The 56392-nt window shown below is 73.8% G+C and carries 51 protein-coding genes (2 of these 51 cut by a window edge); 20 read left to right on the forward strand and 31 right to left on the reverse strand.

All coding sequences use genetic code 11. The features are described from left to right. The 4 genes from AMK27_RS29555 to AMK27_RS29570 all read left to right on the forward strand — a co-directional run. Window positions 1-631 carry the 3' portion of a M48 family metallopeptidase gene (locus AMK27_RS29555; RefSeq protein WP_073914888.1) on the forward strand. The gene continues 707 nt to the left of window position 1, outside the view, so 631 of the gene's 1338 nt are visible here — the last part of the coding sequence; its start codon lies beyond the left edge, outside the window; the stop codon is at window positions 629-631. Between the two features lie 678 nt (window positions 632-1309). After that, window positions 1310-1831: a hypothetical protein gene (locus AMK27_RS43795; RefSeq protein WP_241847641.1), complete on the forward strand. Its 522-nt coding sequence runs from the start codon at window positions 1310-1312 to the stop codon at window positions 1829-1831. Window positions 1832-2020: 189 nt separating this feature from the next. Further along, a complete protein-coding gene (locus tag AMK27_RS29565) occupies window positions 2021-3619 on the forward strand; it encodes an ABC-F family ATP-binding cassette domain-containing protein (RefSeq protein ID WP_198955956.1) in 1599 nt (532 codons plus the stop codon). Between the two features lie 101 nt (window positions 3620-3720). Continuing rightward, window positions 3721-4125: a VOC family protein gene (locus tag AMK27_RS29570; RefSeq protein WP_073914892.1), complete on the forward strand. Its 405-nt coding sequence runs from the start codon at window positions 3721-3723 to the stop codon at window positions 4123-4125. Between the two features lie 84 nt (window positions 4126-4209). Here AMK27_RS29570 and AMK27_RS29575 read toward each other — a convergent pair whose 3' ends face one another. From AMK27_RS29575 to AMK27_RS29590, 4 genes are all read right to left on the reverse strand, one after another. Next, window positions 4210-5373 carry a methyltransferase gene (locus AMK27_RS29575; protein WP_198955957.1) on the reverse strand — a complete coding sequence of 388 codons (1164 nt, stop codon included), beginning with the start codon at window positions 5371-5373 and terminating at the stop codon, window positions 4210-4212. A 135-nt stretch (window positions 5374-5508) separates the two neighbouring features. Then, entirely contained in the window at window positions 5509-6084 is a 576-nt protein-coding gene (locus AMK27_RS29580) for a histidine phosphatase family protein (protein ID WP_073915458.1), read from the reverse strand. 69 nt (window positions 6085-6153) lie between these two features. Beyond that, entirely contained in the window at window positions 6154-6606 is a 453-nt protein-coding gene (locus AMK27_RS29585; RefSeq protein WP_073914900.1) for a GNAT family N-acetyltransferase, read from the reverse strand. A gap of 112 nt (window positions 6607-6718) precedes the next feature. After that, the gene (locus tag AMK27_RS29590) at window positions 6719-8155 is read right to left on the reverse strand and encodes an aminotransferase-like domain-containing protein (protein WP_073914903.1); all 1437 of its coding nucleotides are present in this window, start codon (window positions 8153-8155) and stop codon (window positions 6719-6721) included. Here AMK27_RS29590 and AMK27_RS29595 point away from each other — a divergent pair. Beyond that, on the forward strand, window positions 8154-9170 hold the full coding sequence (locus tag AMK27_RS29595) for a DMT family transporter (RefSeq protein WP_073914907.1): 1017 nt from the start codon (window positions 8154-8156) through the stop codon (window positions 9168-9170). The genes AMK27_RS29590 and AMK27_RS29595 overlap by 2 nt on opposite strands. Window positions 9171-9256: 86 nt before the next feature. After that, on the forward strand, window positions 9257-9460 hold the full coding sequence (locus AMK27_RS29600; RefSeq protein WP_073914910.1) for a DUF1918 domain-containing protein: 204 nt from the start codon (window positions 9257-9259) through the stop codon (window positions 9458-9460). 34 nt (window positions 9461-9494) lie between these two features. Here the strand turns inward: AMK27_RS29600 and AMK27_RS29605 are convergent, their stop codons facing one another. After that, window positions 9495-10829, reverse strand: a complete 1335-nt coding sequence (locus AMK27_RS29605; protein WP_073914914.1) for a family 10 glycosylhydrolase — start codon at window positions 10827-10829, stop codon at window positions 9495-9497. A gap of 169 nt (window positions 10830-10998) precedes the next feature. Between AMK27_RS29605 and AMK27_RS29610 the strand changes: the two genes are divergently transcribed. Next, window positions 10999-11859 (forward strand): 3-hydroxybutyryl-CoA dehydrogenase, encoded by an 861-nt coding sequence (locus AMK27_RS29610; RefSeq protein WP_073915461.1) that lies wholly within the window; start codon window positions 10999-11001, stop codon window positions 11857-11859. 67 nt (window positions 11860-11926) lie between these two features. Here the strand turns inward: AMK27_RS29610 and AMK27_RS29615 are convergent, their stop codons facing one another. The 10 genes from AMK27_RS29615 to infC all read right to left on the reverse strand — a co-directional run bounded on the left by AMK27_RS29615 (window position 11927) and on the right by infC (window position 23345). Then, on the reverse strand, window positions 11927-12457 hold the full coding sequence (locus AMK27_RS29615; protein WP_198955958.1) for an NUDIX hydrolase: 531 nt from the start codon (window positions 12455-12457) through the stop codon (window positions 11927-11929). A gap of 62 nt (window positions 12458-12519) precedes the next feature. Next, the gene (locus tag AMK27_RS29620) at window positions 12520-13860 is read right to left on the reverse strand and encodes a transcriptional regulator (RefSeq protein WP_073914921.1); all 1341 of its coding nucleotides are present in this window, start codon (window positions 13858-13860) and stop codon (window positions 12520-12522) included. A 357-nt stretch (window positions 13861-14217) separates the two neighbouring features. Continuing rightward, complete coding sequence (locus tag AMK27_RS29625; protein WP_073914924.1) at window positions 14218-15285, reverse strand: PP2C family protein-serine/threonine phosphatase; 1068 nt, start codon at window positions 15283-15285, stop codon at window positions 14218-14220. Between the two features lie 286 nt (window positions 15286-15571). Then, on the reverse strand, window positions 15572-18100 hold the full coding sequence (pheT, locus tag AMK27_RS29630) for a phenylalanine--tRNA ligase subunit beta (RefSeq protein WP_073914928.1): 2529 nt from the start codon (window positions 18098-18100) through the stop codon (window positions 15572-15574). Continuing rightward, window positions 18100-19239 carry a phenylalanine--tRNA ligase subunit alpha gene (gene pheS / locus AMK27_RS29635; RefSeq protein ID WP_073914931.1) on the reverse strand — a complete coding sequence of 380 codons (1140 nt, stop codon included), beginning with the start codon at window positions 19237-19239 and terminating at the stop codon, window positions 18100-18102. The genes pheT and pheS overlap by 1 nt, the downstream gene beginning before the upstream one ends. A gap of 177 nt (window positions 19240-19416) precedes the next feature. After that, the gene (locus tag AMK27_RS29640) at window positions 19417-20586 is read right to left on the reverse strand and encodes a sensor histidine kinase (protein ID WP_073914935.1); all 1170 of its coding nucleotides are present in this window, start codon (window positions 20584-20586) and stop codon (window positions 19417-19419) included. A gap of 82 nt (window positions 20587-20668) precedes the next feature. Continuing rightward, the gene (locus AMK27_RS29645) at window positions 20669-21508 is read right to left on the reverse strand and encodes a TrmH family RNA methyltransferase (protein WP_073914938.1); all 840 of its coding nucleotides are present in this window, start codon (window positions 21506-21508) and stop codon (window positions 20669-20671) included. 262 nt (window positions 21509-21770) lie between these two features. Next, window positions 21771-22157, reverse strand: coding sequence for a 50S ribosomal protein L20 (rplT, locus tag AMK27_RS29650; protein ID WP_017241732.1), 387 nt, complete (start codon window positions 22155-22157; stop codon window positions 21771-21773). 107 nt (window positions 22158-22264) lie between these two features. Then, the gene (gene rpmI / locus AMK27_RS29655; RefSeq protein WP_030316087.1) at window positions 22265-22459 is read right to left on the reverse strand and encodes a 50S ribosomal protein L35; all 195 of its coding nucleotides are present in this window, start codon (window positions 22457-22459) and stop codon (window positions 22265-22267) included. 124 nt (window positions 22460-22583) lie between these two features. Then, on the reverse strand, window positions 22584-23345 hold the full coding sequence (gene infC, locus AMK27_RS29660) for a translation initiation factor IF-3 (protein ID WP_073914942.1): 762 nt from the start codon (window positions 23343-23345) through the stop codon (window positions 22584-22586). 272 nt (window positions 23346-23617) lie between these two features. Here infC and AMK27_RS29670 point away from each other — a divergent pair, with 272 nt between their 5' ends. Further along, window positions 23618-23995 (forward strand): DUF1844 domain-containing protein, encoded by a 378-nt coding sequence (locus AMK27_RS29670; protein ID WP_024760687.1) that lies wholly within the window; start codon window positions 23618-23620, stop codon window positions 23993-23995. A 16-nt stretch (window positions 23996-24011) separates the two neighbouring features. Here AMK27_RS29670 and AMK27_RS29675 read toward each other — a convergent pair whose 3' ends face one another. From AMK27_RS29675 to AMK27_RS44225, 3 genes are all read right to left on the reverse strand, one after another. Beyond that, window positions 24012-24743 (reverse strand): SseB family protein, encoded by a 732-nt coding sequence (locus AMK27_RS29675; RefSeq protein WP_073914945.1) that lies wholly within the window; start codon window positions 24741-24743, stop codon window positions 24012-24014. Between the two features lie 181 nt (window positions 24744-24924). Next, window positions 24925-26091: a type VII secretion-associated serine protease mycosin gene (gene mycP, locus AMK27_RS29680; RefSeq protein ID WP_073914948.1), complete on the reverse strand. Its 1167-nt coding sequence runs from the start codon at window positions 26089-26091 to the stop codon at window positions 24925-24927. Continuing rightward, window positions 26088-27419, reverse strand: a complete 1332-nt coding sequence (locus tag AMK27_RS44225; RefSeq protein ID WP_274535753.1) for a hypothetical protein — start codon at window positions 27417-27419, stop codon at window positions 26088-26090. Before AMK27_RS44225 ends, mycP begins: the two co-directional genes overlap by 4 nt. A 793-nt stretch (window positions 27420-28212) precedes the next feature. Here AMK27_RS44225 and AMK27_RS29690 point away from each other — a divergent pair. After that, window positions 28213-29415 (forward strand): amino acid deaminase/aldolase, encoded by a 1203-nt coding sequence (locus tag AMK27_RS29690; protein WP_073914951.1) that lies wholly within the window; start codon window positions 28213-28215, stop codon window positions 29413-29415. Between the two features lie 4 nt (window positions 29416-29419). Here AMK27_RS29690 and AMK27_RS29695 read toward each other — a convergent pair whose 3' ends face one another. The 4 genes from AMK27_RS29695 to AMK27_RS29710 form a co-directional block, all read right to left on the reverse strand. Then, window positions 29420-30697 (reverse strand): HAD family hydrolase, encoded by a 1278-nt coding sequence (locus AMK27_RS29695; RefSeq protein WP_073914954.1) that lies wholly within the window; start codon window positions 30695-30697, stop codon window positions 29420-29422. 130 nt (window positions 30698-30827) lie between these two features. Then, window positions 30828-31622 carry a 3-oxoacyl-ACP reductase gene (locus AMK27_RS29700; protein ID WP_073914957.1) on the reverse strand — a complete coding sequence of 265 codons (795 nt, stop codon included), beginning with the start codon at window positions 31620-31622 and terminating at the stop codon, window positions 30828-30830. Between the two features lie 6 nt (window positions 31623-31628). After that, window positions 31629-33026: an aldehyde dehydrogenase family protein gene (locus AMK27_RS29705; protein WP_073914960.1), complete on the reverse strand. Its 1398-nt coding sequence runs from the start codon at window positions 33024-33026 to the stop codon at window positions 31629-31631. A 112-nt stretch (window positions 33027-33138) separates the two neighbouring features. Next, the gene (locus tag AMK27_RS29710) at window positions 33139-34503 is read right to left on the reverse strand and encodes a glutamine synthetase family protein (RefSeq protein ID WP_073914964.1); all 1365 of its coding nucleotides are present in this window, start codon (window positions 34501-34503) and stop codon (window positions 33139-33141) included. Window positions 34504-34592: 89 nt separating this feature from the next. Between AMK27_RS29710 and AMK27_RS29715 the strand changes: the two genes are divergently transcribed. The 3 genes from AMK27_RS29715 (at window position 34593) to AMK27_RS29725 (ending at window position 37655) form a co-directional block, all read left to right on the forward strand. Then, entirely contained in the window at window positions 34593-35321 is a 729-nt protein-coding gene (locus tag AMK27_RS29715) for a FadR/GntR family transcriptional regulator (protein ID WP_073914967.1), read from the forward strand. 117 nt (window positions 35322-35438) lie between these two features. After that, window positions 35439-36893: an ethanolamine permease gene (eat, locus tag AMK27_RS29720; RefSeq protein ID WP_073914971.1), complete on the forward strand. Its 1455-nt coding sequence runs from the start codon at window positions 35439-35441 to the stop codon at window positions 36891-36893. Window positions 36894-36965: 72 nt separating this feature from the next. Next, a complete protein-coding gene (locus AMK27_RS29725; protein WP_073914974.1) occupies window positions 36966-37655 on the forward strand; it encodes a gamma-glutamyl-gamma-aminobutyrate hydrolase family protein in 690 nt (229 codons plus the stop codon). Window positions 37656-37819: 164 nt separating this feature from the next. Here AMK27_RS29725 and AMK27_RS29730 read toward each other — a convergent pair whose 3' ends face one another. Both AMK27_RS29730 and AMK27_RS29735 read right to left on the reverse strand, forming a co-directional pair. Further along, window positions 37820-38983 carry a C45 family autoproteolytic acyltransferase/hydolase gene (locus AMK27_RS29730; protein ID WP_107425707.1) on the reverse strand — a complete coding sequence of 388 codons (1164 nt, stop codon included), beginning with the start codon at window positions 38981-38983 and terminating at the stop codon, window positions 37820-37822. After that, on the reverse strand, window positions 38980-40434 hold the full coding sequence (locus tag AMK27_RS29735) for a purine-cytosine permease family protein (protein WP_073914978.1): 1455 nt from the start codon (window positions 40432-40434) through the stop codon (window positions 38980-38982). The genes AMK27_RS29730 and AMK27_RS29735 overlap by 4 nt, the downstream gene beginning before the upstream one ends. Window positions 40435-40503: 69 nt before the next feature. On the opposite strand from AMK27_RS29735, the gene AMK27_RS29740 reads away from it, so the two are divergent. Together AMK27_RS29740 and AMK27_RS29745 are read left to right on the forward strand one after the other, a co-directional pair. Then, window positions 40504-41181 carry a TetR/AcrR family transcriptional regulator gene (locus AMK27_RS29740; protein WP_073914981.1) on the forward strand — a complete coding sequence of 226 codons (678 nt, stop codon included), beginning with the start codon at window positions 40504-40506 and terminating at the stop codon, window positions 41179-41181. A 326-nt stretch (window positions 41182-41507) separates the two neighbouring features. Further along, window positions 41508-43133: an amidohydrolase gene (locus AMK27_RS29745; protein ID WP_073914985.1), complete on the forward strand. Its 1626-nt coding sequence runs from the start codon at window positions 41508-41510 to the stop codon at window positions 43131-43133. A 323-nt stretch (window positions 43134-43456) separates the two neighbouring features. Here the strand turns inward: AMK27_RS29745 and AMK27_RS29750 are convergent, their stop codons facing one another. Beyond that, the gene (locus tag AMK27_RS29750; protein ID WP_445194883.1) at window positions 43457-44476 is read right to left on the reverse strand and encodes a LysR family transcriptional regulator; all 1020 of its coding nucleotides are present in this window, start codon (window positions 44474-44476) and stop codon (window positions 43457-43459) included. 70 nt (window positions 44477-44546) lie between these two features. On the opposite strand from AMK27_RS29750, the gene AMK27_RS29755 reads away from it, so the two are divergent. Further along, window positions 44547-45719, forward strand: a complete 1173-nt coding sequence (locus tag AMK27_RS29755; protein WP_073914988.1) for a TDT family transporter — start codon at window positions 44547-44549, stop codon at window positions 45717-45719. Here AMK27_RS29755 and AMK27_RS29760 read toward each other — a convergent pair. From AMK27_RS29760 to AMK27_RS29775, 4 genes are all read right to left on the reverse strand, one after another. Beyond that, window positions 45646-46386, reverse strand: coding sequence for a helical backbone metal receptor (locus tag AMK27_RS29760; protein WP_073914992.1), 741 nt, complete (start codon window positions 46384-46386; stop codon window positions 45646-45648). The genes AMK27_RS29755 and AMK27_RS29760 overlap by 74 nt on opposite strands. Further along, window positions 46383-46934 carry a helix-turn-helix domain-containing protein gene (locus tag AMK27_RS29765; RefSeq protein WP_073914996.1) on the reverse strand — a complete coding sequence of 184 codons (552 nt, stop codon included), beginning with the start codon at window positions 46932-46934 and terminating at the stop codon, window positions 46383-46385. The genes AMK27_RS29760 and AMK27_RS29765 overlap by 4 nt, the downstream gene beginning before the upstream one ends. Window positions 46935-47154: 220 nt before the next feature. Further along, entirely contained in the window at window positions 47155-48957 is a 1803-nt protein-coding gene (locus tag AMK27_RS29770) for an ABC transporter permease/substrate binding protein (protein ID WP_073915000.1), read from the reverse strand. Continuing rightward, window positions 48950-50161 (reverse strand): quaternary amine ABC transporter ATP-binding protein, encoded by a 1212-nt coding sequence (locus tag AMK27_RS29775; RefSeq protein ID WP_241847643.1) that lies wholly within the window; start codon window positions 50159-50161, stop codon window positions 48950-48952. Before AMK27_RS29775 ends, AMK27_RS29770 begins: the two co-directional genes overlap by 8 nt. A gap of 405 nt (window positions 50162-50566) precedes the next feature. On the opposite strand from AMK27_RS29775, the gene AMK27_RS29780 reads away from it, so the two are divergent. Both AMK27_RS29780 and AMK27_RS29785 read left to right on the forward strand, forming a co-directional pair. Further along, window positions 50567-51472, forward strand: a complete 906-nt coding sequence (locus AMK27_RS29780; protein ID WP_107425708.1) for a 5'-3' exonuclease — start codon at window positions 50567-50569, stop codon at window positions 51470-51472. Between the two features lie 100 nt (window positions 51473-51572). Further along, window positions 51573-52406 (forward strand): siderophore-interacting protein, encoded by an 834-nt coding sequence (locus AMK27_RS29785; protein WP_198955960.1) that lies wholly within the window; start codon window positions 51573-51575, stop codon window positions 52404-52406. Between the two features lie 216 nt (window positions 52407-52622). Here the strand turns inward: AMK27_RS29785 and AMK27_RS29790 are convergent, their stop codons facing one another. Next, the gene (locus AMK27_RS29790) at window positions 52623-53255 is read right to left on the reverse strand and encodes a MerR family transcriptional regulator (RefSeq protein WP_073915003.1); all 633 of its coding nucleotides are present in this window, start codon (window positions 53253-53255) and stop codon (window positions 52623-52625) included. A gap of 119 nt (window positions 53256-53374) precedes the next feature. Between AMK27_RS29790 and AMK27_RS29795 the strand changes: the two genes are divergently transcribed. From AMK27_RS29795 to AMK27_RS29805, 3 genes are read left to right on the forward strand one after another with little or no spacing between them, the layout of a single operon-like run. Then, window positions 53375-54382 carry a hypothetical protein gene (locus AMK27_RS29795; protein ID WP_073915007.1) on the forward strand — a complete coding sequence of 336 codons (1008 nt, stop codon included), beginning with the start codon at window positions 53375-53377 and terminating at the stop codon, window positions 54380-54382. Continuing rightward, window positions 54379-54831, forward strand: coding sequence for an ABA4-like family protein (locus AMK27_RS29800; protein WP_073915010.1), 453 nt, complete (start codon window positions 54379-54381; stop codon window positions 54829-54831). Before AMK27_RS29795 ends, AMK27_RS29800 begins: the two co-directional genes overlap by 4 nt. Before the next feature lie 4 nt (window positions 54832-54835). Beyond that, the gene (locus AMK27_RS29805; protein WP_073915013.1) at window positions 54836-55774 is read left to right on the forward strand and encodes an ADP-ribosylglycohydrolase family protein; all 939 of its coding nucleotides are present in this window, start codon (window positions 54836-54838) and stop codon (window positions 55772-55774) included. A 123-nt stretch (window positions 55775-55897) separates the two neighbouring features. Here AMK27_RS29805 and AMK27_RS29810 read toward each other — a convergent pair whose 3' ends face one another. Further along, window positions 55898-56392, reverse strand: the 3' end of a protein-coding gene (locus AMK27_RS29810) for a cytochrome P450 (protein WP_241847645.1). It continues 903 nt past the right edge of the window; 495 of the gene's 1398 nt are visible here — the last part of the coding sequence; its start codon lies off the right edge, out of view; its stop codon occupies window positions 55898-55900.

Below are 56392 nucleotides of genomic sequence, written 5' to 3' on the forward strand. Positions count from 1 at the left end.
CGGCCACTACTCCCACGGGGACACCCGGCGCGGCCTCCTCGTCTGGAACGCGTTCCTCTCCCTCGACACCTGGCGCTACACCCTGGCCGCCCAGCGGGCGGAGAGCCTGACGGACCACTTCGTGAACGTCGTGACCGCCCCGCCGCGGCTGCTCGTCGACGGCCTCCTCGTCCTCCTGGAGCACCTGACCCTGCACGACTCCCAACGGGCCGAGTACCGCGCCGACTCCGCCGCCGCGCGGACGGCGGGCACCGACGCGGCGGCCGGGCTCATGGACCGGCTCCTCATCTCCGACGGCGTCACCGGCGAACTCGCGCGGGAGTCCGTCGCGGCGCGGACCCGGATCGGCGGGGCGCGCCGCGAGGACCCGGCGGAGGGGCTGTGGGGGCGCCTCGCCGCCCATGCCGCGTCGGTGCCCGAGCACGAGTACGAGCGGCTGCGCCGGGTCGCGGAACGGCGCGGCCATCAGGTGGACTCCACGCATCCGCCGACCCACCTCCGCCGCCGCAGGCTGACGCGGGGCGCCCGGGTCGAGGCCCGGATCGTGTGCGCGCCGCCGAGGGTCGCGGAGGTGGACGCGGAACTCGCCGAGGTCCGGCGGAGCGTGGCCCGGGAGCTCGTACGGCGCTGAGCCGGCCGAGAGCGGCCGGTGCTGTCACATCGTGGCGCGGCCTCACGTCAACGCGGTGACGGGACCGACGAGGAGTGAGGCGCCATGCACGACGACACCTTTCCGGCCGCCCTGGCCGGGCGTTTCGACGCCCACGAGGAGCAACTGCGGCGCGTGGCCCTGCGGATGACGGGTTCGGAGGCCGAGGCCGCGGAAGCGCTCGCCGCCGTACGGGCGGGGCTGGGGCGGGACGACGGGGCAGCGGTACGCGCCTGGCTGACTGCGCTGGTCACGCGGGAGTGCCTGCGAGCGCGCCGGGGACGGCGGGCGGCCGAGGGGCGCGGGGCCGCGAGCGGGCGCGGGGGCACGGGCGGGGGCGCGGCCATTGTCTCGGGCGGATCCGGGGGAACGGGCGGATCCGGAGGCGGGAGCACGGGCGGAGGCAAGGACGAGCCCGGGGGCGGGTGCGGGGGCCAAGGCGAGTCCGGGGACCGAGGCGGGGGCCAAGGCGAGTCCGAGCGCCAAGGCGAGCGCGGGGGCCAAGGCGGGGCCGGGGACCGAGGCGGGGGCCAAGGCGAGTCCGAGTGCCAAGGCGGGTCCGGCGGCCAAGGCAAGCCCGGGGGCTGGGGCTGGGGCCAAGACGGTGGCCAGGGCGAGCTCGGGGGCCGGGGCGAGTCCCTGTGGCTCGCGCTGTTCCTCGTGCTGGAGTCCCTGGGGGTCGAGGAGCGGCTCGCCTATGTGCTGCACGACGTGTTCGGGCTGCCGTCCCACGAGACGGCCCGCATCACCGGCCGCTCCCCCGAGGAGGTGGCCCGGCTGGCCCGCGGGGCCCGGGAGCGGGTCCGGGGCCACGGGGCGGCCCCGACCGCGGGGGCCGCCGCGCGGCAGCGGGCGGTGGTGGACCTGTTCCTGGCCGCCGCACGCGCACGGGACGCCCGTACGCTCGCGGCCGTCCTCGCCCCGGACGTGGTCGCCCACTCCGAGCGCGGCCCGGTGCACGGCGCGCCCGCCGTCGCCGAGGGCGCGGCGGCGTTCGCCCGGTTCGCGGACGTGGCCCGGCCCGCGCTGGTCGACGGGGCCGTCGGCGCGGTCGCCTTCGTCGACGGTCGGCCCGTCTCCGCCGTGGCGTTCACCCTCCGCGGGGACCGGATCGTCACCGTGTCCGTCACCACGGGCGAGGCCCGGGTGCGCGCCCTGGACCTGGTCTTCTCCGACGGGTGAGGCGGCCCGTCTCCGACGCGTGACGGGGGGCGCGCGACGGGCGGCGGGGCCGGGCGGAGCGGGAAAGTCCGGTGCGCCGCCGCCCCTCCTCCGTTAGCCTCGACAGCATGTCCACGCCCCGAATCTCCTAGCTGAGGACCCGCACCCACGCCACCCGTGTGTCCTCAAGCCCTTTCGGAGCGTTACCCCATGATCACCGTTCGTGGTGCCGACGTGCGCGTCGGCGCCCGGCTCCTGCTGTCCGGCGTCTCCTTCCACGTCGCCCCCGGCGACCGGATCGGCCTCGTCGGCCGCAACGGGGCCGGCAAGACCACCCTCCTCGACACCCTCGCCGGGCTGCGCGCCCCCGCCGTCGGCACCGTCACCCGTACCGGCTCCGTCGGGCATCTCGCCCAGGACTCGCGGGCCGCCGACCCGACCGTGACCGTCACCGACCGCGTCCTGTCCGCGCGCGGCCTCGACCGGGCCGTCCGGCGGCTCGCGGAGGCGGCCCGCCGGCTCGGCGAGTCGCCCGACGCGCGGGCGCTCGCCGCGTACGACCGGGCCGAGTCCGCCTTCGAGGCGGGCGGCGGCTACGCGGCCGAGGCGGAGGCCGCCCGGGTCGCCGCCGGCCTCGGCCTGCCCGCCGAGGTCATGGACCGGCCCGTCGGCCGGCTGTCCGGCGGCCAGAAGCGCCGGGTCGAGCTGGCCAGGATCCTCTTCGCCGGTCACGGCCGGGAGGACACCCTGCTGCTCGACGAGCCGACCAACCACCTGGACGCCGACTCGATCGGCTGGCTCCGCGGCCATCTCGCCGCCCACCGGGGCGGCCTGGTCCTGATCAGCCATGACGTACGGCTCCTCGCCGACACCGTCAACCGGGTCTTCCACCTCGACCCGGCACGGGCCGCGCTCGACGTCCACAACACCGGCTGGGAGGCGTACCTCGCCCAGCGGGAGGCCGACGAGCGGCGGCGGGTCCGCGAGCGCGCCAACGCAGAGCGCAAGGCCGCGGCGCTGCACGCGCAGGCGGACCGCATGAAGTCCCGGGTGGCGACGGCGACGACGGCCCGCAGCATGGCGCGGCGGGCCGACCGGATGCTCGCCGGGCTCGACCCGGCGCGGCAGGCCGAACGGGTCGCCCGCATCCGGCTCCCCGAGCCCGCGCCCTGCGGGCGGATGCCGCTGGGCGCGGTCTCGCTCACCAAGGCGTACGGGGCGCGCCCCGTGCTCGACGGGGTGGACCTCGCCGTGGACCGGGGCAGCCGGCTCGTCGTCCTCGGGCTCAACGGGGCCGGAAAGACGACCCTGCTGCGGCTCCTCGCCGGCCAGGAGACCCCCGACGCCGGGCGGGTGGTGCGCGGGCACGGGCTGCGGCTCGGCTACTTCGCCCAGGAGCACGACACGCTCGACCCGGCGCGTACGGTCCGGGAGAACCTGGCCGACGCGGCTCCGCAGCTGACGAACGGTGAGGTACGGGCGGTCCTGGGCGCGTTCCTGTTCCGGGGCGACGACGCGGACAAGCCGGCCGGGGTGCTCTCCGGCGGCGAGAAGACCCGTCTCGCCCTGGCAGCGCTCGTCCACTCGGGCGCGAACGTCCTGCTCCTCGACGAACCCACCAACAACCTGGACCCCGCCTCCCGCGGCGAGGTGCTGGCCGCCGTGGGCACGTACCCGGGCGCGATCGTGATGGTCACGCACGACGAGGAGGCGCTCGACGCCCTGCGCCCCGAACGGGTCCTGCTGCTGCCGGACGCGGACGAGGACCTGTGGAGCGAGGAGTACCGGGGGCTGGTGAGCCTGGCCTGACGGACGCCCGGGGAGGTCCGCCCGGACGGGTCGGCGGACGCCCGGACGGGTCGGCAGGCCTCCGGGGAGGCCCGCCGCCCGGCCTCGCCTAGTCTGACGACATGATCATCGATGCGCGGACCCACGTACGGGTCGCCCGTCCCTCGCGGGACCTGGCCGCCGCCGAGCGGTTCTACGTCGACGGGCTCGGTCTCGAGGTGCAGTGGCGGACCACCGAGCGGGTGTCCGGCAAGCACGACCTGCTCATGGTCGGCCCCCGGGGCGGCGGTTGGCACTTCGAGCTGACCCGTGATCCCGAGCACCCCGTGGAGCCGGCCCCCACCGTCGAGGACCTGTTCGTGGTCTATCTCGGGGCGCCCGTCGAGGAGGCGCAGGTGGAGCGGCTGCTCGCGGCCGGCGGCACGCGGGTGGCCGCGCAGAACCCCTACTGGGACGAGTACGGCGTGACCGTCGAGGACCCCGACGGGTACCAGCTCGTCCTGTGCTCCCGTACCTGGGGCGCATGACGAAGGGGCGCGGCCGGAAGGCCGCGCCCCGAAGGGTCCCCGCCGGGGAACGGGGTCGCCGGACCCCGTCCCCGCCGTCGCTCCCTAAGCCTGCCGCACCGCGCGCAGGACCACGAACTTGGCGTCGCTCGCGACCAGTTCGCTGTTGCCGAAGATCCGGCGGAGGGTGACGTGGTAGCCGAGGTGCCGGTTGCCGATGACCCACAGCTCGCCGCCCGGGCGCAGCGCGCGCCGCGCGTCGGTGAACATCCGGCGGGCCGTGCGGTCCGTGGTCGCCTGGTGGCTGTGGAACGGCGGGTTGTTGAGGACGAGGTCCACCGAGCCGTCGGGCACGTCGGCGAGACCGTCGCCGACGAGGAACTCGGCCTTGCGCCCGGCGCCCACGTGCGTACGGAAGTTCTCCTCGGCCGAGGCGACCGCCTGGTACGACTCGTCGGTGAAGATCAGTTCCGCGTCGGGTTCGTGCAGCGCGATGGCGAGGCCGACCACGCCGTTGCCGCAGCCGAGGTCGGCGACCCGGACCCGGCCGATGCCGCCGGGCAGGTTCGCGAGGAGGAAGCGGGTGCCGATGTCGAGGCGGTCGGCGCAGAAGACCCCGGCCTGGTTGGTGACGGTCAGACCGGGCAGCCCGGGGGCCGGGGTGTCGGCCGGCAGGTCGTAGCGGTGCGGCCAGGGGTTCGGGCGCGGGGTGAGCGACGGGTCCGGCGTGGTGTGGATCAGCCGCGCCTTCTTCACCGCGAGCGAGGTGCGGGTGGGGCCGAGGATCCGCTCGAAGAGCCGGAGGGTGGAGGTGTGGATCTCCTTGACCATGCCGGTGCCGACGATCACGGTGCCCTCGTGCACGGCGGGCGCGAGCCGGTGCAGCTGGTCCTCCAGGAGCGCGAGGCTCTTGGGGACGCGGACGAGGAGGACGTCGATCCGCTCCGGCGGAGGGTCCTGGGTGGTGAGCAGCCGGACGGAGTCCCGGGCGGCCCCGGCACGCGCGAGGTTGGTCCGGGTGGCCCGCCGTCCGAGGTACGAGTCGGAGATCTGGACGAGCTCCCCGGGGCCGGCGGCCTGGAGGGCGGTGACGAGCGCTCCCCAGCGGTCGCCGAGGACGGCGACGGTGCCGGACAGGTCGGTGCCCTCCTCGGCCAGTGCGGCGAGGAGGTACTCGTCGGACGCGTCCCAGGCGCGCAACTGGTCGCGCGGGTCCTCGGGATGGCGGGTCAGCGTGAAGGCGCCCCATGACGTGGTCAAACGGTTCATCGTGCTCTCAGGCTAGCCGGTCGCGGGCGGTCTCTCCCCCCGCCACGTGCGCGTCGGCGGCTTCGGGGCGCCCGCCCCCGTGCCCGGCGGTGCAGGTCGGCGCGGGGCCGGCCGGTCGGCGGGGGCTCCGGCCGCTCAGCGCAGGGCCGTGTCGAGCTGGAGGTGCCAGAGCCCGGGTCGGCCGGTGAGGGTGACGGTGGAGAGGGGGCGGACGTCGACGTTCCAGTACGTGGCGGGCGGCGCCTTCAGGGCGTACACGAGGGCGGCCCGTACGACGGAGGGTTCGGCGACGGCGACGATCTCGCCGTCCTCGGCCGGGCGGGTGTCGAGCCAGTTCCCTATCCGGGTGATGAAGGCGAGGAGGGGTTCGCCGCCGTGCGGGGCGGTGCGGGCGTCCGTCAGCCAGGCGTCGAAGGCGGCCGGTTCGAGGGCGGCGACCTCGGCGAGGGTCAGACCGCGCCAGCGGCCCATGTCGCAGTCGCGGAGCGCGGGCTGGGCGAGCGGGGCGTAGCCGAGGGCGGTGCCGGTGGCGCGGCTGCGCGGGGTCGGGGAGCAGTAGCGCAGTTCGGCCGCGCCGAGCGGGATGAGCGCGGGCGCGGCCTGCTGCACCTCGTACCAGCCGGCCTCGTCCAGTGGCCGGTCGTCGTCGAAGCGTTCGGCGAGCAGGGAGGAGCTGCGTGCCGCCGTGACGAGCGTCACCCGAAGACCCATGGGCGCGATCGTGAGGCCGAAGGCTCCGCAGGTCAAGGGGTCATTCCCCGGGGCCGGAGGGGCTTCGGCTCACTGCTGCCCGAGAGCCATCCACTTGTCCGGATTCTGCAGTGGCGTGAAACCGACCTTCTCGTACACACCGTGCGCGTCGGCCGTGGCGAGCATGATGCGGCGCAGCCCGTACGGCGCGAGGTGGTCGCGGACGGCGGTGACGAGCGCCGTGCCGAGGCCGGTGCCGCGGGCCGGGCGGTCGACGTAGACGTCGCAGAGCCAGGCGAAGGTGGCGTAGTCGGTGACGACGCGCGCGTAGGCGGCCATCTCGCCGGTCTCCCGCTCGTAGGCACCGACGTTGAGCGAGCCCTCGATGGCCCGGTCCTGCTTCTCCCGAGGTCGGCCGTGGGCCCAGTAGGAGTCCGTGGACAGCCAGTGGTGCACCCGGGCGGCGTCGATCCGCGCGGGGTCGGCTGAGATCTCGTACGCCCCGTGCATGACGGGCGTATCCGTGGTGGCGCTGTCGCTCATGCCCGAAGCGTTCCAGTGACACCGGTGCTTGTCAGGTGAATTTGCCCGGGACCGGAGCGCGCCGGGGCCGCGCGGGCGGCCGCCGCTCCCCCGCCCGGCCCGCCGCCGGCGCTCAGGGGTTGAGCTCGTCGACCGCCGTCCGCAGGCGGCGCACACCCTCCGCGATCTCCGTGGGGCCCGCGACACCCGCGAAACTCAGCCGGATGTGGCCGGCGGGGGGTTCGGCGCAGAAGTACGGGCGGCCCGGGGCCACGGCGACACCGGCCCGCAGGGCGCCGGCGACCAGGGCCGCCTCCGGGACGCCGTCGGGGAGCCGGAGCCAGAGGTGGTGGCCGCCGTACGGGATGTGGGGCAGGGCGAACGCCGGCAGCTGGTCGGCGAGCGCGCCGGCGAGCAGGCCGCGCCGGCTCCTGAGCTCCTGGGCGACGGCCCGCTGATGGCGGTGCCAGGCCGGCGAGCCGACGAGTTCGAGCGCGGCCTCCTGGAGCGGCCGGGGGACGAAGAAGCTGTCGACGACCTGGATGGCGCGGAGGCGTTCCAGGACGGGGCCGCGGGCGGCGAGGGCGCCGACCCGCAGGCTCGGCGAGGTGGCCTTGGTGAGGGAGCAGACGTGGACGACGACACCGTCGGGGTCCTCGGCCGCGAGCGGCGCGGGGAGCGGTGGCGCGTCCTCGTGGACGAGCCGGCGGGCGAAGTCGTCCTCGACGACGAAGGCTCCGGCGGCGCGGGCGATACGGAGCACCTCGCGGCGCCGCTCGGGGCCGAGCACCGCTCCGGTGGGGTTCTGGAAGAGCGGCTGGCAGACGAGGACACGGGCGCCGGTGGCGCGGAAGGCGGCTTCGAGGAGCTCGGGGCGGACCCCTTCGGCGTCGGTGGGCACGGGGACGGGGCGCAGTCCGGCCGCGCGGGCGACGGCGAGCATGCCCGGATAGGTCGGGGACTCGACGAGGACCGGGGTGCCGGGCGGGGCGAGGGCGCGCAGGGCGGTGGTGATGGCGGACTGGCCGCCGGCGGTGACGAGGAGGTCGGCGGCGGTGACGCTGCCGCCGATCTCGCGGGCGAACCACTCGCGCAGCTCGGGCAGGCCGTCGGTGGGCGGCCTGCCCCAGGCGCCGGGGCGGCGTCCGGCGCGGGCGAGGGCGGCGGCGAGGGCCCGCTCCGGCTGGAGCGAGGGGTGGAGGTAGCCGCCGTTGAACTCGATCACGCCGGGCGGCGGGGCGGCCAGGGTGACGAGGACGCCCGAGGCGTCGACGGCCCGGGGGACGAGCTCGGTGGCGGTGTCGGCGCTGAGGGCGACCTCCTGCCACGAGGTGTCGCCGGTGTCGGGAGCGGCGGTCCTGGGCTCGGCACGGAACGCGCCGGCGCCGGGGCGGGTGACGACGAGCCCCTCGGCGGCGAGCTGCGCGAGGGCCCGGGTGACGGTCACCGGGGAGACCCGGTAGCGCTCCACGAGGGCGCGGCTCGACGGCAGCTTTCCACCAGGCGAGTAGCGGTTCAGCTCCGCTCTCAAGGAGTTCGCCAGTTCCGCGACACTGCTACGCTCACTCATGAGAGCACAGGATAGCGCTACTGCCACCAGGACGATAGCGGTCCCCACGACGGCCCCCGCGGCGGACCGCACGAGCGACGCCGTCCGCACGAGCGGCACCGTCCGCACGGGAGACACCGTCCGCACGGGCGGGACCGTCCGCACCGCCCGCGCCGACCCGCTCCCCCGCGGCACCCTGCTCGCCGCCCTCGGTGTGTTCGCCTTCTCTCTCACGTTCCCGTCGACCGTCTGGGGCCTCGAGAGCTTCGGCCCCTGGTCGCTGGTGGCCGTGCGCTCCGTGCTGGCCGCCCTCGTCGCGGGAGCGTTCCTCCTCGCCGGCCGGGTGCCGCTGCCGGAGCGGCGCCACTGGGCGGGCCTCGCGGTGGTCGCCGGCGGAGTCGTCATCGGCTTCCCGCTCCTGACCACCCTGGCCCTGCAGACCTCCACCACCTCGCACGCCGCCGTCGTCGTCGGCCTGCTGCCGCTCACCACGGCGGCCTTCGCCGCGCTGCGGACCAGGCGCAGGCCGTCCCGCACCTTCTGGTGCGCGGCCGTGGCGGGCGCGGTCGTGGTGCTCGCCTTCACCGTCCAGCAGAGCGGCGGCGCCGTCTCACGGGGCGACCTGTACCTGTTCGGCGCGCTCCTCGTGTGCGCGGCCGGCTACACCGAGGGCGGCCGTCTCGCACGGCTCATGCCGGGCTGGCAGGTCATCGGCTGGGCCCTGATCCTCTGCCTGCCGCTGATGGCGGCCGGCTCGGCCGTGGCGCTGTCCGCCGAGCCGGTCCACCTGAACGCCCACGGCGTCCTCGGGCTGGTCTGGGTCGCGGTCGGCTCCACCTTCTTCGGGCTGTACGTCTGGTACCGGGGCATGGCCTCGATCGGCATCCCCAAGGCGAGCCAGCTCCAGCTGGCGCAGCCGCTCCTCACCCTGGTCTGGTCGGTCGTGCTGCTCGGCGAGACCCTGCCGCTCGCCGCCCCGCTCGCGGCGGCGGCGGTGCTGGTCTGCATCGCGGTGACCCAGCGGGCGAGGAGCTGACGCGACGGATCAGGGTGACCCGCGTCACAATGACAGACAGAGGTACTGGACAACAGCACGAGCCCGGTCGCGAGGAGGTCAGCCCGATGCAGGCGAACGTGGGCGACACACTGCTGGTGCACGGCCGGACCGTCGGTCATCACGACCGTACGGCCGAGGTCCTTCAGGTACTGGGGGAGAACGGCACGCCCCCGTACCGCGTCAAGTTCGACGACGACGGCCACGAGGCCCTGATGTCTCCCGGCCCCGACACCGTCGTACGCCATCACCCCGAGCCGGGTGCGGGCTGACCCCCGCCCAGCCCGCCGCCCGGCAGGACCCGGGTCAGCCCCGTCCCGGCGCCCGGACCCTGGTCGGGTAGTGATCCGCCACCACGGTGGCCATCGCCCCGATCGGGTCCTTCGCGACGTCCAGGGCGGAGAAGAAGCAGTGGCCGCCGACCGCCGGGAAGGAGGCGGCCAGTTCCAGGTGCCGTGACAGCTCCCCCGGGTCCTGCCAGGCGGCGGGCTGGGCGGGGTCGCCCGCCTTGTAGAGCGCCTCGCCGATGTAGAGGCCGACGCCGGTGCCCCCTACCACCGCGTCCCACCACGGCAGCAGCGTGGCGTAGTCGGCGGCGGGCAGGCCGATGTGCCAGTACAGCTGGGGCACGACGTAGTCGATCCAGCCCTCCCGGATCCACTTCCGGGTGTCGGCGTACAGGTCGTCGTAGGTGGCGACGCCGGCCCGGGTGTCCGAGCCCTCCGGGTCCTGGGCGATGTTGCGCCAGACCCCGAAGGGGCTGATGCCGAAGGCCACGTGCGGCTTGAGGGCCTTGATCCGGGCCGACATCTCGGAGACCAGCAGGTCGGTGTTGTTCCGCCGCCAGGAGGCCCGGTCGGGGAAGTCCCCGCCGTACCGCGCGTACGAATCGTCGTCGGCGAAGACCTCCCCCGCCACCGGGTACGGATAGAAGTAGTCGTCCCAGTGCACGGCGTCGATGTCGTAGCGCCCCACCGCGTCCAGCATCGCGTCCTGGATGAACCGCCGGACCTCGGGCAGCCCGGGGTCGTAGGAGAGCTTCCCGCCGTACGGCAGCACCCACTCGGGGTGGAGCCGGGCCGGATGGCCCGCGACGAGCCGGGTCGGGTCGGTGTGGTGCGCCACGCGGTACGGGTTGAACCAGGCGTGCAGTTCGAGCCCCCGCGCGTGGGCCTCCTCGACGGCCGTGCCCAGCGGGTCCCAGCCGGGGTCGCGGCCCTGCGTCCCGGTGAGGAACTCCGTCCACGGTTCGTACGGCGAGGGCCAGAGCGCGTCGGCGGTGGGCCGGACCTGGAGGACGACCGCGTTGAGCCGGCGCTCGACCGCGGTGTCCAGGTGGGCCAGGAGCTCGGCACGCTGCGCCTCCGCGGCCAGTCCGGTGCGGGAGGGCCAGTCGCGGTGGAAGACCGTGGAGATCCACACACCGCGGAAGTCGGACCCGGCGGCCGGGCGCGCGGACCCCTCCGACGCGGCGGCAGCCGTCCCGTCGCCCGGCCCCGTTCCACCGCCCGCACCCGGGGCCGCGCCCGTCTCCACGCCGCTTCCGGCTTCCGCGCCCGTCACCGCTCCCCCGCCCGCCACAGCCAGCGCCGCCCTGGCAGCGGCCCCCGCCACGAAGCCTCTTCTGCCGATAGGCCGCACTTGTACCCCTCCTGTGTCGGATACGTCACACCCACCCGGACAGCATGCCCGCCCCGGGCGATCGATCATCGGTTAATGAGCGGTAACGTCGTGGGGGTCGAGGCGGACGCACCGGAATCACACGGGCCCGCCGCCAGAGAAGAGCGAAAGGCACGAGGTGACGGACTCCATGGCCGACATTGAGCGCGTCGGAGTGGTGGGCTGCGGCCAGATGGGCGCGGGCATCGCAGAGGTGTGTGCCCGGAGCGGCCTTGAGGTGAAGGTCGCCGAGACCACCGGCGAGGCGCTGGAGATCGGCCGCACACGGCTCTACAACTCGCTGGCGAAGGCCGCCGAACGCGGCAAGATCAGCGAGGAGGAGCGGGACGCGACGCTCGCCCGCCTCAGCTTCACCACCGACCTGGGCGAGTTCGCCGACCGCGACCTCGTCATCGAGGCGGTCGTGGAGAACGAGCAGGTCAAGACCGAGATCTTCCAGGTCCTCGACCAGGTGATGACCCGGCCGGACGCCATCCTGGCCTCGAACACCTCCTCGATCCCGCTGGTCAAGCTGGCCGTGGCGACCTCCCGCCCCGACCAGGTCATCGGCATCCACTTCTTCAACCCGGCCCCGGTGCAGAAGCTCGTCGAGCTGATCCCGGCCCTCACCACCTCCGAGGGCACCATCAGCCGGGCCCAGGCCTTCGCGGAGAAGACCCTCGGCAAGCACGCGATCCGCGCGCAGGACCGCTCGGGCTTCGTGGTCAACGCGCTGCTCGTGCCGTACCTGCTCTCCGCGATCCGGATGTTCGAGTCGGGCATCGCGAGCCGCGACGACATCGACAACGGCATGGAGTTCGGCTGCGCCCACCCGATGGGCCCGCTGAAGCTCTCCGACCTCATCGGCCTCGACACGATCGCGTCGATCGCCGACTCGATGTACGCCGAGTTCAAGGAGCCGCTGTACGCCGCTCCCCCGCTGCTCCAGCGCATGGTGGACGCGGGCCGGCTCGGCCGGAAGACGGGCTCGGGCTTCTACCCGTACGCCTGATCCCCCAGGACACCGGACGGCCCGTACACACGCACAGGTACGGGCCGTCCGGCTTTCCACGCGCTCCTCAGCCCAGCCGCAGATGGTGGAGCATCAGCAGCCCCGCGGCCATGTTCGCGGCCGGGATCTCGCCCCGGGCGATCATGTCGGGGACCTGTTTCAGCGGCACCCAGGCCCGCCGTGAGGACTCGAAGGCGTCCTCGGGCGGTCCGGTGTAGGTGGCCGTCTCCGCCCAGTAGAGGTGGTGGCGGGCGTCGGTGAGGCCGTTGGACGGCTCGACGGTGAGGAGATGGCGCAGCGGCCCCGGCCGCCAGCCGGTCTCCTCCTCCATCTCGCGGGCGGCGGCGACTTCGATCGCCTCGCCGTCCTCGACGACTCCGGCGGCCAGTTCCCAGCCCCAGCTGTCGGTGATGAAGCGATGGCGCCAGAGCATCAGGACTTCGTCGGCCTCGTTGACGGCCGTCGCGACGGCGACCGGGCGGAGCCGGATCAGATAGTGGTCGAGGTGGCGGCCGTCCGGGAGTTCGACGTCCGCGAGGTTCACCTGGAACCAGCGATTCTCATAGACAGAGTGTTCACTCAGTTTCGTCCACTGCACGTTCTTGCCACCTTCCGACTGGTCGGTGCTTGTTTGGTGGCAATATCGCAGCAGTTGGCGGCTCACAGGGGAACGCGCAGCGCCCCGTCGATGAGCGCCGCCGCCTCCCGCGCGTCCCCTCCCCCACTGGCCAGGAGGTGCTCCCGCACCTGCCGCAGCCGGTCACGCAGCCGTCGCGACTCCATCCCCCGCGCCCGCTCGGTCATCTCCACGGCCGTCCGCGCCGCCGCGTCCGCCTCTCCCTGGCGCAGCTCGATCTGGCACAGCATCGCCAGCCGGTGCACCCGGCCCCGGTCGTGCGAGGGCACCCCGACGGCCACCGACGCGTGCTCGTGGGCCGCGGCGAGATCCCCCAGACTGAGCAGGGCCTCGGCCACCTGGACGTTGACGAGTCCCGGCTGGACGTAGCCCGTCTCGGCCGGCTCGTCCCCCGGGCTGATCCGCTCGGCCGCGGCCTCGGCCCGCCGGATGCAGGCCAGCGCGGCCGCCCCGTCGCCCAGATGCGCGTACGCCTTCGCCTGCATCGCCGTCAGATCGGCGGCGAGCGCCGGGGTGATCTGCCGCCCGGCCGTCCGCAGCGCCGCCTCCGCGAAGGCGACCGCCTGCCGGTACTCCCCCATGAACAGCGACTGGTTGACGAGCAGGGCGATCACATAGGCGCCGAGCCCCCGGTCCCCGCTCGCCTTCGCCAGCCGCAGGGCCTGGTGGAAGTAGCGCTGGGCGAGACCGTGCGCGTCGGCGTCGTACGCGCAGATGCCGGCCACCGCCACCAGCCCGCCGGTGGCGCGGTGCAGCCGGCGGCCCAGGGCGTCGCTGTACGAGCCGCGCAGCAGCGGCGCCGTCTCGGCGGTGAGGAAACCGACGATACGGGCGCGGGTCGCGATGCCCCCGGCCTTGCGGTACATCTGCTCGTAGTGGGACCGGGCGGCGCTCAGCACCCCGATGTCGGCGGCGGAGACCGTCGTCCGGCCGACACGGGAGACGTCCGCGTCCTCCGGCGGGTTCTCCCACTCCCAGACGGGCATCACGGCCGGCGTGCCGGTCACGGCGGGCGCGGCCACTATGTGCGGCCGCTGCTGCTCGTCGGACCGCCACAGGGCCGCGGCGCGCTCCACGAACCCGGAGAGCGGTGAGCCGACCGCGAGCACGGGCCCCTCGGGCACCCCGAAGCCGATGTCGTCCAGCGTCACCTGCCGGTGCAGCCGCGCGGCGAGCACCTCGCAGATCAGGTCCGGCACCTGGCCGCGCGGCCGCTGGCCCTTCAACCACCGGGCCACGGCGGTGTGTTCGTAGCGCAGGGTGAGTCCCCGGGCCCGGCCGGCCCGGTTCACATGGGCGGCGAGGCCGGCGTTCGAGACGCCCGCTTCGTCGAGCAGGGCGTCGAGCAAGGTGTTGGGCTGCATGACCGCTCCGGTCGCTCCGGTCCGCTCCGGCCGCTCGGCTCGATCGCGGTGAACTCAGCGTAGCGGTGGCCGAATTCGTACGGACCGAACTACTGCGGAGAACCCCTTCCGATCACCGCCCTTCGACGGCTCCGGGGGGATTTCGCACGGGGTGTGAATGAAGTACTCGTTCTTCCGGTCCGCGTGCTCTGCCGCGCTCGTCCCCGTACCGCTTGACTGTGCTTCTCGCCGCAAGGCGAAGACCGGGCCGCCGGCTCCCCCCTCAAACAGTGCGGCCGCCCGGTCCGTGTCGCCCGCCCCGCTGATCTGCCCGACACTCCGTGGCGGGGCGGGCGGCACCGGTCCCGGCCCCTCCTCTCAACAGTGGGAGGAGGGGGCGGGCCGGGGGCGGCGCAGCCCGGGTTCGGCGGGCTGCGCCGGCACCCGGACACGGTCGTTGCGCACGACCAGCAGGGCGGTGTCGTCGGCGAGCCGCCCGCCCGTGTGGTGCAGCAGCGCGGCGTGGACCTCGCGGACGAGCGCCTCGGGCGCCGCGCCGCACATCCCGGCCAGCGCGGTGTCGAGCGCGAAGAACCGGCCCCGGTGGTCCCGGGCCTCCTCAGCACCGTCGGTGTACAGGACGAGCGTCTCGCCGGGCCTCAGCCGGGCCCCGGTGTACGGCGCGAGGACCGCCGGCAGCGGCAGGACCCCGAGCGGCGGCAGCGGCTCCCCGACCGGAAGCCGCTCCGCAGTATGCCCGAGCCGGTACGGGCCGGGGTGACCGCAGTTGAACACTGACAGCCTGCCGTCGGAGCGGACCTCCAGGAGCAATAGGGTCACGAACTCCTCCGCCACCGGATGCTCGGGCGCCGTCCCGGCCCGCGCCGGGTGCTCGTCCCGGGCCCGCTCCCGCAGATGCCGCCCCAGAGCGCGCTCCAACCTCCGCAGCACCCCGGCGAGTTCGGCCTCGTCGTGCGCGGCCTCACGAAAGCTCCCGAGCACGGCGACCACGGCGCCCAGCGCCGCGAGACCGTGCCCCCGCACGTCCCCGACGACGATCCGCACGCCGTACGGGGTGGCCGCCGCCTCGTACAGGTCCCCGCCGACGGACGCGCCCCGGGAAGCCGACAACTGCCCCGCCGCGAGGGCCAGTCCGTCGAGCCGGGCGGGCGGCGGGCGCAGCAGCACCTGCTGCGTCGCGTCGGCGACGGCCCGCACACGCGCCAGCTCCCGCGCGAACCCGCGCCGCAGCCCGAGCACCAGCCCGATGCCGACCGAGAGGAAGACCACGCTGGTGGCGATCCGCGTCGGCAGCCCGGGCTGCCGGGCCAGCGGACAGCCGAACTTCCAGGCCACGGCCACCGCACCCCACGCGGCGGGAAGAGCGAGCGGGGCCAACCGGCGGAGCCGGGAGCCATCGGAGACCAACGACCTCGTACGGATCATGCACGGCCCTTCCCGAGCCCCGACAGCGCCCGAAGGCCCTGCGACCCACAGGTCCGCCCCTGCGGCCGCGTCGATTCTGCCGACCGCACCCCCCACCGGGGAACACCCCCCGACGATCTCACCCGAAGGAGTGACCACCTCCACGACGCCACCCTCCGTCAGTCCTCCGCCACCCGAACGAAAGAACGACGTCCGACCTCGCGTACGGCATCTCGGGTTCCGGAAACGACGGAGGGCCGCCCCGGGGTTCTCCGGGGCGGCCCTCCTTGGTGCGGTGCTACGGCGTTCAGGCGCCGCGCAGGACCGCGCCCGTGCGTTCGGACGCCAGGGCGACCGCCGCGTCGCGGGCCGCGGTGGCCTCGTCGACCGTGAGGGTGCGGTCCTCGGCGCGGAACTTCAGCGCGTACGCCAGGGACTTGGTGCCCTCGCCGAGCTGGTCGCCGGTGTAGACGTCGAACAGCCGGATGGACTCCAGGAGTTCACCCGCGCCCTCGGCGAGCGCGGCCTCGACCTCGGCGGCCGGGACGTTGCCCGCGACGACCAGGGCGACGTCCTGGGTGGCGACCGGGAAGGAGGAGATCCGGGGGGCCTTGACCGGACCCTCGTTCGCCTTCTCCAGGAGGTCCAGGTCGATCTCCATCGCGCAGGTGCGGGCCGGCAGGCCGAAGGCCTTGACCACGCGCGGGTGGAGCTCGCCCGCGTGGCCGACGAGGACCTTCTCGCCGTCCACCTCGACGTGGAACGCGGCGCAGCGGCCCGGGTGCCACGGGGCGTGCTGGTCGGCGCTGATGATCAGCTCGACGCCCGCCTCCGCGGCCACGGTCCGGCCGGCCTCGACCGCGTCCGCCCAGTCGGACGGACGGCCCTTGCCCCACCAGCCGGCCTGCTCGCGCGCACCGGCGAGGACGACGGCGGCGCGGCGCGGCTGCGCGGGCAGCACGGCGTTGACCGAGGCGATCTCCTCGTCGGTGGGACGGCGGTCGACGGGCAGGCGGACGGCGACGCCCGGCTGTCCCTCCGGCCGGAAGACCAGACCGGTCTCGAAGAGCGCCAGGTCGTGGCTGCCGCGGCTGTCGTTCCGGCGCAGCGCGCCGAGGAGGCCCGGCAGCAGCGTCGTACGGAGCGCGGGCTCCTCGTCCGAGAGCGGGTTGACCAGCTTCACGAGCCGACGGCGGGCGTCGTCCGCGTCGAGGCCGAGGTGGTCGAGGGCCTGCTCCCCGATGAACGGGTAGTTCAGCGCCTCGACGTAGCCGGAGCCGGCCAGGGCGCGGCCCACCCGGCGGTGGACGCGCTGGCGCTCGGTGAGCCCGCGGCCGGCCGGCGGCTTCGGCAGCGTGGAGGGCAGGTTCTCGTAGCCCTCCAGCCGGATGACCTCTTCGGCGAGGTCGTTCGGCTCGTTGAGGTCGGGGCGCCACGACGGCACGGTGACGATGAGCTCGTCCTGGCCGTAGACGTCGCAGCCGACCTCCTGGAGGCGGCGGACGACGGTCTCGCGGCCGTAGCCCACGCCCGCGACCTTGTCCGGGTGGTTCGCCGGCATGGTGATCGTGCGCGGCGCGGACGGGGCGCTGATCTCGGTGACCCCGGCCTCCGCCGTGCCGCCCGCGAGCAGCACGAGCAGGTCGACGCAGCGCTGGGCCGCGGCGGCCGCGGCCTGCGGGTCGACACCGCGCTCGAAGCGCTTGGACGCCTCGGAGGCCAGCTTGTGGCGGCGCGCGGTGCGGGCGATCGAGATCGCGTCGAAGTGCGCGGCCTCGATGACGATCTCGGAGGTGCCGGTGACGATCCCGGTCTCCGGGTCCGTCTCCGGGTCGGCGATCTCCGTGTTGGCGCCGCCCATGACACCGGCGATGCCGATCGGACCGCGGTCGTCGGTGATGACCAGGTCCGCCGCGTCCAGGACGCGGACGGCTCCGTCGAGCGTGGTGATCTTCTCTCCGGCCTCGGCGCGACGCACTCCGACGGGGCCGTCGAGACGGCTCCGGTCGTAGGCGTGCAGCGGCTGGCCGAGCTCGAGCATCATGTAGTTCGTGACGTCGACCGCGAGCGAGATCGGACGCATGCCGGCCTTCTGGAGGCGGCGGCGCAGCCAGATCGGGGACCGGGCCTCGGGCTGCAGACCGACGACGGTGCGCGCGGTGAAGCGGTCGCAGCCGATGGGGTCGGTGACCCGGACCGGGTAGCCGTACGAGTTGGGCGCGGGCACGTCGAGCAGCGCCGGGTCGCGCAGCGGCAGGCCGTACGCGATGGCGGTCTCGCGGGCGACGCCGCGCATCGAGAGGCAGTAACCGCGGTCCGGGGTGACGGCGATGTCGAGGACCTCGTCGTACAGCTCCAGGAGCTTCGTGGCGTCGATGCCGATCTCGAGCTCCGGCGGCAGCACGATGATGCCGTGGGTGCCGTCGTCGCCCATGCCGAGCTCGTCGCCGGAGCAGATCATGCCGCGGGAGACCCGGCCGTACGTCTTGCGCTCGGCGATCCGGAAGTCACCGGGGAGCACGGCTCCGGGCAGGGCCACGACGACCTTGTCGCCCTCGGCGAAGTTCCGGGCGCCGCAGATGATCTCCTGGGGCTCGCCGGTGCCGTTGGCCTGGCCGACGTCGACGGTGCAGAAGCGGATGGGCTTCTTGAACTCCGTCAGCTCCTCGATGGTGAGGACCCTGCCGACCACCAGCGGGCCGGTCAGGCCGGCGCCGAGCTGCTCGACCGTCTCGACCTCGAGGCCTGCCGAAATGAGCTTGGCCTGGACGTCGCGGCCGGTCTCCGTCGCCGGCAGGTCGACGTACTCCCGCAGCCAAGAAAGCGGGACCCGCATCAGATCTCCATCCCGAACGGCCGGGTGAACCGGACGTCACCCTCGACCATGTTTCGCATGTCGTCGACGTTGTGGCGGAACATCAGCATCCGCTCGATGCCGAACCCGAAGGCGAATCCGCTGTACTTCTCGGGGTCCACACCGCAGGCGACGAGCACCTTCGGGTTGACCATGCCGCAGCCGCCCAGCTCGATCCAGCCCTCGCTGCCGCAGGTGCGGCAGGGGCGGTCCGGGTTGCCGACGGACTCGCCGCGGCAGACGTAGCAGAGCATGTCCATCTCGGCGGACGGCTCGGTGAAGGGGAAGAAGTTCGGGCGCAGCCGGGTCTTCATGTCCGGGCCGAAGAGCGCCTGGACCATGTGGTCCAGGGTGCCCTTGAGGTCGGCCATGGTGAGGCCCTCGTCGACGGCGAGCAGCTCGATCTGGTGGAAGACCGGGGTGTGCGTGGCGTCGAGCTCGTCGGTGCGGTAGACGCGGCCGGGGCACACGACGTAGACCGGGGGCTCCCGGTCGATGAGCGTGCGGGCCTGCACCGGCGAGGTGTGCGTGCGCAGCACGACACCGGACTCGTCGCCGGTGGTGGCCTTTCCGTCGACGGAGGTGCCCTCGACGAAGAAGGTGTCCTGCATCTGGCGCGCCGGGTGGTCCGGTACGAAGTTGAGGGCGTCGAAGTTGAACCACTCCGCCTCGACCTCGGGACCCTCGGCGACCTCGTACCCCATGGAGACGAACACGTCGGAGACGCGCTCCATGAGCGTGGTCAGCGGGTGGCGGGCACCGGCCGGGACGCGGTCGTACGGCAGGGTGACGTCGACGGCCTCCTCGACGAGGACGCGCGCGTCGCGCTCGGCCTCCAGCTCCGTCTGGCGGGCGGCGAGCGCCTTGGAGACGATGCCGCGGGCCTGGCCCACGATCTTTCCGGCGGCGGCCTTGGCCTGCGGCGGCAGGGCACCGATCTCCCGGTTGGCGAGCGCCAGCGGCGAGGTGCCGCCGGTGTGCGCCGTCTTCGCGTGCGCGAGCGCGTCGAGGTCGCCCGCGGCGGCGAAGGCGGCGAGCGCCTCGTCCCGCATGCGCTCGATCTCTTCCGGTTTCAGTGCCTCGACCTCAACCGGGTCGTACGACTTATTGGGTGCGGACATCTCTTCCCGTGCTTCCGTTGGCTTGGCTGGGCGGCCCCGCTCGACGTCAAGGGCGCAAACGTGCCAAAGGACGAGTCTAACGGGGTGGGGGGATGCGAATGAGCCCGTGGGCGGCCCGGGCGGCTTTCGATCTCGTCCGATCCTGTCCGATCCGGTCGGACTTCGTGCTGGATCTCGTCAGGCGAGATGGGCCGGGGTGCCGACGGGCAGCATAAATCGGAACTCGGCCCCGCCCCGGGGGCCCCTGCCGACGGTGATGGTTCCGCCGTGGGCCTCGACGACGCCCTTGACGATGTAGAGGCCGAGGCCGGTGCCGCCGCGCTTGCTGCCCCGCCAGAAGCGGGTGAAGACGCGGCTCATCGACTCCTCGGGGATGCCGGGGCCCTCGTCGCTCACGGTGACCTCCGTCCCCTCTTCTCCGTCGGCGCACGTCCTGGCGGGTGCCACCTCGATGGTGACGGTTCCGTCGCCGTGGCGCACCGCATTTTCGAGGAGGTTCCCGAGGATCTGGTCGATCTTGTCGGGGTCGGCCCAGAGCGCGGGAAGCCCGGGCATGATCCGGACGAAGAACCGGTCCGGGGACTGCCCGCCGGTGGTGTGCACCTGGACGTGCCGGCCGATGGCGGCGGCGATGTCGACGGGCTGGCGCCGCACCTCGAGCCGGCCCGAGTCGATCCGGGAGATGTCGAGGAGCTCGGCGATGAGCCGCTTGATGCGGCCCGCGTCGGCGTCGACGGTCTCCAGCATCAGCCGCTTCTGCTCGTCGTTGAACCGCTCCCACTTGGTGAGGAGCGTGGCGGTGAAGCCCTTGACGGAGGTGAGCGGGGAGCGCAGCTCGTGGGCGACCGTGGCGATGAGCTCGGCGTGGCTGCGCTCGGTGCGGCGGCGCGCCTCGGTGCCGCGCAGCGAGACCACGACCCGGCGGACCGGTCCGGTGGGGTGCTCGCGGACGTACCGGGCGGAGACGAGGACCTCACGGCCGCCGGGCAGCAGCAGATTGCGCTCGGGCTGGCCGCGGCGGGTGGCGAGGCCGCCGTACGGGTCGGTCAGGGCCCACCAGCGGCTTCCCTTGAGGTCTTCGAGCGGCAGCGCCTGGTCGAGGGGGAGGCCGAGGGCCTTGTCGCCGGGGACGGCGGTGATACGGCTGGCGGCGGCGTTGAAGAGGACGACCCGGCCGGTCTCGTCGGCGACGACGAGTCCGTCGGGCAGGTCGTCGGGGAGCAGACCGGCGAACCCTTCGGCTCCGGCCTGGTCCCGGGCGTCCGGTGCGGGCGCCCGGCCCGGTGGTTCCTGGGCGTGCGGCGCGGCGCTCCGTGCCTCCGCGGGACTGTCCGTGCCGACCGTCATCGCCGTTCCCCCACCCCTCCGTGTAGCGCAGTGGGCCCCCGAGTGCGTCACTCTACTGGGCGGGGAGGGCGGAATGGACCCCTCAGGCGGAGGTTCGGGGCCGCTGGGCGCGGGCGGAGGCGTACAGGCAGACCGCGGCGGCCGTCGCGAGGTTGAGGCTCTCGGCCTTGCCGTGGATCGGGACGCGGACGACGGCGTCGGCGAGGGCCCGGGTCTCCTCGGGCAGCCCCCAGGCCTCGTTGCCGAAGATCCAGGCGGTGGGCCCGCCCATGGTGCCGGCGTCCAGCTCGGCGTCGAGGTCGTCCTGACCGGCCCCGTCGGCGGCGAGGATCCGTACGCCCGCGCTCTTCAGACCGGCGACGGCCTGCTCGACGGGGACACCGACGGCGACCGGCAGGTGGAAGAGCGAACCGACGGAGGCCCGGACGGACTTGGGGTTGTACAGGTCGACGGAGGCGTCGGTGAGGACGACCGCGTCGGCGCCGGCCGCGTCGGCGCAGCGGAGCACCGTGCCGGCGTTCCCGGGATCGCGTACGTGGGCGAGGACGGCGACCAGCTTGGGGCGGGCCGCGACGATCTCCTCGAACGGCGAGTCGAGGAACCGGCAGACACCGACGAGCCCCTGCGGGGTGACGGTCTGGGAGACCTCGGCGAGAACCGCGTCGGAGGCGTGGTGGACGCGGGCCCCGGCGGCGAGGGCGGCGTCGATGATGACGCTGTAGCGCTCGGCCGCCTCCACGGTGGTGAAGAGCTCGACGAGCGTGGGCTCTCCGGTGGAGCCGCGGTGCTCGACGGCCTCGCGGACGGCCTGCGGGCCCTCGGCGATGAAGAGGCGGTCCTTGCCCCGGAAGTTGCGCTTGGCGAGCCGCCGGGCGGCGACGACGCGCGGGGAACGCGGGGAGATCAGCTCGGGGGTGACCATGAGGTGCGGCGGTTCTCTCTTCGGTGCCGGGTGGCTTCGGGGTCCGGGGCTTCGGGTCCGGGGCTTCTCGTCGGGCCCGGTCGCGTGACCTTCGGTGCCCGGCTCCCGGGACCGGGGCGGTGGCGCGGCGGCGCCGGGGGCGGTGACGCGGCGGGCCTGCGCGGCCCACCTCCACCGAACACCCTTCAGGGGGCGGACGCACCCGGACCCGCAGACGCGTGCGCGCCTGCGGGTCCGGGCAGAGGTCCTGCGGCCTGGAAGATCAGGCGGCGGCCTTCGGGGCGTTGACGTCGGCCGGGAGGGCCTTCTGCGCGACCTCGACCAGCGCGGCGAACGCGTTGATGTCGTTGACGGCCAGCTCGGCGAGGATCTTGCGGTCCACCTCGATGTTGGCGGCCTTCAGACCCTGGATGAGGCGGTTGTACGTCATGCCGTTCTGGCGGGCAGCGGCGTTAATGCGCTGGATCCACAGCTGACGGAAGTCGCCCTTGCGCTTCTTGCGGTCGTTGTAGTTGTAGACCAGCGAGTGGGTGACCTGCTCCTTGGCCTTGCGGTACAGGCGCGAACGCTGACCGCGGTAGCCGGAGGCCGCCTCGAGGATCGCCCGGCGCTTCTTGTGGGCGTTGACTGCCCGCTTGACGCGTGCCACTTGTTAACTCCTTGTAGCGGGGTCGCGGTGGTCCTCACACGACCCGAAAAACGGATGGTTCCCGGTCTTGGCCGGAAGCTCTCGTCGCCGAGAGCGGGAGATCAGACTCAGATGCCCAGCATCTTCTTGATCTTGGCGGCGTCACCCGGGGCCATCTCGGCGTTGCCGGTGAGGCGACGCGTCAGCTTGGACGACTTGTGCTCGAGCAGGTGGCGCTTGCCGGCGCGCTCGCGCAGGATCTTGCCGGTGCCGGTGACCTTGAAGCGCTTCTTGGCACCGGAGTGCGTCTTGTTCTTCGGCATCGCGCCGTATCTCCTCGTCAGTGGCGCTCCCCACCGGTGCGGGCACCGGAGATCCGGGAGCGTCAATTCTTCGTTTGGTGGTTCCGGGCGGGGCCCGGGGCTGCCTGGTGGGCAGCCCCGCGGGTCACGCCTCGGGGGTCTCGGCCGGGGCTTCCGCCTCGGCCTCGACGACCGGAGCCTCAGCGGCCTCGGTCGCGGCGGCCGGAGCCTCGGACGTCTCCTCGGAGGTGACGCCCTGGCGCTCGGCCTTGCGTGCGGCCTGGGCCTCACGCGCCTCGGCCATGGCCTCGGTCTTCTTCTTGTGCGGGCCGAGAACCATGATCATGTTCCGGCCGTCCTGCTTCGGGTTGGACTCGATGAAGCCAAGCTCCTCGACGTCCGACGCCAGCCGCTGCAGCAGCCGGAAACCAAGCTCGGGACGGGACTGCTCACGACCACGGAACATGATCGTGATCTTGACCTTGTCACCCTGCTTGAGGAACCGGACGACGTGACCCTTCTTGGTGTCGTAGTCGTGCGGGTCGATCTTCGGCCGGAGCTTCATCTCCTTGATGACCGTGTGCGCCTGGTTCTTGCGCGCCTCACGGGCCTTCATGGCCGACTCGTACTTGAACTTCCCGTAGTCCATGAGCTTGCACACGGGCGGACGGGCGTTCGCCGCGACCTCGACCAGGTCGAGGTCGTACTCCTGTGCGAGCTCCAGGGCCTTGGCAAGCGGAACAATCCCGACCTGCTCGCCGCTGGGTCCGACAAGTCGCACCTCGGGAACGCGAATCCTGTCGTTGATGCGGGGCTCGGCGCTGATGGATCCTCCTCGGTAGCACCACGCGACCGCCTGGCGGACGGACGCGCATGTTTTCTGGTGAGACCAACCGAGCCGGTACATGAAAAATGCCCCGGACGGGACACAGGCGGGGCTCCACAGAAATACCGGAGCACCGCCGCGTTCAACCGCGGGGCGCACATCGGGCGGCTCCATCGTCCGTACGGAACGATGGGCGCCACCTGACCGGTGACCCGCCACCCGCGAGGGTGGTCAGGTGGGAGTACGGAGCCTCCACTTGTGGGCCGGGCACACAGGTGTCCGGCCGGTCGTTACACAAGGTTAGCAGGACCCGGCGGTCTCCGCTAACCGAGGACCGGCATATCGTATGAGGCATGAGCGAGACGCCCCAGAACGAGTCCGCGGACTCCCCCGACTCCCCCGACTTCGACGCCATGACCCGCGACATCGCGGAGGTCCCCGCGGTCGAGGTGATCGTGACCGTCGCCGTCAACCTGATGAGCGCCGCCGCGGTGAAGCTCGGGCTCACCGAGGAGGGCGACAAGTACAAGGACCTCGACGAGGCCCGCAAGCTGGTGCACGCGCTCGCGGGCCTGCTCGACGCCGGCGCGACGGAGGTCTCGTCCTTCCACGCGGCTCCGCTGCGGGACGGCCTGAAGTCCCTCCAGCTCGCCTTCCGCGAGGCGTCCCTGATCCCGGACGAGCCGGGCCAGGGACCGGGCGAGAAGTACACGGGTCCGGTGTACGGCTAGGACCTGCCCGTACGTCCTAGTTCTTCACGTAGAAGGGCTCGCCCGGAGGCGTGGCCGAGGCCGGCAGGAGTGCCAGGTCGAGGCCCCGCACCAGGCGGGCCCTCAGTGTCTCGTCCGCGGCCAGGGCCCGGGCCACGCGCTGGGCGGCCTCCGCGGGGGAGCCGTCCTCGGCGAGGACCAGGGCGAGGGTGCCGTCGGCGGCGCCGGGTCCCAGGTGGGCGCGGAGCACCGCGGGCTCGGCGGCGACGGCGGCCCGCACCGCTTCCCGTACGGCGGGGTCGTCGAGCGGGTCGGCGCTGGCGCGGCCCTCGGCGAGGGCGAGCAGGGCGGGGCCGGTCAGCTGGTACGGCACCGGGCCCGCGAGGTCGAGGACGAGCGTGTCGGCCTTCTCGTGCGCGGCCGCCTGGAGCGCCTGGTGGAGCGGGACGGCGACGGGCCGGGCCTCCGGGTCCCAGAGGGCGAGCGAGGCGATCGAGGTGAAGGCGGGCAGCGCCCGCCGGTCACCGGCCGTGAGGGTGGGGACCGCCATGTCGCTGGTCTTCTCGCGGCGCAGGCCGTTCTCGTCGGTCTCGACCTCGCCGAGGACGGCGACGACGGGGACGAGCAGCCGGGCCTCGCGCAGTGCGTCGAGGACGGGGCCGTGGGCGGTTCTGTCCTCCGCCCAGGCCGCGAGGGCCGCGGCGAGCCGCGGGTCGGCGGTGCCGTCGTCGTCGGAGAAACCGGGGTCCGGGATGTTCTTGAGCGCCACGCACCGAGCCTAACCGCCGCGCGGGGGCGGTCGGTCCGGTGGGTCCGGCACGGCTGGTGGGTCCGGTGGGTTCGGCGCGGGCCGCGAGTCTGGTGGGCCTGTGCGTCCCGGCGGGGCAGGTGCGTCCGTTGGGGTCCGCGCGGCCCGTGCGTCCTGGCGGGGCCGGTGGGGACCGTGGTTCCTAGCGGGGCCGGTGGGCGCGGCGGAGGATCACGGCGGTGAGGAGGAGCAGGGCGCCGAGGCCGCCGGTGAGCGGGGCGAGCAGGCCGATGGGGCGGCTCTCCTCCGGGGCGGCGAGCGGTCCGGGGCCGAAGTAGCGGCCCCGGTAGCCGGCGGCCGCGGTCTTGAGGTCGCCGCCCTTGATCTTCGCGCCGGCCTCGATCGCGGCGGCCGGGTCGACCGTTCCGTACCCCTTGGCGTCGCTGCGGCCGCCCTCGGGGCGGCTGCGGGCGGTGTCGATGAGGAGCCGCTTGACCTGGGCCGGGGTGAGGTCGGGGTGCGCGGAGCGGACGAGGGCGACGGCTCCGGAGGCGAACGCGGCGGCCGCGCTGGTGCCCCAGCCCTCGTAGTAGCGGCGGTCGGGGTCGGCGATGGCGATGTCGACACCGGGGGCGCTGACGGTGGCGTACCAGCGGCGGGTGGAGAAGGAGGCGTGGGTGCCGTAGCGGTCGACCGCGGTCACGGCGATGACGCCGGGGTAGGCGGCGGGGTACGAGATGTGGTCGCCCTTCTCGCCGCCGTTGCCGGCGGAGGCGACGACGGACACGCCCTTCGCGAGGGCGTACTGGACGGCCGCGTCCTCGCCGGCGTCCGGGTGGGCGGACTTGGAGTCGTCGCCCAGGGACATGTTGATGACGTCGGCGCCGTGGTCGGCGGCCCATCGGATGCCTTCGGCGAGCGCGGTGCCACGGGTCTTGCGGGCCTTGTCCCGGGACGTGTCGGTGCCTTCGAGGATGACCCGGACGGGCAGGATCCTGGCGTCGGGGGCGATGCCGAGGACGCCGTCGCCGCCGTCGGGGCCGTGGCCGTGCCCGGCGATGATCCCGGCCATGGCGGTGCCGTGCCGGGCCCAGGCGCGGTCGCCCCGGGAGGCGCCGAAGCCGATGAGGTCGCGGCCGGCGAGGACCGAACCCTCGAGGTCGGGGTGCTGGTCGTCGACGCCGGTGTCGAGGACCGCGACGGTGATGCCCTCGCCCTTGGTGGTCTGCCAGGCCTCCGTGGTGTGGAGGGCCTGGAGGCCCCACTGCCGGGCCCGGATGGTGTCTGCGTACGCGGGCGTGGTGGTGGCGGGGAGGACGGCGAAGGCGGTGGCGAGGACGACGGCCGCGGGGGTACGGAGGCGGGTCACCGGGCGTCCTTCTCCTTGTCCTTCTTCGGCGGGGCGACGGCCGTCCGCAGCAGCTGCTCGAAGCGGAGGGTGATGTTCTTGGCCTCGTGGCCGAGGCCGGACTGCGCGGTCGCGTCGGTGCGGCCCGCGGTCATGGCGCGGTCGGCGGGCTGCGGGGCGTCGACGGCACGGCCGTCGGCGAAGCCGGAGACGGCGGTGACGACGACGGGGAGGTCGGTGGGGGCGTTCAGCCACCAGCCGGCCCGCTGCTTCGCGCCGAAGCGGGCGGCGACGGTGCCGGGGCCGGGGAGCGCCGGGGGGACGTCCTGGCCGAGGCGGGTGGTGAGGCCCTGGCCGAGGGTGCGCTGCGTGGTGGCGTCGGCGCGGGTGAAGACGAGGCCCACGGTGATCACGCTGCTGGCGGTGGCGTCGGTGTACGTGGCGCGCAGGACGCGCTCGCAGCCGAGCGGCTGGAGGGTGGCGAGGAGGCCCTTGGCCAGGACGGCCGGCGAGCAGGCGGCGTCCGGGGCGACGACGATCCGGGTCCAGGTACGGGCGGCACCGCCGGGGCCCGCGCCGGGTCCCGCGAGGGTGCGGGGGAAGAGGCTGTCGACGGGCGCGTTGTGCCAGAGGTCCTTGGCCTGGGTGTACCCGGCGGGCTCCGCGGGCTCCCCGGGCTGGGCGGCGGCCAGCCACATGCCGGTGAGGGCCCCGCCGATGAGCCCGATCCCGAGCACGGCGCAGACGCCGACGGCGATGGCCCGCCCGGTGCGCCGCTCCCGCACCGGCCGGAGCCGCGTGGTGGTCTCGGAGGGAGTCTCGGGCGGCAGGGCCGCGGGGGCGGCCCGGTGGGCACCGTGGCCGTGGAGGTGGCCGAACGGGGTGGTGTGGGGCCGTGCGTGGTGGGGCCCGGCGGCGTGACCGGGGGCGAGGCCCGTGTGCGTCGCGGGAGCGGCCGGGGCGGGGGCCGCGGCGGCGGGCGCGGGGTGCGTCGGGCGGGGCGTCGGCCGGGCGGGGGCCGGTGCGGGCTGCCGGGCGAGCGCCGGTGCCGGTCCGGTCGGTGCGGGATGCCGGGCGAGCGCCGGTGCCGGTCCGGTCGGTGCGGGCTGCCGGGCGGCGGGGGGACCCGCGGCGGGGCGCGGGAGGGTGGCGGGCGCGGGCCGGGAAGGGGCCGGGGGCGCGGGCTGCCAGGGGGCGCCGGGCGCCGGAGCCGAGGGCCCGGACGCCGGCCGGCCCGGAACTGCCGTCGCGGGCCCGCCGGAGGAGGCGGGGGCGGCCGGGGCCGAGGGCGCGGTCGCCGGCCGGGGCGAGCCGCCGGTCCCGACCGGGGCCGCCGGGGCGGAGGCCACGGCGGAGTCCGGGGAGACCCGGGGAGCCGACGCGTGGGAGGACTCGGCGGGAGGAGTCGGGGGGCGGGATGGCACGACGGGGGAAGCCGCCGGGCGGGACGGCGCGGCCGGAGCGGTCGTCGGACGGGGCGGTGTCCCGGGCATCGAACTCACGGAACTCCCAGGGCTCACGGAGCCCTCAGGACCCTCCGGACCCGCAGAGGTCGCGCGACCCGCCAGCGGAGGCAGCGGTTGCGAGGCCGCGGGAGGGGCTGCCGGACCGGACGTCGCCGATGCGGGGCCGTCCCCTGGGGCCGTACGGCCAGGCGTGCTTGCCGGGGCCGCGGGGCCGGGCGCGGGCCGAGCCGGAGCCTCGGGCGCCCGGGTCGTCGGGCCGGACTCCGGCCGCGCCACGGGCACCGGGACCGCACGTGGCGGAGCCGTGGGAGCGGCCGTGGGGCGGACCGGGGTTCCGGCCGCCGGGGCCGTGGGCGCTGCCGACGGGCGAGGGGCGGTGCCGGCGGGCCTCGGCAGGGTCGCCGGGGCCGCCGCGGCCACCGGTGCGCCTCCCGGAGCCGGCGGCGCTTCCCCCGGCCTGATCGGTCGCAGCCGCGTCGTCGTCTCCGTCTCGGACGGGGCCGGGTCCGGTCGGAGGAGGGCGTCCGTGATGCGGGAGGTCGTGCCGGGGCGCTGTTCGCCGGTCATCCCCGTTCCCCCGCTCGTGTCGACAATGCCCGTCACTCTACGGGCTGTTCCCCCTGGTACGGGAACTCAGGGGCTACCCACCCGTAAACCTGTCTGGCAAGCTCGGGCCATGACTCCCCGTGCCGCCGACCGGGCCCGTTACGACCGGGCCACCGCTCATCTCGACGCGCCCGTGGCGATCGTCGATCTGGAGGCCTTCGACGCCAACGCGGACGACCTCGTGCGACGGGCCGCAGGCAAGCCCGTCCGGGTCGCGAGCAAGTCCGTGCGGTGCCGGGCGCTCCTGGAGCGGGTGCTGGCGCGGGAGGGCTTCGCCGGGATCATGTCGTTCACGCTCGACGAGTCGCTGTGGCTGGCCCGTGCCGGGTTCGAGGACGTGCTCCTCGCCTATCCGTCGGCGGACCGCGCGGGCTTCGGTGAGCTGGCCCGCGATCCGAAGCTGGCCGCCGCCGTGACCGTGATGGTCGACGACGTGGCGCAGCTGGATCTGATCGACGCCTCCCGCGCGGGCGGGACGGAGGAGGTCCGGGTCTGTCTGGAGCTGGACACGGCGCTCCGCCTCCTCGGCGGCCGGATCCGCGTCGGTGCCCTCCGCTCCCCGCTGCGCGAGCCCGCGCAACTCGCTGAGCTGGCCCGTTCGGTGGTGCGGCGTCCCGGGTTCCGGCTGGTCGGGATCATGGCGTACGAGGGGCATGTCGCGGGTGTCGGGGACTCGCTCGCGGGTCGGCCGCTGCGGTCGCGGGCGATCCGGCTCATGCAGGCGGCGGCCCGCAGGGAGCTGGCCGAGCGCAGGGCGGCCGTGGTGCGTGCGGTCCGGGCCGTGGCGCCGGACCTGGAGTTCGTGAACGGCGGCGGCACCGGCAGCGTGCAGCACACGGCCGCCGAGGAGGCGGTGACGGAGATCGCCGCGGGTTCGGGGCTCTTCGTGCCGCGGCTCTTCGACAACTACACCTCGTTCAGCGGGCGGCCCGCGGCGCTCTTCGCGCAGCCCGTCGTCCGTCGGCCGGGGGTCGGGGTGGTGACCGTCCTCGGGGGCGGCTATCCGGCGTCCGGCGCCGCCGGGCCCGACCGGCTGCCCGTGCCGTACCTCCCGGAGGGCCTCGCGTACGACCCCCAGGAGGGTCCGGGAGAGGTGCAGACCCCGCTGGTCGGCTCGCCCGCCGACGATCTCCGGATCGGCGACAAGGTGTGGTTCCGGCACGCGAAGGCGGGCGAGCTGTGTGAGCGGTTCGCGAGTCTGCAGCTGATCGAGGGCGACCGGGTCACCGCCACCGTCCCCACGTACCGGGGCGAGGGCCGGACCTTCCTCTAGGACCTCAGAACACCTTGTCCGGCTGGTCCGGGATCACGCTTCCGTCGGACCGTCGGACCGGCTCCGGCGTGCCGTCGCCCGCCGTGTAGCCGGTGGTCGCGCAGGGGTACGGGGCGGCCTTCCGCTGCTTGGGCTCGATGAACATGGGGTTGACGATCCAGCGGCCGTCGCCGTTCTCGTACGCCCGGCACATGAGTTCGTTCTTGTTGCGGTTGAGGACCAGCCGCAGGCCGGTGGCGTCCCTCAGGAACGACACGTCGGTGTCGGAGTCGCCCGCGGCGAACACCTGGCGCCGTGCGGCCGGCTGCACCCGCTCGGCGGCGGGGCCGCGGACCCCGAAGATCTCCTGGTTGATCCAGCAGCGCTTGCCGTCGATGTAGGTGATCATCGTGTCCTCGCCGTCCCGTACCGTTCCGCAGCCCTTGAGGTGGGCGGTGAGCCGGCCTCCCTCGGTGGTGTTGCGGATGCCGAGGGCGTGGGAGGGGTCGACACCGGCGCCCTTCGCCCAGACGTCGACGACGGGTTCGGGCGAGGCGGAGACGATCCACACGTCGAAGCCCGCCTCCTTGAGCGTGCGGATCAGGTCGCGCTGCTGCGGGTAGTAGCGGACCCAGCCGGTGACCTGGGAGGTGCCGACGCGCTGGGTGGCGCCCTGGGGGGCGGCGAGGTTCTCGGCGCGGGCGGCGGCGGCGAAGGACTCGACCTGGCGGGTGGTCCAGCCGCGCAGGAGCTGGGCGAGCCAGGCGTACTGGGGCTCCATGCGGCGGCGGTCGTGGCCGGCGAAGGCGGTCTTCCCCGCCGTGGTGGTGCCGGAGGCGTAGACGGAGAGGAGTTCGTCGGCGCAGCGGGTGTCGGTGGACGTGGGCAGGACGCGTCCGCCGGTGGGACAGGCCTCGCCGAGGGCGGTGGCCGCCGCCGGGGTGAGGTGGCGGCTGGTGGTGGACCAGTCGCCGTCCCTGGGCGGGCGTACGCGGTCGTTCCGGAGGAGCCAGTGGAAGGTGGCGTCGCCGACGTCGTTCTTGATGACGGTGTTGTCCCAGTCGAAGACCGCGACGGGCTTCCTGCCCCTGTCGTGGCAGTGCGCGGCCACGAGGGCGTCGATCCGGGCCTTGTTGTCGCCGTGCCAGCCCTCGGAGACCCGCAGGGTAGGGCAGGGCCGGGGCGTGCGGTGGTCCCCGGGCCCGGCCTCGGCGGCGGTGGCGGAGGCGGGGACGAGGCTCGTCGCGGCGAGGGCGAGGGCGGCGGTGACGGCGGACGAACGGAGCCGGGCGCGCTGGTTCATGATCACTCTCCTGTCGGGGCTGCGGCGGACGCCGAACAGCCGGGCGCCTCGCGACGCCCGGCTGCCGGGTGGGGATGTGGGGGTTGTGGGGATGTGGGGGTGTGGCGGCTGTGGGGGGTGTGGCGGCGGTCTAGAGGGGCGTCACGTACGCGCCCGCGATGCCTCCGTCGACCAGGAAGTCGCTGGCGTTGACGAAGGAGGAGTCGTCGCTCGCGAGGAAGGCGACCGCGGCGGCGATCTCCTCGGCCTCGGCGAAGCGGCCGACCGGGATGTGGACCAGGCGGCGCGCGGCGCGCTCGGGGTCCTTGGCGAACAGCTCCTGGAGGAGCGGGGTGTTCACCGGGCCGGGGCACAGGGCGTTGACGCGGATGCCCTCGCGGGCGAACTGCACGCCCAGCTCGCGGGACATGGCGAGCACGCCGCCCTTGGAGGCGGTGTAGGAGATCTGGCTGGTGGCCGCGCCCATGATCGCGACGAAGGAGGCGGTGTTGATGATGGAGCCCTTGCCCTGGCGGCGCATGTACGGCAGGGCGGCCTTGCAGCAGAGGTAGACCGAGGTGAGGTTGACGTCCTGGACGCGCTTCCAGGCTTCGAGGCCGGTCTCCAGGATGGAGTCGTCGTCGGGCGGCGAGATGCCGGCGTTGTTGAAGGCGATGTCGACGGAGCCGTAGGTGTCGAAGGCGGTCCTGAACAGCGCCTCGACCTGCTCGGGGTCGGTGACGTCGACCTTCACGAAGGTTCCGCCGACCTCCTCGGCGGCGGCCTTCCCGGCGGTCTCGTCGATGTCGCCGCAGACGACGTTCGCGCCCTCGGAGGCGAGCCGGCGGGCGGTGGCGAGGCCGATGCCGCTGCCGGCTCCGGTGATGACGGCGGTGCGGCCGACGAGCCGGCGGCAGACGATCTCTTCGGTGCTGGTGCTGGTCATGTGGGCTCAGGCCTCCGTGCTGATGAAGACGTTCTTGGTTTCGGTGAAGGCGGTCAGTGCGTCGGGGCCGAGTTCGCGGCCGAGGCCGGACTGCTGGTAGCCGCCGAACGGGGTCCAGTAGCGGACGCTGGAGTGGGAGTTGACCGAGAGGTTGCCGGCCCGGACGGCGCGGGAGGCGCGCAGGGCGCGGCCGACGTCCCGGGTCCAGATCGAGCCGGACAGGCCGTACTCGGTGGCGTTCGCGAGGCGGATCGCGTCGGCCTCGTCCTCGAAGGGGAGGACGACGGCGACGGGCCCGAAGACCTCCTCGACGGCGCAGGGGGCGTCCTCGGGGAGGCCGGTGAGGACGGTCGGGGGGAACCAGAAGCCGGGCCCCTCGGGCGCCTTGCCGCGGATGCCGGGGAGGTCGTCCGGCACGTAGGAGCGGACCCGGTCGAGCTGGGCGCGGGAGATGAGCGGGCCCATCTGGGTGCGCTCGTCGGCGGGGTCGCCGACGACGATCTCCTCGATCGCGGGGGTGAGCAGCTCCATGAAGCGGTCGTACGCGCTCCGCTGGACGAGGATGCGCGTACGGGCGCAGCAGTCCTGGCCGCTGTTGTCGAGGAACGACATGGGGGCGGCCGCGGCGGCGGCGTCGAGGTCCGCGTCGGCGAAGACGATGTTGGGGCTCTTGCCGCCGAGTTCGAGGGTGACCCGCTTCACCTGGCCGGCGCACTTGGCCATGATCGACTTGCCGACCCGGGTGGAGCCGGTGAAGACGATCTTGGCGACGCCGGGGTGTTCGACGAGGGCGTTGCCCGCGACCGGGCCGGTGCCGGGGAGGACCTGGAAGAGGCCGTCGGGCAGGCCCGCCTCCAGGGCGAGTTCGGCGAGCCGGAGCGCGGTGAGCGGGGTGGTCTCCGCGGGCTTGAGGAGGACGGCGTTGCCGGCGGCGAGGGCGGGTGCGGTGGCCCAGGCGGCGATCGGCATGGGGAAGTTCCAGGGGGCGATGACGCCGACGACACCGAGCGGTTCGAGGATGGTGACGTCCAGACCGCCGGCCACCGGGATCTGGCGGCCGTTGAGGCGCTCCACTCCCCCGGCGGAGAAGTCGAGCAGGTCGCGGACGTTGCCGGCCTCCCAGCGGGCGTTGCCGATGGTGTGGCCGGCCTCGACGACCTCGAGACGGGCCAGTTCCTCGACGTGGTCGTCGACGACCGCGGCGAAGCGGCGGAGGAGCCTGGCCCGGTCGGCGGGCGCGGCGGCGGCCCAGCGGCGCTGGGCGGCGGCGGCCCGTGCGACGGCGGCGTCCACGTCGGCCGGGGTGGCGGCGGGGACGGTGGCGACCGACTCCTCGGTCGCCGGGTTCAGTACCTGGAGCAACTCTTTCCTCTCAGAGGCGGTGCGGCGGCCCGGGGCCTTCAGGGGCCGGAGGGCCTGCGGCGGCCGGAGGGCGTACCGGGGCCGGAAGGCTCACGACGGCCGGAGGCCGTACCGGGGCCGGAACACTGACGGGGGCCGGAGGGCGTACGGGGGTTCAGAGCCGTTCGAAGGAGCGGCGCAGTTCCCAGTCGGTCACCGCGGCGTCGAAGGCGTCGAGTTCGACGCGGGCCATGTTGCGGTAGTGGGCGACGACCTCGTCCCCGAAGGCGGCCTTGGCGATCTCGCTGGTCTCCCAGAGTTCGGCGGCCTCGCGCAGGGTGGTGGGGACGTGCGCGTACTCGGCGGTGTAGGCGTTCCCGGTGCAGGGCTCGGGGAGTTCGAGCCGCTGCTCGATGCCGTGCAGGCCGGCGGCGACCAGGCCGGCGACGGCGAGGTACGGGTTGACGTCGCCGCCCGGGAGGCGGTTCTCGAAGCGGGTGGAGCGGCCGTGGCCGACGACCCGGAGCGAGCAGGTGCGGTTGTCGTGGCCCCAGGCGACGGCGGTGGGCGCGAAGGAGCCGGGCTGGAACCGCTTGTAGGAGTTGATGTTGGGGGCGTAGAGGAGGGAGAAGTCGCGGAGGGCGGCGAGCTGTCCGGCGAGGAAGTGCCGCATGGTCGCGGACATCCCGTGCGGGTCGTCCCCGGCCATCACGTTGGTTCCCTTGGCGTCCTGGAGGGAGAGGTGGATGTGACAGGAGTTGCCCTCGCGCTCGTTGTACTTCGCCATGAAGGTGAGCGAGCAGCCCTCCTGGGCGGCGATCTCCTTGGCGCCCGTCTTGTAGACGGCGTGCCCGTCGCAGGTGGCGAGGGCCTCGTCGTACTTGAAGGCGATCTCGTGCTGGCCGGGGTTGCACTCGCCCTTGGCGGACTCGACGGTGAGTCCGGCGCCGGTCATCTCGTTGCGGATGCGGCGCAGGAGGGGTTCGATGCGTCCGGTGCCCAGGACGGAGTAGTCGATGTTGTACTGGTTGGCGGGGGTGAGGCCGCGGTAGTTCGCGTCCCAGGCCTGCTCGTAGCTGTCCTTGAAGACGATGAACTCGAGCTCGGTGCCGACGTGGGCGGTGAAGCCGTGCTCCGCGAGACGCTCCAGCTGGCGCCGGAGGATCTGGCGGGGCGCCGCGACGACGGGGGTGCCGTCGCCCCACGCGAGGTCCGCCGTCACCATGGCGGTGGCCTCGTTCCAGGGGAGTCGGCGGAGGGTGGTGAGGTCGGGGTGCATCGCGAAGTCGCCGTACCCGCGGTCCCAGGAGGACATCTCGAAGCCGTCGACGGTGTTCATCTCGGTGTCGACGGCCAGGAGGTAGTTGCACCCCTCGGTGCCGTGGCCCAGCACCTCGTCCAGGAAGAACGGGGCGGCGAACCGCTTGCCCTGGAGCCGCCCCTGCATGTCGGGGAAGGCCAGGACGACGGTGTCGATCTCGCCGCTCGCGACGAGGGCACGGAGCTCCTCGACGGTGAGCGGGGGTTTGCGGTCTGCCACGGGATTGCTCCTCCTTCGGCCTGCCGGAAGCCATAAGGTATTGCGGAAGACCATTGCTTGGGAAGTGCTGACGAGAGGGAATCGAGAACGTGGCCAGTACGAGTGAATCGGCGGACCGGCTGACGCCCGTGCTGCGGCCGGTCCGGGCGGGCAACGGCTTCGAGGAGGCCCTGGAGCAGATCCTCCAGGTGGTACGGCTCGGACTCGTGCCCGGCGGGGAGCGGCTGCCCGCCGAGCGGGAGCTCGCCGACCGGATGGGGATCAGCCGGGTGACCCTGCGCGAGGTCCTCAAGGTCCTCCAGGAGCAGGGCCTCGTGGAGAGCCGGCGCGGCCGCTACGGCGGAACGTTCGTGCTCCCCCGCGTCCAGACCGCCGACGAGGACGAGTTGCGCCGCCGGATCGCCACGGTCGACATGGAGGACACCCTGCGCTTCCGCGAGGTCCTGGAGGTCGGGGCCGCCGGGCTCTGCGCGGCCCACGGCCTGGACGCGGCGGGCGCCGAGCGGCTGCGGACGGCCGTGGCGGCCACCCATGACGCCCCGCTGGCCGACTACCGCCGCCAGGACACCCTGCTCCACCTCACCCTGGCCGAGCTCTCCGGCTCACCGACGCTCACCGCGCAGTACGCCGCCGTCCGGGCGACCGTGAACGACCTCCTGGACTGCATCCCGCTGCTCGTCCGCAACCTGGAGCACTCCCAGCACCAGCACACCGCCCTGGTGGAGGCGGTCCTGGACGGGGACGCGGACGCGGCGCGCGAGGTGATGCGGGAGCACTGCTCGGGGACGGCCGCGTTGCTCCGGGGGTTCTTGACATGAGACGGGCGTCCCCGGGTACGTAACCCGAAAGTAACGCACGGGGGTTGCGCTCTCCGGTCGGCACCGCAAAGGTATGGCTCCAATCCATTGGGCCCGTTGCGGGGAGCTGACGCTGCCATGACGCTCGAAGACACCACCGGGAGTGCCGGAGGCACCACCCCACCGCAGGACGACTATCTGGAGCGCCGCGCCCTGCGCCGCGGCAGCGCCGGATGGCTGCTGCTCACCGGGCTCGGCGTCGCCTACGTCGTCTCCGGGGACTTCTCGGGCTGGAACATCGGCCTCTCCAAGGGCGGCTTCGGCGGACTCGCCATCGCCACGGTCCTGATGGGCGCGATGTACGCCTGTCTGGTCTTCGCCCTCGCCGAACTCTCCGCCATCCTGCCCACCGCGGGCGGCGGTTACGGCTTCGCCCGCCGGGCGCTCGGCACCTGGGGCGGGTTCCTCACCGGCACCGCGATCCTCATCGAGTACATCCTGGCGCCCGCCGCGATCTCCATCTTCATCGGCGACTACGTCGAATCCCTCGGCCTGTTCGGCCTGGAGTCCGGCTGGCCCGTCTACCTGGTGTGCTTCGCCCTCTTCATCGGCATCCACCTGTGGGGCGTGGGCGAGGCCCTGCGGTTCAGCCTGATCGTGACGGCGATCGCGGTCGCGGCGCTCGTCGTCTTCGCGCTCGGCGCCCTCACCGACTTCCACGTCGACGGACTGAACGACATCCCGGTCGACGGCGAAGCCTTCGGGGCCAACTCCTGGCTGCCGTTCGGCCTGCTCGGGATCTGGGCGGCGTTCCCCTTCGGCATGTGGTTCTTCCTCGGCGTGGAGGGCGTGCCGCTCGCCGCCGAGGAGGCCAAGGACCCGGTGCGGTCGATGCCGAAGGCACTCGCGATCTCCATGGGCATCCTGGTGCTGCTCGCCGTGATGACCTTCTTCGCCGCGACCGGGGCGCGCGGTGCGGCCGCCGTCCAGGAAGCGGGGAACCCGCTGGTCGTGGCGCTCCAGGGCGACGGGGAGCCGACCGCGCTCAGCCGCTTCGTGAACTACGCGGGCCTGGCCGGCCTGGTCGCCTCCTTCTTCTCCCTCATCTACGCCGGCTCGCGCCAGCTGTTCGCGCTCTCCCGGGCGGGCTACCTGCCCCGCTTCCTCTCCCTCACCAGCCGCCGCAAGTCGCCGTACCTGGGACTCCTCATCCCCGGCGCGATCGGCTTCGCGCTGGCCGCCGGGACCGGGGACGGGGCCCGGATGCTGAACATCGCGGTGTTCGGCGCCACCATCTCGTACGCCCTGATGGCGCTCTCCCACATCGTCCTGCGGCGCCGCGAGCCCGGCCTGCACCGGCCGTACCGCACACCCGGCGGCATCGTGACCTCGTCGGTGGCGTTCGTCCTGGCCCTGTCGGCCCTCGTCGCGACCTTCCTGGTGGACCGGACGGCGGCGTTCATGGCACTCGGGGTGTACGCGATCGCCCTCGCCTACTTCGCGTTCTACAGTCGACACCATCTGGTGGCCAGGGCGCCCGAGGAGGAGTTCGCCGCGCTCGCGGCCGCCGAGGCCGAACTCGCCCGCGACTGACCGCCCGCACCCGATCCCCCGCCCCCCAGCCCGTCTCCCGCTCCCGTACACCGCTCCCCCGGAGGACGTTCCGTGTCCAAGCCGCTCATCGGCGTGACCACCTATCTGGACCAGGCCCGCTGGGGCGTGTGGGACATGCGGGCCGCGCTGCTCCCCGCGCCGTACCCGCGGCTCGTCCAGGAGAGCGGGGGGATCGCGGTGATGCTGCCGCCCGACGCGCCGGAGGCCGCCGCGGCGGTCGTGGCCCGGCTCGACGGGGTGGTGATCGCGGGCGGGGCGGACGTGGAGCCCGTACGGTACGGGGCCGAGCCCGACCCCCGTACCGGCCCGCCCGCCCGGGAGCGGGACGCCTGGGAGCTGGCCCTGATCGGCGCGGCCCTCGCCGCCGGGACCCCGCTGCTCGGCATCTGCCGGGGCATGCAGCTCCTGAACGTGGCGCGCGGCGGGACGCTGGTCCAGCACCTGGACGGGCACGTCGAGGCGGTCGGGGTGATCGGCCGGCACGCGGTGAAGCCGGTGCCGGGGAGCCGGTACGCCGCCCTGGTGCCGGAGCTCACCGAGGTGCCGACCTACCACCACCAGGCCGTGGACCGGCTGGGCGCGGGTCTCGCGGTCTCCGCCCTCGCGGAGGACGGCACGGTGGAGGCGGTCGAGCTGGCCGACCCGGCCTGGGCGCTGGGCGTCCAGTGGCATCCGGAGATGGGCGAGGACCTGCGGGTGATGCGCGGCCTGGTCGAGGCGGCGGGAGCCCGCCGGGACTGAGGGTTGCCGGCGCCCGGTTCCGGGTGGCGGGCGCGCGGTTCCGGTTGGCGGGCGGGCCCGGTTCCCGGTGGCGGGCGCGCCCGCGTCGGCGGCCGAGTCAACGCGGGAACGCGGACGGGGGCGCGTTCCGTCGGCGCCCCTTCCTGCGGCGCGCCCCCTGCCTGTCAGCGCCGGGGCGCGGTGAGCGGGGTCCAGGTCCCGGGTCCGGCCGAGCAGGGGCCGCCGTCGTGCACCGCGAGACGCCGCTCAGCGGGGTCGAGGGCCACGGTCGCGAGGGTCGCCCACCGGCTGCCGAGCCGGCCTTCGGCCGGGGCATGGCAGCACACCTCGGCACCGCCGTCCCGATGCGCGGCGAGCAGACGGACGAGCACGTCCGGACCCAGCACGTCCGGGCCGAGCCCGTCCGGTCCTGGCGCCCCGGCGCCGGACACGTCGGTGCCGGACACGCCGGTGCCCGGCCCGTCGTCGTGTGCGCGCACGCGTTCCGTGAGCAGCCGGTGGCGGTCGTACGTCTCCGGCTCCCGGCGGCCGCGCAGTTCCGCCGCGGCCAGGACCGGATCGAGGAAGTGGTTGGTGCGCACGAGCAGGCCCCCGTCGTCCGGGGCGACGACGGCCGAGCCGCCCGGGGAGAGTTCGACGGACGCGGCCCGGTCCGGGGTCACCACGGTGATGACCGTGGAGGCCGAGACGGGGGCGCCGGTCAGCAGGGCGACGGCCTCGGTGAACGAACCGGCCGTGCCAAGCACCTGACGGGCGACCAGGTGGACGGGCACGCCGGTCGCGGCGTCGTCCGCGTGGCCGAGGATGTTGAAGAGCACGCCCACACCGGCCTCGTTGACGCCGATCTTCGCGAGGATGCCGTGCTCGGTGATCCCGGCGAAGCCCTGGGCGTCCCCGTTCACCGTCTGGAGGTGCCAGGCGTCGGCGAGTTCCTGGTGCCAGTCCCAGCACTGGCCGCCGGCGGTCCGGGGGCCGACACGGACGAGGGTGGAGCACTCGCCCGTGCGGGGCGCGCCGGCCTCGGCGAGGATCTCGGTGCGGGCGTTGAGCGCGGCGATCGTCCAGAACGGCAGCCCGGCGCCCTCGGCGACTCCCTCCATCTCGGCGACCAGCTCCGGCGCCCAGGCACGGGTCGCCCGGACGGTGCGGAGGGCGAGGGCGGGTACGTCGAGCGTCCGGGCGTTCCCGGCGGCGACGGTCGCGAAGAGCTCCTCGTACACCTGCCACGCGCGCGTGATGCCGGCGCGGGCCTGCCGGCCGCGGGCCTCGCCGCGGCGGCGGGGGGTGTCCCCGGTGATCCGCAGGGTCGTACGGCGAGGGGTGCTCACGCCTCCGCCCGGGCGGCGCGCAGGGTGCGGTCCTTGCGCATCAGGAGGGCGTAGAGGGTGGCGGCGACGACCATGCCGACGGGGAGGGAGAGGTCGATGCCGTCGAGGGCGGCGGCGACCGGGCCCGTGTAGAGGGTGTTGACGCAGAGGGACGCCGCGGTGACGCCGACCACGATCGCGAGGGCACCGGCCGGGTTGACGCCGGAGGTGTACCAGAAGGGGCTGTCGGGGGTCTCGTCCGACAGCGCGATTCCGTCGTAGCGGCAGCGGCGCAGCACGACGTCGGTGGCGTAGACCGCCATCAGCGGGCCGATCAAGACGGTGATCACCTGGAGGGCGTTGCTGACGGTGTCGAGGAAGTTGGAGACGAGCAGCCCGTAGAGGGTGAGGGCGACGGCGACGGCCCCGTCGAAGAGGACGCTGACGGAGCGTCGGATGCGCAGGCCGACGGCCTGGAGCGCGAGGCCGGCGCTGTACGCCGTCAGGGCGTTGATGGAGATGGTGCCGAGGACCAGGGCGAGCAGGAAGACGGGGACGAACCAGCCGGGCAGGAGCTCCTGGAGCGCGGTCTGCGGATCGGTCATGTCGACGGCGGTGGCGGCGAAGGCGCCGAGCGAGCAGACGACGACGCTGGGCAGGAAGGCGCCGAGCGCGTTCCAGCCGATGATCGCCTTCCTGGAGGCGGTGCGGGGCAGGTAGCGGGAGAAGTCGGCGCTCGTGGTGTACGAGAGCGGGCCCGAGGCGATCATCGTGGTGCCGGCGAGGAGCAGGGCCCAGAGCTCGACTCCGCCGGGCCGCTCGGCGGGGGCGTACGAGAAGTCGGCGTGCCGCAGGACGGCGAACGCGACGACGGTGAAGGCTCCGGCGAGCACCAGGGTGATCGGCAGGTACAGCCTGATGATCAGGCCGTGCCCGTAGACGCTGATGACCAGCGTGAGCGCGGCGATGACCACGATGACGGCGACCTTGACCGGGGTGGTGGCCGTGATGCCCGCCTTCTCGACGAGCGCGAAGGCGGCGGTGGCCGCGGCGGCCAGGTTGAGGGCGAAGTAGCAGACGGAGACGAGCCAGCCGCCGACGAGGTTGTTCAGACGGTTGCCGAGGACGCCGTAGACGGCCCGGGTGATCACCTCGCTGGGTGCGCCGGCCGCCGGGCCCGAGGTGGCGAGGAGGCCGGGGAGCAGCCAGAACAGGTTGCCCACCACGGTCACGGCGACGGCCTGCCAGAGGGTCAGGCCCATCAGGACGAGGGCACCGCCGATGACGAGGCTGAGGTAGTTGACGTTGGCCGCCGCCCACACGGAGAAGAGCTCCCGGGGGTGGCCGTGGCGCTCGGACTCGGGGATGTGGTCGATGCCGTGCGCCTCGATGCGGCCGGGCCGATCGGTGTCCTGCAGGGCGACCTGCGCGCCCTGGGGGCCTGGGAGCGGATCGGGGATCGTGGAAGCCATGCGGCCCTCCGGATGCGTGTGGTGCCCACCTGCTTGCTTATTGGTCGCACACTCAATAGTATCCCGGTTATGCCGTCAAGCGTCCAGCGCAAGAGAGTTCGGAAAACACCGGAAGCCCGGCGGGCGGAGATCGTGGAGACCGCCGCACGCGTGGCCCTCACCGAAGGGCTCGAGTGCGTCACCCTCCGGCGGATCGCCGAGGAGCTCGCCGTACGACCCGGCCTGATCAGCCACTACTTCCCCTCGGCCGAGGACCTGGTGGGTGAGGCCTTCAGCGTGGCCGCCACCGGCGAGCTCGACGCGCTGCTGCCCGCGGAGCGGCCCCACGGGACGCCCACGCAGTGGCTCGCGCGCTATTTCGCCCTCTCGGCGGGCGAGGCGTACGACGACATCAGCCGCCTCTGGATCAACGCCCGGCACCTCAGCCGCTACCGGCCCGTCCTGCGCGACCGGGTCACCGAACAGGAACTCGCCTCCGACGACCGTCTGGAGGAACTCATCCGCGAGGGCGTCGCACGCGGCGAGTTCCACACGGACGACCCGCGGACCGCCGCCATCCAGATCCTGGTGGTGCTCGACGGCCTCGGCGCCCACGCCAACTCCGACCGGACCGACCGGCCGGAGGCCGTGACCCGGATGGCCCTGACCACGGCGGAACGCGGACTCGGACTGCCGCACGGCGCGCTGACCGACGTACCGCCACCCGCCGAACCCGCCGAACCCGTCGAACCCGTCGAACCCGCCTGACCGACCCCGCCCGCCGAACCCGCCTGACCGACCCCGTTCACCCGGACCGGCCGGCGGGGCCCGCGCGACCGGCCTCCTTGGCGAGGCCGCCCGCGGGCCCGCCCGGCCGATCCCTCGGACCGCCCCCACAGACCGATCCCCTCAGACAGATCCCCTCACCGAAGCCACCCGCAGGGCCCGCTGCATCGAAGCCACCCGCGGGGCCCTCCCGACATCCCTCCTCACCAAGCGTCCCGCGGGCGCGCCCGGCCGGATCCCTTCGCCGAGGCCGCCCGCAGGCCGCCCCACCCGTCCCCCTTCCTGTTCCCGGAGCCCTGGAGCCACCCGTGCGCACCCGACTCGTCCTGCTCTCCGCCCGTCTGCTCGACCCCGGCACGGGGGCGTTCCTGCCCGAGACCGCGCTCGCCGTCTCCGACGACGGCCGGATCGCCGCCCTCGGCGACGACCGCGAGATCCGCGCCCTCGCGGGACCCGCCACCACCGTCGTCGACCTCAAGAGCGCCGTCGTCACCCCCGGCCTCGTCGACGGGCACGTCCACCCCGTGTCCGGCGCCGAACTGACCCACGGCCTCGACCTCTCGTACTGCGCCGACCTCGACGACGTGCGCGAGGCCCTCGCGCGCGAGGTCCGGGAGCTGGGCCGGGGCGACTGGCTCTTCGGCTGGGGCCTCGACCCGAACGTCTTCGGCGGCCGGCCCGTCGGCATCGCCCCCTTCGACGCCGTCCTCGACGGCGTCCCCGCGTTCCTGCTGCTCTTCGACGCCCACTCGGCGCTCGCCAGCCGGCGGGCGCTCGAACTCGCCGGGGTCGACGGCCCCCGCACCTTCGACCAGGCCTCCGCGGAGGTCGTCTGCGACGCCGAAGGACGCCCCACCGGCCTCCTCCAGGAGGACGCCGCCTGCGAGCTCGTCGAGCGGGTCGCCCCGCGTCCGACGGCAGAGGAGAGCCGGGAGCGCCTCGCGGCGGCCCTGCGGTCCATGGCGGCGGCCGGACTCACCGGCGGTCACGCCATGGACGCGAACGGCGACAGCCTCGCCCTGTACGGGGAGCTCGACAAGGCCGGCGAACTGGCGCTGCGGCTCCGGGTGGCTCCCTGGTGCCAGCCCGGCACCGACGCGGCCGGTGTACGGGACCTCATCGCGCTGCAGGGCACGGGCGGCGCGCTGTGGCAGGTCGCGGGCGTGAAGCTGTTCATGGACGGGACCATCGACAACGGCACCGCGTGGCTGGAGCGCCCCGACTGCCACGGCGAGTCCACGCACGCGTTCTGGCCCGATCCCGACGCGTACACCCGCATCGTCGGGGAACTGCACCGGGCCGGGGTCCCGACCGCGACGCACGCCATCGGGGACGCCGCCGTGCGGCACGTCCTCGACGCCGTCGAGCAGGCGCGCGCGGGCGGCGGCGAGGCGCGGCACCGGGTCGAGCACATCGAGACGGTCCCGGACGACACGCTGCGCCGCTTCGCCGAGCTGGGCGTGCTCGCCTCCATGCAGCCCACCCACTGCTGCGACTTCACCCGGGCCGACCACACCGACAACTGGTCACGCCGTCTCGGCGAGGAGCGCGCCTCGCGCGCGTGGCGCTGCCGAGACCTGGCCGACTCCGGGGCCACGGTGGTCCTCGGCTCCGACTGGCCGATCGCACCCTTCCCGCCGCTCGGCGTGATGGCGGGCGCACGGCACCGGCGCCCGAGCCGGGACCTCGGACAGGCTCCGCACGGGCCCGAGCAGGCGCTGACGGCACTGGAGGCGCTGCGGGGCATGACGACGGCTCCGGCGTACGCGGCGGGCGAGGAACACGAGGCCGGCCGACTCGCACCCGGCTTCCGCGGCGATCTGACGGTCTTCGGCGGCAACCCGCTCACGACACCGGCGACGGACCTGCCGGACCTGCCGGTCCTGCTGACGGTCCTGGACGGCCGGATCACACACCGGGCAACGGGCGTCTGATCCCTCGATCCCGGGCGGTCGGCCTGCCGGGCGGTCAACGCCCGGACGGCCAGCCTGTCGAGCTGTCGACCTGCCTGACGACCAACCGCCCGAGGCGGTCAACCTTCCGGGCCGCCGGCCCGCCGGGCCCTCCGCCTCCCCGAGCCGTCAGCCCGTCGGCCGTCCGCCTCCCCATGCGGTCGGCCCGCCGGCCGGTCAACGTCCGGACGGTCAGCCTGCCGTGTGGTCGACCTGCCGGACGGCCAACCGCCCGCGTGGTCGGGCCGACCGGCGGCCGACCACCCCAGGCGGTCAACCTTCCGCGCGGTCAGCCCGCCCCGCGCTCAACCCGCCGGGCGCGCCCGGGTCAGGGACAGGAGGTCTCGGGCCGGGCCGGTCGGGCGGTGGCCGGTGGGCCAGACCGCGCGGAGGTCGCGACGCAGCTCGACCCCCTCGACGGGGATGGCCACCAGGCGCCGCGAGGCCAGCTCCTCGGCGATCGCGAGTTCGCTGAGGACGGCCGGCCCGGCACCGCTGACCGCCGCCGCCTTCACCGCCGTCGTGGAGGCGAGTTCGAGGAGCGGCCGGGCGAGCCCGCCGTGGCCCGAGAGCGCCGCGTCCAGCACCTGCCGGGTGCCCGAACCCCGTTCCCGCAGGACCAGCGGGGTCGCCGCCAGCTCCGCCGGGTCCACCGGGCCGCGGCGGCGGGCCCACGGGTGCGAGGGCGCCGTGACGATCACGAGCCGGTCGTGCGCGACGACCACCCCGTCGAGGCCGTCCGGCACCGCGAGGCCCTCCACGAAACCCATGTCCGCCTCGTTCGCGAGGAGCCGCTCCGCGACGACCGCCGAGTTTCCCGCCTGGAGCGACACCGCCGTGTCGGGACGCTCGGCGCGCAGCGCGATCAGCCAGCCCGGCAGCAGGTACTCGGCGATCGTCATCGACGCGGCCACCCGCAGCCGGGAGTCCCGCCGCCCGCGCAGTGCCTGGGCGCCCGCGTCGAAGGCCTCGGCCGCCTCGACGATCCGCCGCGCCCAGTCGGTGACGAGCGCACCCGCGTCGGTGAGCCGTGAGCCGCGCGGCGAACGGTCCACCAGGGCCACACCGAGCTGCCGCTCCATCGAGCGGATCCGGCTGCTGGCGGCCGGCTGGGTGATGCCGACCTCCCGGGCGGCGGCACCGAGGCTCCCGTGCCGGGCGACGGCCAGGAGCAGTTCGAGCGCCCCGAGGTCCGGGACCCGGTGATGCAGCTGCGCCCTGACGCCGGAGCCGGCAGAGCCGCCGGAGCCGTACGCCTCGGTCGGACGCCCGCCCGCGTGCTGCTCCTCGTGCCGCTCTCCGTGGTGCTCCCCGCTGCTGCTCATAAAGCCAGCTTATGACGTCATAGCCGCAAGATCCCTGGTGGGTGCCGGGGAACCGGACGACGGTGGAGTCATGGCAAGCCTCGCACCTCCGCTCCCGACCGTCCGCGCCACCACCCCCGGCGCCCGGCCGACGGCCTCCCCGGCCCGCTCCGTCCGTCACCTCGGACCCAACTGGTACGCCTCCGTGATGGGTACCGCCATCGTGGCCAACGCCGGCGCCGGTCTCCCGCTCGGCCTCCCCGGGCTCCGTACCGCCTGCGCCGCGGTCTGGGCGCTGTCCCTCGCGATGCTGCTCGTCCTGCTCGCCGCCCGCACCGTGCACTGGATCCGCCACCGCGACCAGGCCCGCGCCCACCTCCTGGACCCCGCCGTGGCGCCGTTCTACGGCTGTCTCTCGATGGCGCTGCTCGCGGTCGGCGGCGGCGCCGTGATCGTGGGCCGGGACTGGATCGGACTCCCCGCCGCCGTCGCGCTCGACACCGTCCTGTTCACCGCCGGGACGGTCGTCGGCCTGGCGGCCGCGGTCGGCATCCCGTACCTCATGGTCGTGCACCACAGGATCGAGAACGCGTCCCCGGTCTGGCTGCTGCCGGTCGTCGCCCCCATGGTCTCCGCGGCGCTCGGCCCGCTGCTCGTGCCCCACCTGCCCGCCGGGCAGGCCCAGGAGACGCTGCTCCTCGCCTGCTGGGCGATGTTCGGCGTGAGCCTCCTCGCAACCCTGGTCATGCTGCCGCTGGTCTTCGGCCGGCTGGTGACCGGCGGCCCGCTGCCCCTCGCGCTCACCCCCACCCTCTTCCTCGTCCTCGGCCCCCTCGGCCAGTCGACGACCGCCACGAACAAGTTCGCCGACGTCGCCCCGGGCGTGCTCCCCGCCCCGTACGCCCACGGCTTCGCCTCCTTCGCCGTCCTCTACGGCGTGCCCGTCATGGGCTTCGCCCTGCTGTGGCTGGCCCTCGCCGCGGCGATGGTGCTGCGGGCACGGAGGCAGGGCATGGGCTTCGCGATGACGTTCTGGGCGTTCACCTTCCCCGTCGGGACCTGCGTGACCGGCGCCGAGGGGCTCGCCCAGCACACCGGTCTCGCCGCCTTCCGGTGGCTCGCGATCGGCCTGTACGCGGCCCTCGTCGCGGCCTGGCTGGTCGCCGGGACGCACACCGTCCGCGGCCTCCTCAGCGGTGCGCTGCTCGCAGGGCCCGCGCCAGCGCCCGCGGCGCCTCGGCGAGAGACGGCCCGTACCAGGTGAGGTGACGCCCGTCGACGAGGGCGGCGGGGGTCCCGGGGAACGCCTCGGGGCCGTCGTCGCGCGTGAAGCGGTACGGCTCGTCGGGCAGCACGACCAGACCGGGCTCCGCGGCGCGGAGCTCGTCGATCGGCACCTTCGGATAGCGCTCCGGGTGCTCGGCGTACAGGTTGCGGACCCCCAGGCGGGCCAGCAGGTCACCGGCGAAGGTGTCACGGCCGAGGACCATCCAGGGGCGCCGCCAGATCGGCACGACGGCCGAGCACTCCCCCTCCGGGACGACCGCGGCCCACGCCGCCTCGGCCTCGTCGAGCCAGCGGGGCCGCCGGGGCGCGCCGCACGCGGCGAGGACCCGCTCCAGCTCGCGCAGCCCCTGGTCGAGGGTGCGGATCTCGGTGACGAGGACGTCGAGGCCGGCGGCCCGCAGCTCGTCGAGGTCGGCGGCGCGGTTCTCCTCCTCGTTGGCGATCACGAGGTCGGGGCGGAGCGCGGTGATCGCGCGGACGTCCGGGTTCTTGGTGCCGCCGATCCGTGCGACGTCGAGGCCGGCCGGGTGGGCGCACCAGTCGGTGGCGCCGACGAGCAGGCCCGGCGCGGTGACGGCGACGGCCTCCGTCAGGGACGGCACGAGGGAGACGATCCTGCCGACCGTGCCCCGGCCCGCGCTCACTCCTCCTCGGCTTCGACGTGCTCGGCGACCGCGACGACGAGCAGCCGGGTACCCGCCTCGGTGGCGCGCCAGCGGTGGCGCACCCCGCCCGAGAGGTAGAGCGTGTCGCCGCGGCCCAGCCGGTACGCGCGGCCCTCGGCCTCGACCTCGGCCGCCCCGTCGGCCACGTACAGCAGCTCGTCGTTCCGGTGCTGGAACTCGCGGCCCGCGTCCTGCTCTCCGGTGAACTCCAGGGCGTGCAGCTGGTGGCGGCCGCGGACGATCGCCCGTACCCCCGGGGGAAGCGCCGGGGAGGCCTCGTCGGCCCGTACGACATCGACGGTACGGGAGGCCTCCGCGGCGGCCAGGAGGTCGGCGGCCGTGGTCTCCAGGGCGTCGGCGACGAGTTCGAGGGAGCGGTGGCTGGGGCGCGCGCGGTCGTTCTCGACCTGGCTGAGGAACGGCACGGAGAGACCGCTGCGCGAGGAGACGACGGCCAGGGTGAGCTGGAGCGCTCTGCGCCGTCTCTTGACGGCCGCGCCCACGCGGGGTGCTTCCTTCTCGTCCATGTCGGCTCCCTCCCTCGTGCCTCGTGCGTACCCGTACCGGGCGGTTACCTGAACCTTACGCAGCTTTGGGGCGGGGTTTCGCGTCGTGACGAAAAGGGGTGGCCGCCGAACACGTTCGGCGACCACCCCTTTTCGGACAGGAACCGATCGGTCGGTCGCTGTCCGTCGCCCGGGGCTCACGGCCGGGTCACGGCCGCGGCCCTGGCGGGCTTCCGGCGGGTTACTGCGGGGCGAGCTTCTCGACGAGGCCCGGGTTCTTGTCCAGCCAGGTCCTGACGGCCTGCTGCTCCTTGCCCTTGCCGGTCTCCTGGATGACGGCTTCGAGGTCCGTGAGCTGCTTCTCGGTCAGCTTGAAGTTCTTCAGCCAGGCGCCGACCTCGGGGTTCTCGGCGGCGAAGCCCTTGCGGGCCAGGGTGTGGACGCCGTCGCCCTTGCCCCAGGAGCCCTTGGGGTCGGCGAGCTTCTTCAGGTCGTGCGCGGAGTAGGCCCAGTGCGGCGACCAGAGGGTCACGACGACCGGTTCCTTGCGCTCGTAGGCGCGCTTCAGCTCGGCGAGCATGCCGGGCGTGGAGCCGTCGACGACCTTGTACTCGCCTTCGAGGCCGTACTCCTTGAGGACCTTGTCCTTCAGGATGCCCATCATTCCGGCGCTGGGCTCGATGCCGACGATCCGGCCCTTGAACTGTCCGGCCTTGCCCTTGAGGTCGGCGAGCGAGTCGACGCCCTTCACGTACGAGGGGACGGAGAGCTCGAGCGAGGTGGGGCCGTACCAGGAGCCGAGGTCCTCCAGCTTGTTCTTGTACTTCTCCCAGTACTGGGCGTGGGTGACGGGCAGCCAGGAGTCGGTCTGGAAGTCGAGCTGACCGCCTGCCAGACCGGTGTAGAGCGCGCCGGCCTCCAGCTGCTTGGTCTCGACCTCGTACCCCCGGCGCTCCAGGATCTCCTTCCACAGGTACGTGGAGGCGATGCCCTCGTCCCAGGGGATGTAGCCGATGCTGACCTTCTTGCCGTTCTTGCCCGAGGCGGTGCCGGAGCCCGTACCGGAGCCGCCGAGGAAGCCGGTGCCGCCGGCGACGAGGGCGAGCACCACGACCCCGACGAGTGCGGTGACCGGCTGCGGGCGGTGGGCCCACAGCTTCGCCCCGGGGCGCCTGGCGCTCAGCGCGGCGCGGGCCTTGGCGGCGGCGCGGCGGCCGAGCGGGGAGACCTGCCGGCCGAGGGCGCCGGTCATCCGGTCGAGGTACATGGCGAGGACGACGATGGACACGCCGGCCTCGAAGCCGAGGCCGATGTCGACGTTGCCGATGGCGCGGTACACGGCGCCGCCGAGTCCGCCGCCGCCGACCATGCCGGCGATGACGACCATGGACAGGCCGAGCATGATGACCTGGTTGATGCCCGCCATGATCGTCGGCAGGGCCAGCGGGAGCTGCACGCGCAGCAGCGTGTTGCGCGGGGTGGTGCCGAACGCCTCGGCGGCCTCGACGAGTTCGCCGTCGACCTGCCGGATGCCCAGCTCGGTCATGCGGACGCCCGGGGGCAGCGCGAAGACGATGGTGGCGATGATGCCGGGGACGACTCCGACGCCGAAGAAGATGATGCCGGGGATCAGGTAGACCATCGCCGGCATGGTCTGCATGAAGTCGAGGACCGGCCGGAGCACGGCGCTGACGGTCTTGGAGCGGGCCGCCCAGATGCCGAGCGGTACGGCGATCACCAGGGTCACCAGGGTGGCGACGAGAACGAGCGACAGGGTCGCCATGGCCTCGTCCCACAGCTGGACCGAGTCGACGAGCGCGAACCCGGCGAAGGCGAGGACGCCGGCGGCGAGGCCGCGCAGCCACCAGGCGACGACGGCCAGGATGCCGGCGAAGAGCAGCGGCTGGGGCGCGGACAGGACGGCGTCGATGCCGTCGTAGAGGCCGGTGACACCGGTGGTGACGGCATCGAAGAGCCAGGAGAACTGGGACTGGAGCCAGTCGACGGAGCTGTCGACCCACTCGCCGAGGGGGAGCCTAGGCACGGGCGGTCAGCTCCTTCGTCGTGCGGGTGGCGGGTTTGCCGTCGACGTTGCCGCCGGCCTTGTCGCCGGCGGCTTCGGCGGTCTTCGCGCCGGGCGTGCGGTCGGCCTTCCGGGCCGTCGTGCCGCCGGTGCCACGACCGACCGACGAGCCGGTCGGGCCGTCGGCGTCGCTCGCGCCGAGTCCGCCCATGACGGCGAGCAGGCGCTCCGTCGGTACGACTCCGAGGACGGCGCCTTCGGAGTCCTGGACGGTCACGGGGTGCGGGGCGCGGGCGGCGACGGCGCACAGGTCGGCGACGAGCGTGTCCGGGCCGACCGGCTCGCAGGCGCAGTCGGCGGGGCAGTCCGCCGGGGTGGCGCCGCCCGTCATGACGGCGGAGGCGGTGAGCACCCGGGAGCGGTCGACGTCCTGGATGAAGGAGGCGACGTAGTCGTCGGCGGGGCGGACCAGGATGTCCTCGGCGGTGCCGAGCTGGACGATCCTGCCGTCCCGCATGACGGCGATCCGGTCGCCGAGGCGCATGGCCTCGTTGAGGTCGTGGGTGATGAAGACGATGGTCTTCTTCAGCCGCTGCTGGAGGACGAGGAGCTGGTCCTGCATGTCGCGCCGGATCAGCGGGTCGAGCGCGCTGAAGGACTCGTCCATGAGGAGCAGGTCGGCGTCGGTCGCGAGCGCGCGGGCCAGGCCGACGCGCTGCTGCATGCCGCCGGAGAGCTCGTCGGGCCAGGACTTCTCCCAGCCGGCGAGGCCGCACAGTTCGAGGGCCTCGGTGGCCCGGGTCTCACGCTCGGCGCGCGGGACGCCCTGGACCTCAAGCCCGTAGGCGGCGTTCTCCAGAACGTTCCGGTGCGGGAACAGCGCGAAGTGCTGGAAGACCATGCTGATCTTGGTGGAGCGGACCGTGCGGAGGTCCCGGGGGGACAGTGCGGTGAGGTCCCGCCCGTCGAAGAGGACCCGGCCGGCGGTCGGCTCCAGCAGGCCGTTGAGCATGCGGAGAAGAGTCGACTTGCCGGACCCGGAGAGTCCCATCACGACGAAGATCTGGCCGGGCTCGACGGTGAAACCGGCGTCCACGACGGCTGCTGTCGTCCCCTCGGCGCGCAGCTCCTCGCGGTCGGCGTCGCCGGCCGCGAGCCGGCGGACGGCTTCGTCGGGTCGTCTGCCGAACACCTTGAACAGGTGGTCTGCCTGGAGCCTGGACACATGAACCTCACGGGTAGCAACGAAAACGGCCCCCACCACCCCCGCGTGGCCGGGCCGTGGAGCGGGCGGGATCGGCCCGCGGGCCCGTCGTGCACGGGAATCCTTTCGTTGAATCCCGTACCGGGTTCCGCTCCGGGCTCGCGCCTGCCCGGCTTCACAGGGTGCAAACGCAAAGGTGACCGGGGTCACGTACGGGGGTCCGGAACCGCGGGGGCGGCGAACGCGTCCCCGGGCGCCGGAGGGGCCTGGCGAAGAGTTACGGGCTGTCGGGGCCCTCGACGGGACGCGCCTCGCGGCGGGCGCTCGGCAGACGCTCCGCAGGCGCCCGGCGGGCGGTCGGCGAGACGCGTCCCCCGGCCCCGAAGGCGCCCGAGCCCTAACATCAAGCAGGTGACTCGACGCCTCATGCTCCTCGACACCGCCAGCCTCTACTTCCGCGCCTACTTCGGAGTGCCGGACTCCGTCCGGGCCCCCGACGGTTCGCCCGTGAACGCCGTGCGCGGACTGCTCGACTTCATCACCCGGCTCGTCCAGGACCACCACCCGGACGAGCTGGTGGCCTGCTGGGACAACGACTGGCGCCCGCAGTGGCGGGTCGACCTGATCCCCTCGTACAAGGCGCACCGGGTGGCCGTCGAGACCGAGACCGGCCCGGACGAGGAGGAGATCCCGGACACCCTGTCCCCGCAGGTGCCGGTGATCGAGGAGGTCCTGGCGGCGCTCGGCATCGCCAGGATCGGCGCGGCCGGCTACGAGGCGGACGACGTGATCGGGACGCTCGCCGGCCACGCCCCCGGGCCGGTGGACATCGTCACGGGCGACCGGGACCTCTTCCAGCTGGTGGACGACGCGCGGGGCGTCCGCGTGCTGTACCCGCGCAAGGGCGTCGGCGACTGCGACCTGGTGGACGCGGAGCTGATCCGCACGAAGTACGGCGTGCGGCCCGACCAGTACGCGGACTTCGCGGCACTGCGCGGTGACGCGAGCGACGGGCTCCCCGGCGTGAAGGGCATCGGCGAGAAGACGGCCGCGCAGCTGATCACGGAGTACGGGGACCTGGCGGGCGTACGGGCGGCGGCCGAGGACCGGACGTCCAAGCTGACGCCGGCCAAGCGGCGCGGCATCGTGGAGGCGGCGGCGTACCTGGACGTCGCGCCGACGGTGGTGCGCGTCGCCGGGGACGTACCGCTGCCGGAGTTCGACGCGGCCCTGCCGAAGGCTCCCCGCGACCCGGCCGCCCTCGACGCCCTCGCGAAGCGCTGGGGCCTCGGCGGCGCCGTGGGCCGGCTGCTTCCGGTCCTGGAACGCTGACGAAATCAGGCCACCCTGGGTCGACCGCGCCTCAGGATGCTAGCTTAGGCATACCTAAGTACCCGGTACGTCGAGTCACCTCGAGTCAGGAGAGCCCCTCGTGGCGGAGCAGCCCCGCAAGGCACCGAAGGCCACCGAAGCGCGTGTGGTGCGCACCGAGCGCATCACCCCGCACATGGTGCGGGTCGTCCTGGGCGGCGCCGGTCTCGACGCCTTCGAGGTCGGCACCTACACCGACCACTACGTGAAGCTGCTCTTCGCCCCCGAGGGGGTCGCCTACCCGGAGCCGTTCGACATGGACCGGATCCGGGCGGAGTTCCCCCGGGAGCAGTGGCCGACGACCCGGACGTACACCGTGCGGGCCTGGGACCCGGTCCACCGCGAGCTGACCATCGACTTCGTGGTCCACGGGGACGAGGGCCTCGCCGGACCGTGGGCGGCGCGGGCGCAGGAGGGCGAGACGGTGCGCTTCCTCGGCCCCGGCGGCGGCTACACCCCGGACCCGACGGCGGACTGGCACCTGCTGGCGGGCGACGAGAGCGCGCTGCCGGCGATCGCGGTGGCTCTGGAGCGACTGCCCGCGGGTGCGCGGGTGCACGCGTTCGTGGAGATCTCCGACGCCGCCGAGGAGCAGAAGTTCGCGACGGAGCACGACATCCACGTCACGTGGCTGCACCGGGGCGACCGCCCGGCGGGCGAGGCGCTCGTCGAGGCCGTGCAGAACCTGGACTTCCCGGCGGGCGACGTGCACGCCTTCGTCCACGGCGAGGCGGGCTTCGTGAAGGACCTCCGCCGCCACCTGCGGCTGGACCGCGAGATCCCGCGCGAGCGGCTGTCGATCTCGGGCTACTGGCGCCAGGGCAAGACGGACGAGGCGTGGCGCGCGATCAAGCGCGACTGGAACGACCAGGTGGAGCGCGAGCAGGAGAACTGAGGCAGGGAGCCGGAGCCGGGCAAGTTCGGCTCCGGCCCGGGAGCCGGGCAGCTCGGCTCACGGAGCCGGAGCCGGGCAGTTCGGCTCACGGCGCGCGGCTCACGGCGGCGCGGGGTCCGGGGAGGGTCACCCTCCCGGGCCCCGCGCCGTTTCGCGTACGGGACGCCCGCGAGGGGGGCGGGCCCCACAAGCCCGGCCTGATCGGCAGGACTCCCGTTAGGTCGTCTCCTCGAACATGCGGTCCGAGGTGTCCGTCTGGGCCATCCGCCGCAGCGCCGAGAACATCGCGTCGCCGATGACCGTGCCGACGACGACGCTCTCGACCAGCACCTCGCGCGCCACGTTGCCCGCCACGTAGTCAAGGTCGGCCCGCGCCACCTGCTCCGCCGCGTCCGCGTACGCGTCCAGCACCTGGGAGAACCCCCCGTGGCCGGCCTCGTCGACCGCCGCGAGGGCGACGGCGAGCGCCTCCGCCGCCGGGTTGCCCTGCTGCACCCGCCAGCCGCGCGCGGCGATCAGCGCCGCGACCTGCTTCCGCGCTTCCTCGATCCCGGTGTGCGACTCGCGGTCGTAGCGCGGCACCAGCCCGGAGGCCACCGTGCCGAGGAGCTTGTGCACCGACCGCTCGGGGTCGTCGACCGCGAGGATCACCTCACGGATCGCCGCCACCGACAGGCCGCCCACATCGAGCAGCGCCCGGATCAGCCGGAGGCGCTGCACATGCGTCTCCCCGTACGAGGCCTGGTTCGGGCTCGTCAGTTCACCGGCGGGCAGCAGTCCTTCCCGTACGTAGAACTTGATCGTCGGGATGGACACCCCGGTCCTGCGACTCAACTCTCCGATGCGCACCGCGTGTTCACCTTCCTGGTCTTGCTTCGGCCTTGCCGACCGACGCCCCCATCATAGATAGTGGCGCTATCAGATAGTGGCTAGTGCCACTATCCATACATTCCCACGGGGGGATCCGTATGTCCTCAGCACACAAGAGCCCGCTCCTGCGGCTTCATCGACCGCTGGTCTGGGTCGCCGTCTCCATGGCCGTCTACGCCCTGGCCTCCGCCGTCGGCATCGTCGTCGACGACCGGATCCTGGTCGGCGTGCCCATCTGGACCAAGCCGTTCAAGTTCTCGGTCTCCTTACTCGCGTACACGCTCTCGCTCGCCTGGATGATCTCGCTGCTGCCCCGCGGCCGCCGGGTCGCCTGGTGGGCCGGAACCGTGGTCGCCGCCACCAGCTCCGCCGAGATGGTGCTCATCACCGTCCAGGTGATCCGCGGCAAGCGAAGTCACTTCAACCACGCCACCCCCTTCGACGACGCCCTCTTCCAGATCATGGGCATCAGCATCCTGATGCTCTGGCTGGCCGCGCTCGTCATCGCGATCCTCCTGCTGCGCGCCAAGATCCTCGACCGGGCGATGGCCTGGGCCGTCCGGCTGTCCTCGCTGATCGCCCTGGCGGGCGCCGGGCTGGGCTTCCTGATGGTCCGTCCGACCCCGGAGCAGCTGGCGGTCGAGAATTCGCCGATCATCGGCGCCCACGCCGTCGGCGTACCGGACGGCGGCCCCTCGATGCCGCTGACCGGCTGGGCGAGCAACGGCGGCGACCTGCGCATACCGCACTTCTTCGGCATGCACGCCCTGCAGCTGATCCCGCTGCTCCTGCTGGTCCTGGCCGCGCTCGCACCGCGCTTCGCCCGCCTCGCTGACGAACGGGTACGGCTCCGGCTCACCCTCACCGCCTCGGCCGCCTACACGGCGACCTTCGTCCTGCTGACCTGGCAGGCCCTGCGCGGCCAGGCCCTGTTCGCACCGGACGGCGCGACGCTGGCGGGGGCGGGGGCGATCGTCCTGCTGGGCGGCGCGGCCGCAGCACTCTCCCTCCGGGGGACCTCCCCCTCCCCCACCCCCTCCTCCCCTCCCTCCCCGTTCCCGCCTGCCCCCGCGCCCGCGCCCTCCGAGGAAGAGATCACTCGATGACAGGCTTCCTCTTCGAGCTGACGTTCCTGCTCGCCGCTCCGGTGTGGCTCCTGATGATCTTCGCGCCGGCGTGGCGGATCACCGAGCGCGTCGCGGCCTCGCCCCTGACCGTGCTGCCGCTCCTGGTGGTCTGGGCGGTCCTGGCAGCCCCGGTCGCACCGGAACTGTGGACGGCGGTCAGCAGCCCCGACCTCGACACCTTCCGCGATCTCATGGCGCTCGCGAACGGGGCCGGTGCGATCTGGGCCCAGGTCATCGCCTGGGACCTGCTGCTCGGTCAGTGGATGTACCGGGAGGCCCGTCGCCTCGCCGTGCCTCCCCTCCTGATGGCTCCCCTGCTGGTCCTGACGATCCTTCTCTCCCCTCTGGGACTGCCCCTGTTCCTGGTGGTCCGCGCGGTGTGGACGAGCCGGGCGGCGCAGCGACGGACCGGGCCCGCACTACCCTGACCGGATGCGAGCCACCGAACGTTCCGTGGGCGCCGTCCTCGGCTCCGCCGTCGGCGACGCCCTCGGCGCCCCTTTCGAGTTCAGGCTCCCGGGGGTCTTCCGGGAGCAGTTCCCCGACGGCGTCGGGGAGTTGTGCGGGGGCGGCGGCTGGGATCCCGGCGAGGCCACGGACGACACGCAGATGGCCGTCCTCCTCGGTGAGTCGCTCCTCGAACGACGCGGCCTCGACCTGCCGGACATCTTCGACCGCTTCCGCCGATGGGCCGCGGCCGACCCCAAGGACATCGGTCTCCAGACCGAGCAGGTCCTGCTCGGCGGTGACCCCTGGGACCTGGCCGCCGCGTTGCACTTCCAGATCAACGCGCGGGCGGCCGGCAACGGTTCGCTGATGCGGGCGTCGACCTCCGCCGTGTACTTCGCGACCCGGGGGCGGGCGGAGACGATGGACGCCGCCCGTCGGATCAGCGCCTTGACCCATGGCGACGGCGCCGCCGGGGAGGGTGTGGCGATCCTCCACGAGCTGGTCCGTGTGGCCCTCCTCGGCGAGGACCCGCTCGCCGCCCTGCCCGCGACCCTCGCCGAGGTGGCGCCGCGGCACCGGGCCCGCTGGGCAACCGTCCTGGCACCCGGCTGGCACCCGGACGACGCCACCGAGTTCAACGGCGCGGTGTGGCCCTGTCTCGCTTCGGCCGTGTGGGCGCTCCGTACGACCGACTCCTTCGAAGGCGCCGTGGCCGCGGCCGTCGACCTCGGTGGGGACACCGACACGGTCGCGGCGGTGACCGGGATGCTCGCCGGCGTCGTGCACGGGGCCGGCGCGATCCCCGCCCGCTGGACCGCCGCCCTCCACGTCCCCCTGCCCGGCTTCGGCGACCGGGTCCTGTCCGCCGACGACCTCCGGGGCCTGGCGACGGCTCTGGCGTCCGGACCGCCGCCCGCCTGACGGAGCTGCTCCGCCCAGCGGACCGGTGGCGGCCTCATCGGCCTTGCCCACGGCCGCTCGGCCGTCTCGGCGGGCCTAAGCGGCCCTCGGCGGCCTCGATCGTGCTTGCTTGAGGTCCGGGCCTCAGCCCCGGGCCCGTACCGTCGCCAGCACGTCGCGGTCCGGCTGCAATGTGAGGCTCGGGACCGGGAGGATCTCCTCGGCGGTGACGTCCAGGTGGTAGCGGCGGGCCAGGACCGCGAGGATCAGGACGGCCTCCACGAGGGCGAACCGGGTGCCGAGGCAGACGCGGGGGCCGCCGCCGAAGGGGAACCAGGCGTACTCGGGTATCTCCTCCGCGGGTTCTCCGTCCCGTTCGATCCAGCGCTCGGGGCGGAAGGCCTCCGCGTCCCCGTACCAGCGGGGGTCGCGGTGGGTGGCCCACTGGCTCGACCAGACCCGGGTGCCGGCCGGGACGGCCGCGCCACCGAGTGTGGCGCCCTCCTTCGCGAGGCCGGTGAGCAGCCAGATCGTGGGGTAGAGGCGGAGGGTCTCCTTGATGACCGCCTGGGTGTAGGTGAGGGAGGCGTAGTCGTCGTAGCCGGGTTCGTGGTCGGCGAGGACCCGGTCGAGTTCCTC

This window comes from Streptomyces sp. CB02009, assembly GCF_001905825.1.
In the GTDB taxonomy this organism is placed as follows: Bacteria; Actinomycetota; Actinomycetes; order Streptomycetales; family Streptomycetaceae; genus Streptomyces.

What these genes read in the sequence shown, in the direction of transcription:
- AMK27_RS29565 (WP_198955956.1), top strand. Translation starts at nt 2,021, where the DNA reads ATGATCACCGTTCGTGGTGCCGACGTGCGCGTCGGCGCCCGGCTCCTG.
- AMK27_RS29570 (WP_073914892.1), top strand. Translation starts at nt 3,721, where the DNA reads ATGATCATCGATGCGCGGACCCACGTACGGGTCGCCCGTCCCTCGCGG.
- AMK27_RS29575 (WP_198955957.1), bottom strand. Translation starts at nt 5,373, where the DNA reads ATGAACCGTTTGACCACGTCATGGGGCGCCTTCACGCTGACCCGCCAT.
- AMK27_RS29580 (WP_073915458.1), bottom strand. Translation starts at nt 6,084, where the DNA reads ATGGGTCTTCGGGTGACGCTCGTCACGGCGGCACGCAGCTCCTCCCTG.
- AMK27_RS29585 (WP_073914900.1), bottom strand. Translation starts at nt 6,606, where the DNA reads ATGAGCGACAGCGCCACCACGGATACGCCCGTCATGCACGGGGCGTAC.
- AMK27_RS29595 (WP_073914907.1), top strand. Translation starts at nt 8,154, where the DNA reads ATGAGAGCACAGGATAGCGCTACTGCCACCAGGACGATAGCGGTCCCC.
- AMK27_RS29590 (WP_073914903.1), bottom strand. Translation starts at nt 8,155, where the DNA reads ATGAGTGAGCGTAGCAGTGTCGCGGAACTGGCGAACTCCTTGAGAGCG.
- AMK27_RS29600 (WP_073914910.1), top strand. Translation starts at nt 9,257, where the DNA reads ATGCAGGCGAACGTGGGCGACACACTGCTGGTGCACGGCCGGACCGTC.
- AMK27_RS29610 (WP_073915461.1), top strand. Translation starts at nt 10,999, where the DNA reads ATGGCCGACATTGAGCGCGTCGGAGTGGTGGGCTGCGGCCAGATGGGC.
- AMK27_RS29620 (WP_073914921.1), bottom strand. Translation starts at nt 13,860, where the DNA reads ATGCAGCCCAACACCTTGCTCGACGCCCTGCTCGACGAAGCGGGCGTC.
- AMK27_RS29625 (WP_073914924.1), bottom strand. Translation starts at nt 15,285, where the DNA reads ATGATCCGTACGAGGTCGTTGGTCTCCGATGGCTCCCGGCTCCGCCGG.
- pheT (WP_073914928.1), bottom strand. Translation starts at nt 18,100, where the DNA reads ATGCGGGTCCCGCTTTCTTGGCTGCGGGAGTACGTCGACCTGCCGGCG.
- pheS (WP_073914931.1), bottom strand. Translation starts at nt 19,239, where the DNA reads ATGTCCGCACCCAATAAGTCGTACGACCCGGTTGAGGTCGAGGCACTG.
- AMK27_RS29640 (WP_073914935.1), bottom strand. Translation starts at nt 20,586, where the DNA reads ATGACGGTCGGCACGGACAGTCCCGCGGAGGCACGGAGCGCCGCGCCG.
- AMK27_RS29645 (WP_073914938.1), bottom strand. Translation starts at nt 21,508, where the DNA reads ATGGTCACCCCCGAGCTGATCTCCCCGCGTTCCCCGCGCGTCGTCGCC.
- rpmI (WP_030316087.1), bottom strand. Translation starts at nt 22,459, where the DNA reads ATGCCGAAGAACAAGACGCACTCCGGTGCCAAGAAGCGCTTCAAGGTC.
- infC (WP_073914942.1), bottom strand. Translation starts at nt 23,345, where the DNA reads ATGTACCGGCTCGGTTGGTCTCACCAGAAAACATGCGCGTCCGTCCGC.
- AMK27_RS29670 (WP_024760687.1), top strand. Translation starts at nt 23,618, where the DNA reads ATGAGCGAGACGCCCCAGAACGAGTCCGCGGACTCCCCCGACTCCCCC.
- AMK27_RS29690 (WP_073914951.1), top strand. Translation starts at nt 28,213, where the DNA reads ATGACTCCCCGTGCCGCCGACCGGGCCCGTTACGACCGGGCCACCGCT.
- AMK27_RS29695 (WP_073914954.1), bottom strand. Translation starts at nt 30,697, where the DNA reads ATGAACCAGCGCGCCCGGCTCCGTTCGTCCGCCGTCACCGCCGCCCTC.
- AMK27_RS29700 (WP_073914957.1), bottom strand. Translation starts at nt 31,622, where the DNA reads ATGACCAGCACCAGCACCGAAGAGATCGTCTGCCGCCGGCTCGTCGGC.
- eat (WP_073914971.1), top strand. Translation starts at nt 35,439, where the DNA reads ATGACGCTCGAAGACACCACCGGGAGTGCCGGAGGCACCACCCCACCG.
- AMK27_RS29735 (WP_073914978.1), bottom strand. Translation starts at nt 40,434, where the DNA reads ATGGCTTCCACGATCCCCGATCCGCTCCCAGGCCCCCAGGGCGCGCAG.
- AMK27_RS29740 (WP_073914981.1), top strand. Translation starts at nt 40,504, where the DNA reads ATGCCGTCAAGCGTCCAGCGCAAGAGAGTTCGGAAAACACCGGAAGCC.
- AMK27_RS29750 (WP_445194883.1), bottom strand. Translation starts at nt 44,476, where the DNA reads ATGAGCAGCAGCGGGGAGCACCACGGAGAGCGGCACGAGGAGCAGCAC.
- AMK27_RS29755 (WP_073914988.1), top strand. Translation starts at nt 44,547, where the DNA reads ATGGCAAGCCTCGCACCTCCGCTCCCGACCGTCCGCGCCACCACCCCC.
- AMK27_RS29765 (WP_073914996.1), bottom strand. Translation starts at nt 46,934, where the DNA reads ATGGACGAGAAGGAAGCACCCCGCGTGGGCGCGGCCGTCAAGAGACGG.
- AMK27_RS29780 (WP_107425708.1), top strand. Translation starts at nt 50,567, where the DNA reads ATGCTCCTCGACACCGCCAGCCTCTACTTCCGCGCCTACTTCGGAGTG.
- AMK27_RS29795 (WP_073915007.1), top strand. Translation starts at nt 53,375, where the DNA reads ATGTCCTCAGCACACAAGAGCCCGCTCCTGCGGCTTCATCGACCGCTG.
- AMK27_RS29800 (WP_073915010.1), top strand. Translation starts at nt 54,379, where the DNA reads ATGACAGGCTTCCTCTTCGAGCTGACGTTCCTGCTCGCCGCTCCGGTG.
- AMK27_RS29805 (WP_073915013.1), top strand. Translation starts at nt 54,836, where the DNA reads ATGCGAGCCACCGAACGTTCCGTGGGCGCCGTCCTCGGCTCCGCCGTC.